The sequence below is a fragment of the Diaphorobacter limosus genome (assembly GCF_033100095.1).
Classification (GTDB): domain Bacteria; phylum Pseudomonadota; class Gammaproteobacteria; order Burkholderiales; family Burkholderiaceae_C; genus Alicycliphilus; species Alicycliphilus limosus.
Genome location: NZ_CP136921.1, coordinates 480,645 through 538,315, shown reverse-complemented (window position 1 = coordinate 538,315; position 57,671 = coordinate 480,645). Strand labels below are relative to the sequence as shown.

The following is a 57,671-nucleotide window of genomic DNA, read 5'->3' as shown; positions in this document are numbered from 1 at the left end:
CGATGCATTTGGCCGCGAAGGCAGGATTTGGTCAGCATAGCGGTCAACCGGGAAGCGAAACACACCCCGCAAGTTGATGCTCTCCAGCCTGGTGGGCGCAATCTTCCCGATCAGTTCCGGTGGAATGACCTGGCGGCGGTTCGACCAGCGATCCAGGACCGCCTGCATCTGTGAGGTATTCCACGCCATCACGATGTTGGCCATCAGGCTCAACGCATCGGCCACAGCCTGCATTTCATCGACACGTTTGGCCTGCGCCGGGCTGATCCGGCCGGTATAAATGGCGCGCTTGAGGGCGTTAACAGCCTCGCCCCGATTGAGCACCCGGCGCAACTCGTTCCTGAAGGGGTCTCCTCGTTTTCAGTGCAATAAGTGACGGTACGCAAAGCTAGCACTGGCGCGGGGGTGGTCTGGGTAGACCGTTGATTTCATTGACTTTCCTGTTCGCTTTGTAAACGGGTATGGTGCCCGTTTGCTTGGTTTTGATCTTTGCCCGCGGTTGAAGGAACTCAAACAGCGCCACCTCTTTGTGCCACGCGGCACCAAAGTGCCCGCAGAAATCGCTGCGGTGTGCGAAGCCAATGTCGACGTCGCTTTGATCGAAAAGCATTGGGATAGTCTGGTGCACCTGGCAGCCTCGGTCATGAGCGGACATGCCAGTGCGGTGGCAGCTCTTGCGCGGTTCGGTTCTGCCGCCCAGGGCGATCCAATCTATGAGGCTGGCGTGCAATTGGGGCGGTTGCTGCGTACGGCGTTTTTGGCTGACTACTTTGTCAAGGACGCTTTCAGGAACGAGTTGCGCCGGGTGCTCAATCGGGGCGAGGCTGTTAACGCCCTCAAGCGCGCCATTTATACCGGCCGGATCAGCCCGGCGCAGGCCAAACGTGTCGATGAAATGCAGGCTGTGGCCGATGCGTTGAGCCTGATGGCCAACATCGTGATGGCGTGGAATACCTCACAGATGCAGGCGGTCCTGGATCGCTGGTCGAACCGCCGCCAGGTCATTCCACCGGAACTGATCGGGAAGATTGCGCCCACCAGGCTGGAGAGCATCAACTTGCGGGGTGTGTTTCGCTTCCCGGTTGACCGCTATGCTGACCAAATCCTGCCTTCGCGGCCAAATGCATCGATAACTGGCACCAATGGATGAAACCGACCACGGTTTGACGCCACGAATCGCAGATTTGAAAGTGAACAGGAAAGTCAATGAAATCAACGATCTACCAACACCACCTCCGCGCCAGTGCTAGCTTTTCGTACCGTCACTTATTGCACTGAAAACGAGGAGACCCCAACAAGTCCGGGCAGTTGGCACACCGGCTGATGTACGTCGATCTGGTGATCCTGGATGAACTGGGCTACCTGCCGTTCACGCAGTCGGGCGGTGCGATGCTGTTCCACCTGCTCTCCAAGCTCTACGAGCGAACGAGCGTGGTGATCACCACCAACCTCACCTTCTCGGAATGGAGCAGCGTCTTCGGCGACGCCAAGATGACAACCGCCTTGCTCGACCGCCTCACGCACCACTGCCACATCGTGGAGACAGGCAATGAGAGCTGGCGATTCAAGCACTCCAGTGCCGCTGGCGCGGCACCGTCCAAGCCACGTGCAAAAGCTCAGAAAGGAGATCGAAAAGCAGCAGACCCGATAGACTTATCCACAACCGAGTAGCCAGAACATCCATCAACCCAGTGGCTCAGTATTCGACGTGATCACTGGCTCAGTTGTGCTGATGAATCAACAGGCACGTATCGTTTTTCCTAACAGCGCACCCGTCCTTGATGGACGGCTCCGAAGATACATCTCAAACAGTCCACAAACCGTCTACTAAAGCCATTTGAACCAGCGAAAGACCGCTACCAACCCAACACTCATTAGTAAGCAAAGACCTACCAACACCCAGAAGCCATTGGTGGCATCTGCGAACGGCAGTCCCAGAAGATTGGCGCCAAACAGGCCAGTGACAAAGTTCAAGGGCAAGAAGATTGTGGATACCACGGCAAAAACATAAGAGCTTTGATTCAGCTGTCGCTCCTGAATGCGGTTTGCCCGGTCACTGAGGATATCGATACGGTCACGCAAATTCTCCAGCGTTTCGAGCAACCGCAACAGCTGGTTCAGGTGCTCCTCCAGTCGGCCTCGATGATTGGTATTCAGCGGCGGGACGACGAGGGTTGTCAACGTTTGAAGAACGGCCCGCTGGGGGCCAAGATGACGGAGAAAGCCAGAGATCGCGGTCTGGGTATTGGCCATGCTCGGGCATGCCGCTTCCGTCTGGTGTTGAACCAGAAGGCCGCCGATCAGATTCACCCCATCCTCTAGCATCTCGACCTGCTCGGAAACTTCCGAGAGGTGCTCTTCGATGAGATCGCAAAGGAAGTCACCTGGCGTTGCCGAGCCCCGCCCCTGAGAGATGTCTTCCGCAAGTTCGAGGATGGGATCCACATCCTCCTCGCGGGTCGTGATAACCCGACGCTCATCAATCCAGATTCGCATGGACACCATGTCCTCCGGATGCCCCACTCCATCAGCTCTCAAATGCATCGCTTTGAGCAAAACCATCACGCCCTGCCCGTGGACGCGCAACCGCGAGCGGGTATCTTCAGACACCATCGCTGCGGCGATCAGCTTGTCCAGGCCGGTCACGCTTGAGAGAAAACTCTCCGTCTCGCGGTGGTGGATGCACATGTGCAACCACGACGCACCGCCGGTCATCTGGAGAAGATGGAGAAACCCAGGCGTACGCTCTGCTTCGATCATGGCTATCAACCCACGGTGGATTCAACGTCAAGGTTAACGGTATCTCCAACCCGTAGCACGCCACCTACGACGATCCGTGCCGTGGCGCCCCCGTGACCGCGCAGCGCGGCGTAACCGCCTTCACCGAGTTCGTCCTCCATGCGTGAACAAGGAGGACATGGCCCCGTGATTTCAATGCGGACCGATCCGCCAATTCGCCAGACAAAGCGTTCTTCCCGGAAGGGTGAATGCATTGCGGCGACGTTGATGCCCGAGATCACAAGGTTGCGCCGCAAACGCTCCGGGGCAATTGGAGCTTGCCCCGTCCAGACCCCGAGCAAGCCAAGGTGCTCAGCTTGGATCAGACTCAGCTCGCGATGGCGTTGCGCATCCGACTGACGAAGCTTCAGGGAGCGGTGATCGCCAATCAGCCCGAGACCCGGTTCGGCCCTGGCCTCCTGCACGGACACTGCGTCCTTGAGGCGATCCGGGCGCAGAACGATGGCATCAAGCCGACCTGTGCCATGAAAGCGCCGGACCAGGTCGCGCAGCGTGCTGCCCATCGTTCAGACTCGAATGAGGTGCATCACAAGACTTCCTCTATGTGCAGTTCGCGTTGCCGGAAGCTGACAACATCACCGGCTCGGGCATCTGCGATCGCTGCGTAGATGGGCGCCTGGGTGGAAATTCCCATGTAGGTGTTGCCGTCGCACTGGAAGGCATCGCTGGCAACCGCAATCACGAACCAACGCCCGTCGATGCGAACCACGGCGCCTGTCTCCACCGAATCCCGGGGACCGAAATCGATCTGACGCAAGACTTCCAGGGCCTCCTGGTGGTCGTGAATGGGGCATTCGAACGCCTGCGCCAGAGCAGCATTGTTGACGGCCCGCGACGCCGCATCGCTTTCACTGGGTTCATCTCCGCGGCCCGCCGCACCGACCAGGTATTGCGCATAGGTCTGTTCAGCAAACCGCAGGCGCCCTTCGGCAAGGTCCAGCATGGTCTGGCGCAGATGGGTCTTGTTGCTCATTAGGACTCCTTTTTCAGGTCGACGTTTGTTGCGTTGGGGTGAACGGTAGCCGGTGCCAGACGGTGATGGCGTACCAGCCTCGGGGGTCGGTCAGGGTGCAGGTGTTGTCAAACCCGCTTTGGGCTGCGAGGTGTTCAATAGAAGCCATCGTGTACTTCTGAGATTGCTCCGTGTAGATGGTCTCGCCGGCAAGGAAAACGAAACCTCGGTCGAGGGTCTTGCTGTTGACCACCTGGTCCACCTGGCTAACCAGAAAGCTCCTGGCCACGTGTTCCAGCGGACAGTAGCTGGCGTAATGACGAAATTTCGCAAGATCGAAGTCCATGCCCAACTCGCGATTCAACCGTGTCAGCAGGTTCAGATTGAACGCAGCTGTCACGCCTTGAGAGTCGTCGTAAGCTGCGCGCAGCATGGCCGGGTCCTTGACCAGATCCAGACCAAGCAGCACAAGGTCACCCGGGCGCAAATGCGAATGCACCCGCTGCAGCAGCTTGACGGCACCGTGTTCGTCGAGGTTGCCCAGATTGCTGCCCAGCAACATTGCAACCTGGCGTCGCCCTTCGGCAATCTGAGGCCAATGCTCGAAATAGTCTCCCAGCACCGGTTCGATGGCCATGCGGGGGAGGTACGTGTCAAAGCGGCGGCTCAGATCCGCTAGGGCGTGTGCGGACACATCCATAGGCCTGTAGATGCAATCCACTTCACGTTGCGCCAGTGCCTGGCACAGCGACAGCGTTTTGGCCCCGTCGCCGCTGCCCAGTTCAATCAGATCGATCGGGCTGCACCGAGGATCTATCCACCGGGAAAGCTCATCCGCGCGTGAGCGCAGCAGCTCGTGCTCAAGGCGTGTGAGGTAGTACTCGGGCAGCGCCATGATCTGCTGAAACAGGCGCGAGCCCTCATCGTCGTAGAACCAAGCGGATGAGAGCGCCTTCTGTGGTCGCGTCAACCCTTGCAGAACATGCTCCGTCAGTCTGTCCCGATCAGTCATGCGGACTCCCGCGAGCGAACAGGACGGATGCCCGTGAACTGCCAACGCAACGGAGCGTGAAAGAAGTTCCGGTATGTCAAACGGGCGTGGCCCGGCGATGTGGCCCAGGACGCTCCGCGCAAGACCTGCTGGTTCACCATGAACTTCCCGTTGTATTCGCCCACTGCGCCCTCGCTGCGGGCAAAACCGGGATAGGGCTGATAGGCACTGCGCGTCCATTCCCATCGACGCCCCCAGTCGAACCGGCTTGCCGCTGCTTCCCACTCGAACTCGGTGGGCAATCGCCACCCCGCCCAATCGCAGAAAGCGTGTGCCTCGTAGTAACTGACATGCGTGACTGGTGCCTGACTGGTCAGCGGCATCACCCCCTGGAGCGTGTAATGACCCCATCCGTCAGGCTGGTTAGGGTCGGGCTGCCAGTACATCGGCGCACGGAATTTAAGCGTTTGCACCCAGTCCCAGCCTTCCGCATGCCAGAGCGAATGGCGCTGATATCCTCCGTCGCGCATGAACTGAAGGTATTCATCATTGGTGACTAGCGCCACACGGATGTCTACTCCTTGAATGAGCGCCAAATGCGATGGCGACTCGTTGTCGAAGGCGAACCCTGGCCCCTGGTGGCCCATGCGAATCGTCTGCCCTTCGACGCTAAGCCAATCGTCCAGTGGTGGGCAGGTTCCATCATGTTCGGCCGTCACATCTTGGGGACCGATGCCCAGAGGGTCATACGCCGGATGCAATGGGTTGTGGCCCAGGATGTACTTGATGTCTGTGATCAGCAACTCCTGATGCTGTTGTTCATGCTGCATGCCCAGCTCTACCAAGGCCGCGACCGCGGGCTCCAGTGGTTCCTTCAGCATACGGCGCATGGACTCGTCCACATGCGCGCGATACGCCATCACCTCAGCCACCGTCGGGCGACTCAAGCTCCCTCGCTGCGGGCGTGCCAGGTGAGCGCCCTCCGATTCGTAGTAGCTGTTGAACAGGTAGCCATACAGAGGATGGAACAGTCGATAGTCCGGCTGTTGTTTCGCGAGGACAAAAGTCTCGAAGAACCACGTGGTGTGGGCCAAGTGCCACTTCGGCGGACTGACGTCGGAAACCGGTTGGGGAACATGGTCCTCGGCACTCAGAGGGGCACACAGACGTTCGCTGCGCGAACGGACAGAGACGTATCGGGTTAGGCGGATGTCTTCAGGTGTCACGGCAGATGAGAAAAAAGAGAGTCAACTTCCGAAGCGCTCGGTGCGGATGGAGACCTCGGGCACATTTAGCCCGGTGACCATATGAACGATGGACTCGACAAAGTCATTACGCCCGCAGATGAAAACCTGCGCAGATTCGGTCGCCACATCACCCAATTGCTGCAATGCCCAAGCAACATCGGCTCCATCAATGCGGCCAACGTGGTCCTGTGCGCGCGGGGCACAGGTATCCCGCGAGAGCGCCAGTCGGCTGCGAAACCGCGGCGTAAACGCTTCCCATCGCTGCAGGGTGGGCCAGAGCAACACTTCGTCAAGATGGCGTGCGGCAACCAACAGCGTTGTATGCGCTTGGCTGTATGCACCCACGCGTTGCGCTGCCATGGACAAAAGGGGAACGACGCCAGATCCTCCCCCAATCAGCAAGGCTGGTCGTGTGTTCGACTCGTCAAGCACAAAATGACCTCCAACCGGTCCGAGGACTTCAATCGTTTCGCCGTGCTGGGCCTTGTCGTGAAACCAGGTGGATACTTCGCCATCGTCCAAACGCTCAATGCCAAGCTCATAGAGCCCGGTACGTTGAGGAGGTGAGAGGAGTGAATAGCTCCGTTGTGCCTGATAGCCGTCTTCCGCTGTCAGTCGGACATCCAAATGCTGGCCCGGCCTCGGGCGAACCCATCTGTCAGGACGCAGCACCACCCGCATGACGCGTGGAGTCAGTGCCTGCAACGCATCGATGCGTGCGGTCTGCCAGCTCAGCCGGTGTTGACCAACAGCCTCATCCATAGCGCTCTTCCTTGAAAGGGTCGCCTCGCATGTGATAGCCCCGCAGTTCCCAGAACCCGGCCTCGTCGCGCTCGTTGAACTGCAGCGCATTGACCCACTTGGCCGACTTCCAGAAGTAGAGATGCGGCACCAACAGGCGTGCCGGTCCCCCGTGCTCGGGCGCGAGCGGTCGGTCGTCGTAGTGCGTTGCGATCATTGCGCGCCCTTGTGTCAGATCGGCCAACGGCACGTTGGTGGAGTAGCCGTCCTGAGAATGCGCCAACACCCAAGGCGTGGGCGCTTCCAGTCCGGCCGCCTGCAACAAGGTGTCCAACGTCACACCGCGCCAGCGGGTGTCGAATTTCGACCAGGTGGTAACGCAATGGATATCGACCACCTGCTCGGTCTGGGGCAGGGCCTGGAATTCGCTCCAGGTCCAAACGCGAACCGGCCGCACACCGACCTTCAAGGTCAAGCGCCAATCGCCAAGCGCCAAGGCTTTTGGGGTGGGGCCCGCAGTCAGCACGGGAAAACCTTCCGTCAGGGACTGTCCTGGCGGAAGTCGACCGCCGTGGTTGTGGACATCGCGATTGCGGCCGCTGAATGAGCGGTTGATGGGCATGGTGTGGGTCCTCCGGCTCACCCAGAACTTGCGGTCAAGGGCTTGCGTCGATCAATGATGGTGGGCAGGAACTCGGTGACCGTCGGGTGAACGGGCAATGCATCCCGGACCAACTTCCAGGTGCCGCCACTGGCCATCACCAGACCGATCGCCTGAATGATCTCGTCCGACTGGATCCCGAGCATGGTCGCTCCGAGGAAATGACCACTGTCCTCATCGATGAGGAGCTTGATCTTGCCCACGGTTTCGCCTTCTTCCTTCGCGCGACTGACGTCCTTCATGGCGTGAACCGCCTGGGAAATGCGTCGCCCTTCGGTCACGAGTTTTCGCGCGTCGGCCTCATAAAGACCGACGTGGGCCAGCGGAGGATCGGTAAACATGGCATAAATGCCGACGCGCGCGGCGGCGCTGCGTTGCCCTCCGGCCAGGTTCTCCGCCACGATGTCCTGATCGTGGTAGCTGGTGTGGGTAAAGGCCCCGCGCTGATTGATGTCACCCAGCGCCCAGATGCCGGGAACCGCGGTTTCGAGCCGGTCGTTGGTGACCAGGTAGCCTCGCGCACTGACCTCCAGGCCCACCGTTTCCAGGCCCAGACAGTCGGTGTTCGGTATTCGCCCGGTGGCCACCAGCAGGTGGCTGCCATCCACGCTGCGGCCACCAGCCAACTGCACCCGCACGCCAGCGTCGTTGTCCGCCTTGCCGACCCGCTCAATGCGCACGCCGGTGTTCACTTCGATGCCTTCCGCTGTCAGCATTCCGGTCACAGCGGCTGCAATGTCCTCGTCCTCGCGGGCCGTGAGGCGGGGCCCTGTTTCCAGAATGGCAACCTCACTTCCCAGCCGCCGAAAGATCTGAGCCATCTCCAGGCTGATGTATCCACCGCCGATGATCACCAGCCTGGACGGTAATTCACGCAGCGCCAACAGCCGTTCGTTGTCCAGGAACGGCAGCTCGTCCAGCCCAGGCACCGGCGGAACAAAGGGACGTGTGCCGGTGTTCAGCACCACCTTGGGCGCCACCAGCTGATGCTCGCCGGCCAGCACCACGAACTGTTCGCCTTCACGGCCCGCCAGGCGACCGCGCGCCTTGATGATGGTGAGTCCTTCCAACTGGCCCAGCCAGGCCTGCAGGCCAGAGCGAGCCTCCTCCACCCGGCGTTGCATGCGCTCCATCGCTGCCCTGAAGTTGACCTGGACCGACCCGGTTTGCACACCGAATTCGCTGGCCCGGCGCGCCATGTGAGCCACACGAGCCGACTTGCGTAGGGTCTTGGTTGGGGTGCAGCCCCGATTGACACAGGTACCACCCAGGTCACGCTCCTCGATGAGCGCCACCTTCATACCCCGGGCAACGAGTGTCGCGCCCAGAAAGGGACCGGCCTGACCGGCTCCGATCACGATCGCGTCGAACCTCTGTTCCCCGCTCATGGCCGCACCTCGACACCGCGCCAGAACGCCACCCTGCCGGTCACCGCCTCCGCACCAGCCTTGGGCGACGGGTAGTACCACGCCGCGTCAGCGTTCACGTCTTCGCCGACCACGACGTCGTAGTAGCTGGCCCGCCCCTTCCATGGACAGGTGGTGTGCGTATCGCTTGGTTTGAAATGTTCCGGGCGCAACGCGTCGTGTGGGAAATAGGCGTTGCCTTCAACTTCCACGATGTCATCGCTCTCAGCGATGGTGGTGCCTTTCCAGATGGCTCTCATGCTCCGTCTCCTTCGTTTGTGTGTGGTTGGGATCAGTCCCGAATCAGTGTGGTGGTGATCACCGGATGGTTCTCCAGCGTTCGATGCACGGGGCAACGATCGGCGATGCGCAACAGGTCCTGTCGCTGGCTTTCACTCAACGGTCCGCTCAGCAGGAGCTGCCGCGTGACGTGGTCAACCTGTCCCGAGCGATCCCCGCACTCCTGGCAATCGGTCGCGTGCGCGCGCTCATGACGCAACCTGACCTGGACATCCTTGAGCGCATAGCCTTTTCGCTTGGCGTACTGGCGCAATGTCATGGACGTGCAGGCGCCCAGCGACATCAGCAGAAGTTCATAAGGATCGGGCCCGCGTTCGCCACCACCCACTTCCTTGGGCTCATCGGCGTCGAGGTGGTGCGGACCTGCTCGCATCGATCGCCAGAAGGCGTGATCGTGCTCCCCCACCCACACCTCGCCCGCACGAAGGTCCGACGGCGCATCGTTTCGCTCGGCTCGCATCGGCAGAAACCGCGAGGCCCAGGCGCCAATCAGGTCAGCCGCATACTGCGCATCGGCCGGGCGCGTGAGCAGATGGTCCGCATCGTCCAGGCTGATGAAACTCTTAGGATGTCTGGCCGCCTTGAACAGGTCCTGTGCCTCGCCGATGTCCACCACCGCGTCACTTGGCGCGTGCATAACCAGCAAGGCCGCGCGAAGCCCCTTGACCGGGTTCTCGTGGGCTTGGGCCTGGAGCTCTTCAATGAAGGCCGGCGCGATCCTGAACGCCCGGCCGCCCAGGTCGACCTGGATCTGCCCATCCTCTTCGGACTTGGTCGGACCGAAGTGACGAAGCACATGGTCGGCCGTCGCGGGTGCGCCCAGCGTGCAAACCGCCCGTATGCCGTCGAGGCGGGCAGCCGCCGCGATGGCCGCCGTCCCCCCCAGGCTGTGTCCGACCAACAGTGCAGGCATGCCGATCGTGCTCTGCATCCAGTGCACCGCCGCCACAATGTCCGCCACGCTGGACGAAAAGCCACCGCGCCCGAAGTCGCCTTCGCTCTCGCCCAGACCGGTGAAATCAAAGCGCAGCGTGGCGATGCCCTGCTGAGCCAGCGCCCGGCTGATGCGGGTCGCGGCGAGAGAGTTCTTTCCGCAGGTAAAGCAGTGGGCAAACACCGCCAGGGCTTGTAACGGTGCATGGTCCGGGCGTTCCAAGACACCCACCAGCAGACCCTGGCTGCTGCCAGCGAAGCCTACCTTTTCGCTGCTCATGCTTTCTCCAGTGCCAGGGCGTTGATGCAGTAGCGCAGACCGCTGGGCTTGGGTCCGTCGGGAAACACGTGACCCAGGTGGGCGTCGCAGACGTTGCACGTCGTCTCCACCCGCACCATGCCGTGGCTGTTGTCTCCGTGATAGCCCACCAGACCCGGGGCAATGGCCTGCGTGAAGCTGGGCCAGCCGCTGCGGCTGTCATATTTGGTCGACGCATCGAATAGTTCAGTGCCGCAGCACACGCACCGGTAGATCCCGGGCGAAAACAGCGTACACATCGAGGAGCTGTGCGCCCGTTCGGTGCCCTTGAGCCGCGTGATTCGGAACTGCTCGGGCGTCAGCTGTTGGGCCCACTCGGCTTCGCTGCGCTCAACTCGGCGCGGTGGCGTCGGGTTGCCCGTTTCCACCAGTTGAATCACTCCTTTCCAAGTCAACATGTCGGGCCCAGGCTCCGGTGCCGCCGGTTCGTTTTCCAGCCGCTTGAGAAAGGTGACGAGCTTGTCGGCGTCGATTCGGAAATGGTTGTAGACCACTCTGCCATCGGGATCGATCAGGATGAACCAGGGTGTGCCGCCGTTGCGGTAGCGGCGCATCAGCTCCGAACCCGCGCCGTCCTGTTCGTCACCGGCGTCGTGCCCGAAGGGAATGCCCAGCGCGTAGCGGGAGTGATTGGCCAGCATGCGCTCCCAGGTGTTCGAACCGAAGTCCTCGAACACGGTCTGGACTGCGGCGAACCCGACGAAGTCGCTCCCCCGAAACGCGTCGACCACCCGGGCAAGCGCCGGAAAGCCGGTCGCATGGCACCCCGGGCAGGCGTCCTGAAAACAGAAGATGAGCTTGAACCGGCCGGGCATGCGGTCCAGGTCGAAGTGTTCCAGCGCCTGGCCCGACGCGTCCACCCACCGGGTCACACCCAGGGGAGCGGCCGCTTCGCCAAGGACACCGGGTTCCTGTTTCGTTGTGGTCATGCGAAGTCTCCTTTCAGAAATCGTTGGGTACCCCAATCAGGTGCCGCAGAAGGTGCGGTGGGCTGCGGCCACTTCGGGCGAGGCCGGCAGCGTGAATGGCCGCGCGGACTCCACCGTCTCGTACGGCCGCCCCAGCACCGCCAGCAGGCGCTCGAACGGACCGAGGTCGGCCTCGTCCACGGCACTCGACAGCGCCGCCTCCACCTGGTGATTGCGCGGGATCACGAAGGGATTGACCGACCACGCCGTTGCGGCGCAGTCCTGCAAGGTCCTTCCCTCCCGGGCCATGCGCTGGCGCCAGCGCGCCAGCCAGTCCGAGAGCGCCGGGCGCTCCCGTCCGAACAGGTCGTGCAGTGCGGCATCCGGCCCCGTGATGGCGTCGGACAGGAGGCGGAACGCCAGCGTGAAGTCCACCTTTTCCCGCTGCAGCAGCTGCAGGAAGTCGTCCGCCAGGGCGCGGTCGTCCGGCTCTTCAGCGGCCAAGCCCAGCTTGGCGCGCAGCTGCCCGGTCCAATGCCGGTCAAAGCGCACGGCAAACCCGGCCACCACCTGTTCCACCCGTTCCACGACGTCGATATCGCGGGCGTCCAGAACCGGCAGCAACGCTTCGGCCAGACGGGCCAGGTTCCATTGCGCCATGGCCGGCTGCTGGCCGTAGGCATATCGCCCCTGACGGTCGATCGAGCTGAACACCGTGGCCGGATCGAAACCCTCCATGAACGCACACGGACCATAGTCGATGGTCTCGCCCGAAATGCTCATGTTGTCGGTGTTCATCACCCCGTGGATGAAGCCCACGCCCATCCAGCGTGCAATCAGCTGCGCCTGCCGCTCACAGACGGCCTCCAGCATCGGAATGGGCTTGTCGGAAAGCTTGGCGAGGGCGGGGTCATGCCGCGCCACGGCATAGTCGAGCAGCCGCCGAAGCATCACCTCCTCCTCCCGCGCCGCGAAGAACTCAAAAGTGCCCACCCGCAAGTGGCTGGCCGCCACGCGCACCAAGATCGCCCCGGGGGGCGAGCCCTCGCGGTTCACCCGCTCACCGGTCCGGATCACCGCCAGCGCACGCGTCGTGGGAATGCCCAACGCGTGCATGGCCTCGCCCATGAGGTACTCGCGCAGCGCCGGGCCCAGTGCCGCCTTGCCATCGCCACGGCGCGAAAACGGCGTACGGCCCGACCCCTTGAGGGCCAGGTCCCGACGCTGTCCTGCCGTGTCGATGAGTTCCCCGAGCAGCAAGGCGCGGCCATCCCCCAAGTGTGGCGAGAACTGGCCGAACTGGTGTCCCGCGTAGGCCTGCGCCAGCGGCGCCGCCTCAGCCGGCATTTCCACGCCGGACAGCCACGCCAGACCGGTCGCAGACTTCAGCGTCGCCGGCTCCAGCCCCAGCTCCAGCGCCAGGGCGTCGTTGAACTGCACCCAGGCCGGGGCCGGGGACGGCTCGGGCTTCCAAGGCACATAGAACCCCTGCATGTCCCGGAAGAAGCTGTTGTCAAACGGCAGCCGAAACGCCGGGCCCGTCCCCGGCGTCTTCGGCTCCGACACGGCCTTTGGTGTGGACGCACGCATGACTTCAGGCCGCCTTGAGACCATCGTTCGAAGCGCCGAACGCCCCGATCAGCTGCCGCTCGTCGAGCTCGAAGTCGCTGTAGAGCACCTCGTCCAGCGGATCGATCACCAAAAACCACGGCATGCCGCGCGTCCCGTAGTCCGCCATGAGCGACGACGCGCGTCCGATCGCAGGGTCGTGTCCGAACGGAATGTTCAAGCCGTAGCGCAACTGCGTCTCGCGCAGGCGCTCGAAGGTGTTGGACTCGGCGCCCTCGAACACGGTCTGCACCGCGGCAAACGCGAAGCCGCGATCGCCCAACGCCTTGATCAGCTTCTGCAGGGTCGGAAAGCCATGGCTGTGGCAGCCCGGACACCAGTGCTGGAAGCAGAAGATCACTTTGAACCCGTCGCCCAGATCGGACAGCTTCAGCGGTGCCATGCTGCGCCCTTCGCCGTCGATCCACCACGGCACCCGCAGCTCGGGCGCCTGTTGAATGCACCGGGATTGCATCACCATCTCCTCAGGAAAAAAACAGACACACCGGGTCGGCCCGCCCACTGGCGCGCCGACCCCCACCGTTCTTGAGCGTTGGCCGTCAGCCGATCTCGCGTCGCGGCAGCTTCCAGCCCGCACGGGGGTAGTGGCAGGTGTAGCCGTTGGGGTGCTTGACCAGGTAGTCCTGATGCTCGGGCTCGGCCTCCCAGAACGGCCCCGCGGGCGCGAGCTCGGTGACCACCTTGCCCGGCCACAAACCCGAGGCATTCACATCGGCAATGGTCTGCTGCGCCGTGGCCAGCTGCTCGTCCGAGGTGTAGAAAATGGCCGACCGGTAGGAACTGCCGCGGTCATTGCCCTGGCGCCCCGGGGTGCTCGGATCGTGGATCTGGAAGAAGAACTCCAGCAGGTCGCGAAAGCTCGTCTGCGTGGGGTCGAACTCCACCTCCAACGCCTCGGCGTGGGTGCCGTGGTTGCGGTAGGTGGCGTTGGGCACATCGCCGCCGCTGTAGCCCACACGGGTGCGCAACACGCCAGGCAGCTTGCGCACCAGGTCCTGCATGCCCCAGAAACAACCGCCGGCCAGGACTGCTTTTTCGCTCGGGTTCATCGTGATCTCCTTCAAAGTTCTGCCTCAAGGCATTGAACCTGAAGTCGGGTCCGTTCGGCACAGCACAACGGCATTCGGCGTCCGCATCACGCCACCGATCGTCCAGAACCAGGGCGCGATGGACCTACGGCTGACTCAGATGCTCCATCTGCCAAGCGCTGGGCGATTGCCCCGAGGCCCGTTGAAACGCTCGCGCGAATGCGGTGGCATTACCGTAGCCCACCTGAGAGGCCACCGCCTTCACTGCCTGCCCTTGCGCGAGTAGGTTGCGGGCAACCGCCATGCGCCAGTGGGTCAAGTAGGTCAACGGCGGTATGCCCACCACCTGGACAAAGCGCAGGGCAAAGGCAGACCGGGACAGGTGCGCCAGCTCCGCCATGCTGTCAAGCGTCCAGTCGTGCTCTTGCGATTCGTGCAGCATGGACAGCACCACACCCAGACGGCTGTCGACCATGGCCTCCAGCACACCGCCGGACAGCAGTTGCCGATCAATCAGGTGACGCACAAGCACCACGAAGGTGTATTGCAGCAGGCGGTCGATCGCTGCCCGATAACCAAAAGCACGTGCCTCGGCCTCCTCGAACAGCAGCTCTACCGGTCGCTGCAGCGATGACGTGGCGGTCAAGTCAATCACCGTGACGTCCGGCAAGATCATGTCCAGCGGCGGCGCCAATTCACTGAGGGTGGCGCACATCAGGTCCACCCCCTGCGGCCCTGAGCCCTGAACCCAGTGCTCCAACGCGCGGGGAAGCAACAGCACGCTGGGCGCCCGCACGTTCAGCGGCGCAAAGCCCTTGCGCGTCAGTTGCAGCTCGCCGCGACTCAGCAGGTGCATCGTCCCCTGCTTGAGGCCGTCAGCCTCGGATCCCTGCGTCAGGGTACAGAGATTTCCCGAGAAAAACATGCGCGCCGTGGGGGTGAACCGTAACAGCTGGTTCAGCAGAGAGGCGTTCGGCAAGGGAGTGCTTTGGTTCAAGCGCGTGACACCTGTTGTGGGTTAGACCTTGATTATCTTGGAGCTTCCGCCTCTCCTTAGAATGACTGCATGCCCCCCCCGTCCCTTTCGTCCAGCATCTCTCGACACCACCAAGCTCCCGCAGAAATTGAGGGCCAGGCGCTCAGGACGTCAAACTTCCTGCGCCAGGTCATTGAAAAAGACCTCGCCACCGGCACCTACGCCCAGCGCCAATGGGGCGGCGGCCCGGGTGATGCCGCCTTCCACGACGCCGGCCAGCCCGACCCGGCCAAGATCCGCACCCGCTTCCCGCCCGAACCCAACGGCTACCTGCACGTGGGCCACGCCAAGAGCATCTGCCTGAACTTCGGCCTGGCGCGCGACTACGGCGGCGTCTGCCACATGCGCTTTGACGACACCAACCCCGAGAAGGAAGAAAAGGAGTACGTGGACTCCATCCTCGACGCGGTGCAGTGGCTGGGTTTCAACTGGGAATCCAACTTCAACGGCAAGCAGGAAAGCCACCTGTACTACGCGTCGAACTACTTCGACTTCATGTACCGCGCGGCCGAATACCTTATCACCGCCGGCCACGCCTATGTGGACGAGCAGACAGCCGAAGACATGCGCATCAACCGCGGCGACTTCGGCAAGCCCGGCGTGGACAGCCCCTTCCGCAGCCGCAGCCCGGAAGAGAACCTGGCCCGCTTCCGCGAGATGCGCGACGGCAAACTGGCCGACGGCGCCGCCGTGCTGCGCGCCAAGATCGACATGGCCTCGCCCAACATCAACCTGCGCGACCCGGCCATCTACCGCATCCGCCGCGCCACGCACCACAACACGGGCGACGCCTGGTGCATCTACCCCATGTACACCTTCGCGCACCCCATCGAGGACGCGCTGGAGCAGATCACCCACAGCATCGCCACGCTGGAATTTGAAGACCAGCGCCCGTTCTACGACTGGTTGCTGGAGCGTTTGTGCGAAGGCGGCCTGCTCAAGGCCCCACCGCCGCGGCAGTACGAATTTGCGCGCCTGAACCTGACCTACGTGATCACCAGCAAGCGCAAGCTGGCGCAGCTGGTGAACGAGAAGAAAGTCAGCGGCTGGGACGACCCGCGCATGCCCACCATCGTCGGCCTGCGCCGCCGCGGCTACACGCCCGAGGCCATCCAGCTGTTTGCCGAACGCATCGGCGTGACCAAGAGCGACTCCTGGATCGACTACAGCACGCTCGACGGCTGCCTGCGCGAAGACCTGGAAAACAAGGCCCACCGCGGCATGGCCGTGCTTGACCCCGTCAAGCTGGTGCTCACCAACTGGGCCGAAGTGTTCGGCTCTGACGGCTACACCGAAGACTGCACCCAGCCCGCCCTGCCCCACAGCACCATTGCCGAAGGCCAGACGCCGCCGCCTGACCGCGTCTTCAAGATCGGCAAGGACGTGTGGATCGAACGCGAAGACTTTGAAGAAGTGCCGCCCAAGGGCTACAAGCGCCTGTTCCCAGGCAACGTGGTGCGCCTCAAAGGCGGCTACGTCATCGAATGCACGGGTTGCGCCAAAGACGCCGAAGGCAAAGTGACCGAAGTGCACGCCAAGGTCATCCCCGGCACCAAGAGCGGCACCCCCGGCGCCGACAGCGTCAAGGCCAAAGCCGCCATCACCTGGGTGGGCAACGCCGACGGGGTGAGCGCCGAAGTGCGCCTGTACGACCGCCTGTTCACCGACCCGCAACCCGACGCGGGCGGCAAGAACTTCCTGGACGCGCTGAACCCCGACAGCCTGAAGGTGGTGACGGCGGTTGTGGAGCCTTCACTGGCTGCAGCGAAGCCAGACCAGAAATTCCAGTTTGAGCGCCACGGCTACTTCGTGGCCGACCGTGCGGACCACGGGGTGGGCGGGAAAGTGGTGTTCAACCGGGTGACGGGGTTGAAGGATCGTTGGAATTGATCGCTATTCCCACTCTGTGCTTGCTTAATGCCTCGTACAAATCGTCTTTGTTGAAGACATCGCCTTGCACCACTTCACTCTCAGAATCTGGGGGTAGCTATCTACTCCGTTTTGGCGAGTAGGTGAACAGATCCGGAACAACGCGCGGTTGACACGGCCACATAGGAGTTGCGGAGCGTTTGCCCGGTAAACCTGTCTTGAATCGTCCCGAGGAGATTCGAACGCGCTGCCTAAAGCAACCACGCAAGCAACGTGAGCCGTTTTTCGACACCGACGAATCTGTGCATGCGCTGGTTATGGTCGAAAAGTGAGGCGCTCTACCAAATCGCAAAAACGGCAGGAAGTACATGGGTGTGTGGCATACCTCCCCCGACAACAGGGCGCACGCTTTACGACAAGTTGATGCGGTGTCTGGGCGAGATTGCCCATACGCACGATACCGACTGAAGTACCCGCCACCAACTTCGGCGACTAGGATGGCCATAATGAGCCAAATCCAACGGGGTCTACGGTTCCAGCAATTGCACACTGCCGAGGCCATCTTTCTGATGCCCAACGCTTGGGACGTTGGTAGTGCGCTGATGCTCGCGTCCTGCGGCTTTCCCGCTATCGCCACTACGAGTGCAGGCGTGGCTTTCTCGCTGGGATTCCCTGATCAAGAAGCTGCTGTGAGCAGGGAGACCATGCTGGATCGCGTGGGGTCCATTGCTGCGGCAAGTCCACTTCCTGTCTCCGCCGATCTCCAGTCGGGCTACGGTGCGAGCCCTGAAGAGGTTGGAGAAACCATCGCGGCTGCGATTCGTGCTGGTGTGGTGGGCGCGAACATCGAGGACTACAGCGGCAATCCTGCGCAAGCCCTGTTCGACAGAGAGCACGCTGTCGCGCGCGTTCGGGCAGCAAGACGCGCCGCGGACGCGTCGGGAGTTCCTTTTGTTCTGACGGCCCGATCCGATGTCTACCTGACTGGTGCGAGCAATGTTTTTGCAGAGGCCGTCGAGCGATGCAATGCGTACCGAGAGGCGGGTGCGGATTGCCTCTTTGTGCCGGGGGCTTCCGACCCCAAGACCATCGAAGCGCTCGTCCGGGAGATCAATGCCCCCCTCACCGTGGTCATGGGCCTGACAGGTTCACCTCTCACCGTGCCCCAACTCGGATCTTTGGGGTCTCCTCGTTTTCAGTGCAATAAGTGACGGTACGCAAAGCTAGCACTGGCGCGGGGGTGGTCTGGGTAGACCGTTGATTTCATTGACTTTCCTGTTCGCTTTGTAAACGGGTATGGTGGCCTCCCACTTTTGAGGTTCACGATGCAGGGTTGGCACACAACGTTTTTGGGGATGCGTGGGCTCCCCCGCGATATCAGCGACTTCGAGATGAAGGCATTTTTCACCTTCGATGGTGCCGAGCGCGACGCAATCAATGCACGCCGAGGTGATTCCCACAAGCTTGGTCTGGCGCTCCATATTGGTTTCCTGCGCATGAGTGGGCGTTTGCTCGGTGCCTTTCGGGTAATTCCAGTAGCCTTGTGGCGCCACCTTGGCAACGAGCTTGGCATTGCAGCACCAGAAGTCGCCTCGCTGAGAGCCATGTATGAACGCGGGCGCACGCTATTCGATCACCAACAAGTAGCCTGCACGGTCCTTGGATTCCAGTGGATGAGCGAGCACCAGCGCCGCTCACTGGTACGTGAACTGCGCGACGAAGTGGCGCGCTGCGCCGACCGCGATCAGCTACTCGTGCGGGCGCGTCAATGGCTGTACAAGAACAAGCTGGTGATCGTGCACGAGCGGGCAATTCGGACACTGATTGCGGCGGCACTTGCCCAGCTTGAAGTTGAAACAGGCACCGCCATCGCCGCCAGCGTTGATCCAGCAACACTTGATCGCTGGCGAGCCTCAGTTTCAGAGCTGCGCCCAGATGGACAAACCCAGCAGAGTTGGCTATGGGCTGCACCGGCGAAACACTCAACCCGCCAAATCAGCGAGGTACTGGAGCGCATCGACCTGCTTTACACGCTGGACGTTCATAAGCACCTGGCAGACATCCCCGATCTCATCTTGCGCCGCTACGCGCGCCGACTTGTCTCCAGGCCGCCCTCAGCCGGAGCCAAGATCAAAGAGCCAGCGCGCACCGTGGAGGTCGCATGCTTTCTTCGGTATTGCCTGTTCACCACCAAGACCAGTTGATCCTTATGGTGCAGCGCCGGATCGCCGATCTGTGGCGTCAGGCTGCCGCCGATGTCCCCGCTACCGTCAATTGGGCCGCAATGTACAAAACGCTGCTCGGCGAACTTGTTGCCTTGAGCGCGCAAGGTGCGGTGCCAGATGCTGAGTTGCGTGCCCGTCTTGAAGCCTTGATCACCGAAACCCAGAAACGCAAACCACCGAGCAGGGCCTCCCTGGTCCGCGAGGGATTGATTGATGGAATTCGCCCCGTGCGGTCGTTGCTCGTCGCCATTGCAAAGCTGCCCTGGCAGGCCACCGGCGAGCATCCTGCCATCGAGTACCTTGCCAAGCTGCAAGCTTTATATCTCAAAGGATCCAGAAAGCTGCCAGTTGAAGTGGTGGCACCAAGTCTGGGAATGATCTGGCAGGTTTCGATCTCCAGCCCAGACCGGGAACGGGCGTTTCAGGCGTTGGAGGTGGCCACCCTGTTTGCCCTGCGCCGCGCGGTGCGCAATGGCTCGGTCTGGATTGAGCACAGCCTGAGCTTTCGGGGTCGTGCGCGCTTGTTCTTCACGGACGAGCGTTGGCAGGCAGAGTCCAAGAAACACTATGCCCGTCTATCGTTACCCAGCAAGGCTGCCACTTTCTTGAAGCCTTTGCTGGCCAGAGTAACTGCCGGTGTCGATGCGGTGGCCGCTGCAGCCCGCAGTGGCGTACTGCGCGTGGATGATGAACTCCATTTGTCGCCATTGCCCGCAGAGGACGAAGACCCAGAAGTGACCAAGCTGCGCGCGGCTTTGGATCACCGCATCGGTGAGGTTCAATTGCCGGAAGTGATTCTGGCCGTTGACGCCCAGGTGCGCTTTAGCTGGATCATGCTCGGACGTGAGCCGCGCTCTACCGACGAGCTGCTGATGGTCTATGCCGGCATCATGGCCCACGGCACCAGTCTGACTGCGGTCGAATGCGCGCGCATGATTCCGCAATTGTCTGCCACCAGCATTCGCCAGGCCATGCGCTGGGCGCGGGACGAACGGCGTCTGAGCCAGGCCTGCCAGGCTGTGCTGGAATTCATGCAGCGACACCCGATTGCCGCCACCTGGGGGCGGTCCGATTTGGCATCTTCTGACATGATGAGCATGGAGACCACCAAACGGGTGTGGCAAGCCCGGCTTGATCCTCGGCGCAACACACCTTCCATTGGAATCTACTCCCATGTAAAAGACCGGTGGGGCATCTTCCATGCGCAGCCCTTTGTGCTCAATGAGCGCCAGGCGGGCGTGGCCATTGAAGGTGTCATCCGCCAAGAAAAGCTGGAGACCAGCCAGCTTGCTGTGGATACCCATGGCTACACCGACTTTGCCATGTCACATGCCCGTTTGCTTGGTTTTGATCTTTGCCCGCGGTTGAAGGAACTCAAACAGCGCCACCTCTTTGTGCCACGCGGCACCAAAGTGCCCGCAGAAATCGCTGCGGTGTGCGAAGCCAATGTCGACGTCGCTTTGATCGAAAAGCATTGGGATAGTCTGGTGCACCTGGCAGCCTCGGTCATGAGCGGACATGCCAGTGCGGTGGCAGCTCTTGCGCGGTTCGGTTCTGCCGCCCAGGGCGATCCAATCTATGAGGCTGGCGTGCAATTGGGGCGGTTGCTGCGTACGGCGTTTTTGGCTGACTACTTTGTCAAGGACGCTTTCAGGAACGAGTTGCGCCGGGTGCTCAATCGGGGCGAGGCTGTTAACGCCCTCAAGCGCGCCATTTATACCGGCCGGATCAGCCCGGCGCAGGCCAAACGTGTCGATGAAATGCAGGCTGTGGCCGATGCGTTGAGCCTGATGGCCAACATCGTGATGGCGTGGAATACCTCACAGATGCAGGCGGTTATGGATCGCTGGTCGAACCGCCGCCAGGTCATTCCACCGGAACTGATCGGGAAGATTGCGCCCACCAGGCTGGAGAGCATCAACTTGCGGGGTGTGTTTCGCTTCCCGGTTGACCGCTATGCTGACCAAATCCTGCCTTCGCGGCCAAATGCATCGATAACTGGCACCAATGGATGAAACCGACCACGGTTTGACGCCACGAATCGCAGATTTGAAAGTGAACAGGAAAGTCAATGAAATCAACGATCTACCAACACCACCTCCGCGCCAGTGCTAGCTTTTCGTACCGTCACTTATTGCACTGAAAACGAGGAGACCCCTCTGCGTGCTGGCCGACAGCTGCTGCAGGGCTGCGCGTACATCGGCGGCGTAGACACGGCCGGCGTCGGTGAGCACGATGCGCTGGCGCACGCGGTGAAACAGCGCCATGCCCAGCTGCTGCTCCAGCTGCCGTATCTGGCGCGACACGGCGCTTTGCGTCAGGTGCAGCTCCTGCGCCGCACGCGAGATGCTGGCGTGCCGCGCCGCGGCCTCGAAGGCCAGCAGATCCGCAATCGGCGGCAGAAATGTCTTGCGCAAGATGGTCATGCAGTTAAGGAATGATTGAAACACAAGGATGACACGGCCACTACGGTGCCAGCGCACTGTTTACGCCGCCAACACACACCGATACCCGAGATAACCCCAGGTAGTTCATACCAAATTTTCATGAAATAGTTCCAATTTATCGCTATGCACAGGCCCGTCAAGCATGGATAGTTGCGGCGTCGCAAAGCCAATACGATTCTTCAAGGAGACACAACATGGCAAGCTCGTACACCAAGATGGCTGCAACCGCCGCCGGCCTGGCGCTGTGGTGCGCCGCCCTGCCCGCGGCGCTGGCCCAGGCACCGTCGGCCACGCTGGACAAGATCAAGGCCTCGGGCAAGGCAGTGCTGGGGGTGCGCGAATCGTCGCCACCCATGGCCTACGCACTGGGCGCCAACGAAAAATACGTGGGCTACCACGTCGAGCTGTGCGAACGCGTGCTCAAGGAGATCGCGCCCACGGCCAAGCTTGAATACATGGCCATCACCGCACAAAGCACAATGCCCCTGGTGAGCAACGGCACGGTAGACATTGGCTGCGGCCCCACCACCAACAACCTGGCGCGCCAGCAGCAGGTGGCCTTCGCCGTCACCAGCTACGTGAGCGAGGTGCGCATGGCGGTGCGCAAGGACTCTGACCTCACCTCCATTGCCCAGCTGGGCGGGCGCACCGTGGCGGCCTCCACCGGTACCACGGCCGTGCAGCTGCTGCGCAAGCAGGAGCGCGTGGTGGGCTCGCCCATCAAGACCGTGCTCGGCAAGGATCACCACGAGAGCTTCATGCTGCTTGAATCCGGCCGGGCCGATGCCTTCGTGCTGGATGACAACATCCTGGCCGGCGTCATCGCCAACTCCAAGGATCCAAGCGCCTACCGCATCGTGGGCGAGCCCCTGGGTGCCGAGCCGATTGCCCTGCTGTTTCGCAAGGACGACCCGGGCTTCAAGGCCGCCGTGGATGGTGTGCTCACGCGCCTGATGCAATCCGGCGAGATGGAAAAAATCTATACCAAGTGGTTTGTGAACCCCATCCCGCCCAAGAACGCCAGCCTGAACCTGCCCCTGGGCAACGCCCTGCGCCAGCTGTTTGCCACCCCGAACGACAAGCCGCTGGAAACCTACCAACAGTAAAGCCCACAATGTCTCCTGCCCTCACCCCTCGCACCGGCGGCCAGATCCTGGTGCGCCAGCTCATCACCCATGGTGTCCAGCAGCTGTTCTGCGTACCCGGCGAGAGCTACCTGGCCGTTCTCGACGCTCTGCATGACGCCGACATCGCCGTCACCGTCTGCCGCCAGGAGGGCGGCGCCGCGATGATGGCTGAGGCCCAGGGCAAGCTCACGGGCCGGCCCGGCATCTGCTTCGTGACACGCGGGCCGGGAGCGACCAATGCCTCGGCCGGCGTGCACATCGCCCACCAGGACTCCACGCCCATGATCCTGTTCGTGGGCCAGGTGGCGCGCGGCGCCAAGGGGCGCGAGGCCTTCCAGGAGCTCGATTACCGCGCCGTCTTTGGCACCATGGCCAAGTGGGTGGTGGACATCGACGACCCGGCGCGCCTGCCCGAGCTGATCTCACGCGCCTTCCACGTCGCCACCTCGGGCCGCCCCGGCCCGGTGGTCGTGGCCCTTCCCGAGGACATGCTGACCGAGGCCGCCAGCGTGGCCGACGCCCTGCCCTACCAAGTCACGGAAACCTGCCCCGGCACCGCCGCGCTGCAAGAGCTGCATGCACGCCTGCAGGGGGCGGAACAACCCGTCGTCATCCTCGGCGGCAGCCGTTGGTCCGACCAAGCCGTACGCGACATCGCCACATTTGCCGAGCACTGGCAACTGCCGGTGTACTGCTCGTTCCGCCGGCAGATGCTCTTCCCCGCCAACCACGCCAGCTACGCCGGCGACCTGGGTCTGGGCGTCAACCCCAAGCTGCTGGCACGCATGCGCGCGAGCGATCTCGTGCTGGTGCTCGGCGCCCGGCTGTCGGAAATCCCTTCGCAGGGCTACGAACTGTTCGATATACCCAATCCTGCACAGCCACTGGTGCATGTACATGCCGATGCCGACGAACTCGGCCGCCTGTACCGCCCGGCGCAGACCATACATGCCACGCCCCAGGCGATGGCCGCGGCGCTGGCCGGCCTGCTTCCAGCCAGCGCACCGGGTTGGGCCGGACACACACAGGCGGCGCGCGCCGAATATCTGGCCTGGAGCGACCCTGCGCCCATCCGCATCCCCGGCCAGCTGCAAATGGGCGCCGTGATGCAGCACCTGAAGGGCGTACTGCCCGCCGACACGATCTTCTGCAATGGCGCGGGAAATTTCGCCACCTGGGTGCACCGTTTCTGGCCCTTCACCAGTTATGGCAGCCAGCTCGCACCCACCAGCGGCTCCATGGGCTACGGCCTGCCGGCAGGTGTGGGCGCCAAGCGCCTATGGCCCGCACGCGAGGTAGTGGTGTTCGCCGGCGACGGCGACTTTCTGATGCATGGCCAGGAATTCGCCACCGCCGTGCAATACGGCCTGCCCCTGGTCGTGGTGCTGCTGGACAACGCCATGTACGGCACCATCCGCATGCACCAGGAGCGCGAATACCCCGGGCGCGTCAGCGCCACCGCGCTCAAAAACCCCGACTTCAAGGCCTACGCCCAGGCCTTCGGCGGCCATGGTGAGCGCGTCGAACGCACCGAGGACTTCGCCCCTGCCCTGGAGCGCGCCCGCGCCAGTGGCCTGCCGGCAATCCTGCACTGCTTCATCGACCCCGAGGCCATCACTCCGACCGGCACGTTGCAAGGCATACGCAACGCGGCGCTGACCAATGGCTGACAGCAAGGCGGCCCCAAGAAAACGAGGGTTTTTCTGCTGATCCGGCAAATCTGCAAGATTCCGCCACAAGCATGGCTATAATCGCGGGCTTCGGAGAGGTGGATGAGCGGTTTAAGTCGCACGCCTGGAAAGCGTGTGTGGGTTAATAGCCCACCGCGGGTTCGAATCCCGCCCTCTCCGCCAGATACAGCTCTAAGTCATTGATTTTCAAAGACTTTTAGCAAAGTCATCAAACCGTTATACGGCTGGTTATACGGTTGCTTTCAGCCAGTTTTGGCTCAGAAAGTGGCACACCCACCAGCCTGAAGAAGTTCTAGCGCCCCCGGCCCTAGAACTTTTTTTCATTGGTGGCTTCCCTTTTCACATCCACCCCCAGCAGCCTGGTATCGAGCGCCAGCGCAGCCCCCTGCGGCTTTCCCGCCAGCGCCACCATGCCGCACATCAGCAGCCAGTGCTCGGTCGCTTTGAGCGCCGTCTCCAGTGCCCAGCGCTTCACATCAGTCACCGGCATATCCCGAGGCACCCACACCGCTTCATCCCAGTGCCATGTCGCCAGCCATGTGGCTTGGTGACCGCCATTTGCACTGGCATACCGCAACTGCGGCGCCCGGTGCCCTGCCGCCTCAAACCGCTCGGCAATGGCCGCTTGGTGCATTGCCGACAGCCGCCCCTCCCCCTGAATCTCCAGCCACAGCCCCAAGCCTTGCGCCCAGCTCCGTTGGTGCAGTCGCAGTGCTGTGACCATAGGGGTGTTGGCTTGTAGTTCCCTCGCCTGAGGTTCAAGCGCCACGCCAGCTTCGCCGTGACGCAATGTCGACGTTGGTGATAACTCAACACGCCATTCGTCGCTGCTTGCGGCGGTGCTTGTTTCTTGGGCTACATGCACCTGCAACGCTTCGGCCACACACTGCCACCACAGCACCCGCAGGCCTGGCACATCATCAACACCCATCGCCGCCCGCTCCCAATGGGCTACCTGCCGGGCCAGCACCCTTTGCGGCACCCCCATCGCCTCTGCCGCATCCCGAAACGCCAGCATGGCAGGCCCTTCGCTGACCGAATGCCCCAGCGCCTTGCGGGCAAACCGTAGCACCCAGGCATGGTCGGTGCGCCCTGACTTGGCTTGCCACAACAGCACCACCGCCACCGCGCCCAACGTATCGAGCGATTCCCGCAAGGCTTCTTCAAACCCACTCGTGCCCATCCACGCATGCCACTGCACCAGCTCGGTAACGTCATACGCCGCCATGAACCACACCAGCAAGCGCAGCGCCCGTACATGTTCAGGGGCCTCCACACCCCATAGCAAGCGCGCCACTTCGGCATCGCCTTCGTCACTTTGCGGGTACTGCTCCAGCAAGGCTTGCAGATCCCGCCAGGACGCCAAGCCCAGGCGGTGGCGGGCGTGTTTGCAGAAATACCGCACTGCAGCCATACGCTGGGGTTGCGCGGGCGGCGTGTGCAGCGCCGTGTCCAGCACCTCCAACAGCATTTGCGCACCTCCATCACCGGCGTCGTGGGGTAATACCAAACCAGGCCTGGGCAACAGAGGCGGCAGTTCCAGCAGCGCCGTCAGCAACCGCTCCAGCGGGGGTGGCATCAAGGAATCGTCGGTCATCACAAAGCACCTCCAAACAAGCAACACAACGTACAAACGAACTCCCGCCCAGCCGTTCGTCCATGCGGCAGCGGCACTTGGCTCACAGCCCAGTGCTACGGAAAGCGGAAGTTCAGAAAGAAGAAAAAAGGGAAAAAAGAAAACGAGCGAAGCAGAACGACACAACTGCCGAACGGCCTACTCGCCCTCTTGCGCCTGCGCCACAGGCGACAGCACCAACACCGCGTCGATGTTCACGCGCTCACTGAGCGTGGCCACCACACGCCGTGGCTGCTTGCTCGCCCAGCCGGTCAGCATGGCATTCCAGGGCACCAGCGGTATCGGGGCCATGGCCGGGTCCAGCACCAGCAAGTCAGCGGGTTCCTCCGCCTCAAAGCGCATGCCCACAGCCAGCACCCAATGCATGTAGCGCTCGGTGGAAAAGCACACCAAGCACAACTTTCCATCGGCCAGCGCATCCAAAGTGCGTTCCGCCACGCGCGAGCGCAATTCCTTGCAGTGCACTTGCTCGGCATAGGGGGCCAGTTGTTGCTGTAGCTCTTGGACCTCGCAGCCGTCGAAGTAGTACCGCTGCGCCACTTTGCGCAGCGCTTGCAGGCGCACATCGCGGGTGTCCCAGATCAGCGCATTGCGCCGCACTTGGCCCAACACCATCAATGCCATCAAAACGCAGTGGTAGCCGCAAGTGGCATCCACCTCCCCCTGGCGCACATGCAGCCGCTGGTTGCCCAACATGGGGCCATGCATGCCAGCACTGATTCGGGGGTGGCAATGGTAGGAATGCAGCATTGCTCAGTATTCCTCCGGCAGCAGCAAGGTGGTCGAGCGTCGGTCGGCCTCCGTGATGATCCACAGCCGATGGTTCGGGGGGATGTCATAGGCCGACAGCAAACGGCTGCCGTAAGTGAGCGCCGCAGCGTTCGCTTCCTTGTCTTCCTGGCACAGGTCACCCCAATCCCCCGCAACGTGGCGCAGCACAAACGGCAGCGGTGCCAACTGCAGTGCTTCGAGCATGTCGAGTGCACCGGGGGTGATCAGCACAGTGCCCAAGCTGAACAAGGGAGTGCGTTGTTGTTCGTAACGCGCGCATGCGGCGGCCTGACCAGGCAAAGAGGTCATGGAAAAGCTCCTGAGAAGAAGAGAAAGGGAGAAGGGAAAGGGGAAAAAGAACGAAGCGCAGCTATGCGCTCGGCACTACCGCCAGCACGCCCTGGCGCGATCCGCCACCACATAACCCATCACCACCGCGATGACACGGCCACGGCGGTGCCACGCGTGCTGTCATGGCGACAGCCGCGCGCACGCTACCGTGGGGTTACGGCGCGAGGGAAATCAAGCAGGGGGATGGGAGAAACGACCTGGGAACACAGGCGGGGGGGGAAAGCTGATATTGATTTTCAGTAAGTGGCTAAAAAAGCCACTTACCAAAACCAACATAAGTTTATAGTGAATTATAGCACAACGTCGGCATCATTGACTTTCAGAAATATCGGCACATCGAAATTCCAATAAATTCAAGTGTTTTCAGCGAAACCAAATTTCGAGCCAAACAAATAAATCATTCAATGCGGAGTGCCAGTAACTCACACATCGATAGATTTGAATTTCGCCCCATCGCAGAGTACTCAATTATTTTGCCTTTGTCTCCACGAATAGTGAAACCGCTCTCACAAACATACTTTCTTTCGTCTGCAATCCAATATTTTTCACAATATCCCGGTACAGCTCATTTCTATTTCCTCTGTACTTGTGACGGGAATTCTTTTCCGTAGCCTTTACAAGGCCTGCAATTTTTCCTGAAGTAACGGCCTTGTCTATAGATAGTCGGCCCTGCAAAACCCAGCCAGCCCCCATAAACACTGGGTTTGCGCTGTTTCCCCGACAGCTCCATCCCCCGAGAATCAATTCACCAGCCATTGATTTCTGAGAGTTTTGTGATGCCCCAGCCCGGTCAAACCGCCGACTTCTTCCGCCAACCACTGGCCGAGATGATCGACCTGCACCACCCGCTGGCGGTGCTCGCCAGCCGCCTGCCCTGGGCACAGATCGAGGCAGCGCTGGCACCGCACTTTGCTCGCCAGGCACGCGAGGGCCGTGCAGTGGCACAAGACGACCTGTTTGGCCCTTCTGTGCAAGTGGCTGGCGGCGCAGTCGCCGCCGCAGGCCGTCCGCGCCTGCCCATCCGCCTGATGGCCAGTCTGCTGTACCTCAAGCACGCCAACAAGCTCAGCGACGAGGAGCTGGTGCAGCGCTGGGCGGAGAACGTGGTCTGGCAGCACTTCAGCGGCATGCGCTTCTACGAACCACGCCTGCCGTGTGACGCCACGCAGATCGGACGCTTTCGTACAGCGATTGGCGAGGCCGGCGTGGAAGAACTGCTCAAGGCCACCATCGACACGGCCGTCACCTCCAGGGCCATCGGGCCCGCCGAGTTCGAGCGGTTGATCGTGGACACCACGGTGCAGGAGAAGGCCATTGCCCACCCGGTGGACTCACGCCTGCTGGAGATCGCCCGCCACAAGGTGGTGACCGCCGCCAAGCGGGCGGGCATTGCCCTGAAGCAGACCTTTGTGCGCGAAGGCAAGGCCTTGCGGCGCAAGGCCGGCGGCTACGCCCATGCCAAGCAGTTCAAGCGGCTCAAGAAGACCGTCAAGCGCCAGCGCACCATCCTCGGCATCGTGTTGCGCGAGGTGGGGCGCAAGATTAAGCAGATGCCTCAAGTGCCGGCCGAGGCGCTGACCGCCCTGCACGATCTGATGCAGCGCGCCGAGCGCATCCGCACCCAGCAACCCAAAGACAAGAACAAGCTGTATGCCATGCACGCACCGGAGGTCGAGTGCATTGGCAAGGGCAAGGCCAGGAAACCTTACGAGTTCGGCGTGAAGGTCAGCGTGGCGGTAACGCACAGGCAAGGGCTGATGGTGGGCGCACGCAGCTTTACCGGCAACCCCTATGACGGCCACACCTTGGCCGAGCAACTCGAGCAGGTAACGATCCTGACCGAAGACACGGGCCGCAGCCCCAAGCAGGTGATCGTCGATCTGGGCTTCAGAGGGGTGGATGCACACAACCCGGGCGTTGACATCATCCACCGGGGCAAGTTCAAAAGCCTCACCTCAGCGCATCGGCGCTGGCTCAAGAGAAGGCAAGCGGTAGAGCCTGCGATAGGGCACTTGAAACACGACAACGGCATGGATCGGTGCTGGCTCAAGGGATCCATGGGCGATGCGTTGCACGCGGTGCTGTGCGCAGCCGGCTACAACATCCGCTGGCTGCTGCGGGCGATCGTGCGTTTGGGCCTCAAGGGGCTTTTTGCGCCCCTGCTCGCACGACTGTGGATCTGGGCTGCGGCGCTGGCTATGGCCACGCAGGCGCGCAGAACCCGCTGTGGATCGCTGGGTTGGATGTTGCGGTGAATTTTGCAGGGCCGACTAGATATCTTAATATCCTCCAAATTTTTCCTGCCAACAATCTTTTCAATACTTCTCTTGTTTTTATTTTTTATGAGTGGCCTGGAAATTAATGGCTCAGCCAATTCAATTTGGGCTTCAATTTCTTCTTTTGATGGAATACCGCTCAGCAAAAAAATGTCAATAGGAATTGACTTTTGATAGGTTGCTTGATTTTCAAAAGAGCATAAGACCTCGAAATATCGAGCCCCTTTATTTTCTCTCCATGAAGCGTAATGTTCGATAAAGCTGTCTTTTTTCAGCGCACCTTGCAGAACGAGAAAAAGCCAGATTCTGTACCAAAATATTTTATGGAGACTTGTCTGCTGTTTGATTGAAGGAGCTTCATTGGCCAATATTTCCTCGACCCTTCTTCTTACTTCAAACTCTTCTTTTGATTGGAATGCCCTGAGGTTAGATGTCACCCCATGCAGCTCCAACACCTCATTCAAACTATTAGGCTCTTGTTTTATTTGGGGACCAACCTCGGATTCAATAGAACCAAAAATGGGTGTTTCATACTTTGAGACTAGCTTTATGAAAAACTCACACGACCAATAGTTTTTCACATTTGACGATGCTTTCAATATTTTCATATTCGCCCTGGTTGGTTGTTTTGTTTCTTTATTAGAAAATGAATTTTCATCCATCTTTTCACTAGTCGCCTCAGGCCTGGCTCCATTCAGAGAAACGACTCCCAAGTCAAGTGACCCTCTTTCCACGACTCGCTATTTCTGGCGGTGCAGTGGTACCACTTTCCTCCCACCGTTCGTACTACAGCACGGTGCGAACAACCCTCTCACCTCCTGTCGAGCTTTCGCTCATCCACTTCCATTTTCCACTTTCCTCTCCGAAGTTTAAGAGCGCATCTCCACCTCTTCCACTTTCCTCTCGATTGAAAGTGCTGCATTGCGCACCGTCAGTTGAGAGACAACTCAGCGCATACCGCATGGGCCGCAAAGCTAGCACTGGCGAGGCTTAGCGAGGAGTTGAACAACATTCGGAAAAAAAACTGTGAACCCTGATGGCTGGATGCAGTGCATGTCGCACTGGTCCGTAGCAAATACCTGGAGTTCATCCATGAATGAGAAGCTGCAAGCCGTCACGGCCAACCAAGCGAAGGTGCCACGCAAGCGCAATGCGTCGGCCCCCACCCTTCCCGATCTCCTGCGCAATTTCAACGACCTTCCCGATCAGGCCTTCGTACGCCTCACTGTGGTGCTGATGCTGCTGGGGGTATCCCGCTCGACCGTTTGGCGTTTGTGCAAATCCGGCGCGTTGCCTGCTCCAAAAAAGCTGGGTAGCCGTATTGCCGTTTGGCAAGTTAAGGATCTGCGCGAATTATTGAATTCGGGTTCACTTTGGACGCATTCTGCTTCGGCATAAATTGCGGATTTATCAAACGCTCGGGAAACCAAGAAAACCCGATTTGACGCTGCCGTAGAGCTGTTTTTCAGTGGTTTTTAGGGTTTTGGCGGTGATGTCGTCAAAAGCGAATGTGCTGGTTACTAGTAATTGATTGACTATGACTAGCTCACCACCACCAACCACACATCGACTACTAAAGCAGATCAACTAGCGGACCAACCATTTAACCAACCTGTAGCGTGCTTGCGTGATATGCAATATCGCCCATAAGGGCATCGTTGCAAGCACCAAAATCACAATTGAAAGCTTTTATGTCTGATTCTCAAACGTCCATCTTCTATATGCCAGCACCCCGCAAAAAGCATGGGACCATCAACTTTCCTGCAAAGCATGGAATCATCTTTCACAATAAAGAGGTCTGTCACCTCAATACTATGAGTGATCACATTAAGGGCCTAACAAAGGCTAATAATAAGATCATTGCGAAGTTGAATGGTGACTTTCAGGTGTACGCCTACCAGCTATCAGTGAATCACCCTGCAACGCTGATCGGCAACAACGTATTGATGAGCAATTCTGTCTACCAGGCTGCGCTCACCCATAAATACCAGCTGCAGATCAATCTTGCGGAATCGGGGGGCGTCGACCCGGCGTATGTGAAGACCATCAGTTTGAAGCACTGCGAGTTTCAGGAGATCACGCTGACTTACTGCTTGGAGTTTGAATCGGAAAAGCAGGCTGTGGGCTTTCAATCGAAGCTCAAGCGCTACGCAGGGATTGTGCTGAAGTCGCCTCGCAATTCGGATGAGAAAATCTCCAAGAAGGTGGGGGTTTCCGCATCTGGGGATACTCAGTCTTGGTACATCAACAAGGTCGATGGGCGCTCGGTATTGTTCTACGTGAAGGATCGAAACCAGCCGAACAAGTTTTCTAGCTTTGAGTCGCCGGAGGTGGCGGGTGATATCTACGCCATCGGCAAGCGCGTGCTTCGGGTGGAAATCAAACTCAGCACCAAATACCTTGCGGAGAGCGGGCTGAGCAAGCCAAGCGCTTGGCGCGGGGCCAAGGGCAAGGCGGTGTATCAGCAGCAGTTCGATTGGCTTCGTACGTTGCTGAAGGTGGATGCGGACTACCGGGTCAACAAGCCACAGCAGCGCCATATTGATCAGCTGTCGGTATGTGACATGCTGGTACTCGATTGGCACCTCAAGGGCAAGCCCATGAATCGGTTCCCGGAGTTCAAGTCAGGCGAGTGGAAGAAGTCGCCGATCAAGCAGCGTATCCAGGAGCGCCTGCGCATCGACATTGATATTCCCTGGAAGACCCAGTGCCGCATCGCGATCCCTGGGCTGAACGGGTTGCTGTCGCTGGATCGGTTGGTTGAGCCACCGAAGGAGTTGCTGGCGCATTGCCATATGCCTGCCACGGTCAAGCGCAAGAACCGTGAGCTGCGCAAGCGTGTTGATGCGGCACTTGCTGCGGCGCAGATCAAGTGGGATGCGAAGGTGCGTGGCAAGGGCAAGGCCACGAGTAAAGGCAAGAGCAAAACTCAGGGCGGTGCTGCTTGTGCTGGCACAACGGCCTCTATCCCAGTCTCCACGCTGTTGGCAGTTTTGGAGGGGTTCCGCAAGGCGGGGGTCCTGGTGCACTTTCCCTCGGACGGGACGACCAGCGATGTGTCTAACTTGATGGGGTAAGTTGTGAGTGTTGCCCCTTGGGCTTTCCCCAAGGGGCAGTGCCGTCACCGTGGTGCGATATACCCTTTTAGAAGGTAGTCCGCCTTCCAGCGGCTGAGTGCAGGATAGTTCAGCACGGCACAAGGTGCTGATGGGGCGGCGCAATCCAGTCACTCACAAAGAGTCTCTTGGTGATGTGGGTCTTGCGCTCGCCGCCCTATTCTGGTTACGAGGCTGCAGAAAATCTCAACCGCTCGCCATCACACGCTTCATCTTGCACTATTCTTGGGCAGCGTCTGGACCACGCAAAGCATCACGAGGGTAGAGCAAAACATGACAGCAGAAGCGATTGTCGAACTACGCGCATTAGTCGGAAGCCTGGGAGAAAAGTGGCAAGCCAATTGGTGGGGAAGCGATTTCTTCAGTTTGACTGCGGGCGCTTTCCTTTCTCCCATATTCACCCGGTCTGTGTTCCTGGCACAGTACAACGGCGTGACGGCCGCTGCCGCCAAGGTTCATGACGAGGTGATCGGCGTTGGGCGATGGTATTCACCTTTTCCGCTTACCCATTGAACTGGAGCAGTCCTGCCAAGAGGTGGCCAACGACAAAGCCTTTGTGGCGCGCGTTCAAGCCCACCTGGGCGATCGACAGCAAGCGCTGAATCGGCTGGCTGAGCTCGCCACACCTGCGCAAACGGCCAGCCCTGGTCGTCGCTGTTGGGCCTGGTGGGCGACGACATCACCGCAGACTTGGCTCGCGCCGCCGGTGTCTATGTGGCAGCCTTCCAACAGCAGGTCCAGTCCTTCCCCTATTTGAAGGAAGCTGCGTGAGCGATCCGCGGTACTACACCACCCAGTTGCAAGCAGGGTTGGGGCTGATCGAAGAAACCAAGCAGCTGCTGGAGGTCTACCAACCTGGCATGTCGGCGCCAGCCTTGTACGATGCTGCGCTGGCCTCGGGTGTCGAACTACGCGCATTAGTCGGAAGCCTGGGAGAAAAGTGGCAAGCCAATTGGTGGGGAAGCGATTTCTTCAGTTTGACTGCGGGCGCTTTCCTTTCTCCCATATTCACCCGGTCTGTGTTCCTGGCACAGTACAACGGCGTGACGGCCGCTGCCGCCAAGGTTCATGACGAGGTGATCGGCGTTGGGCGGACCATTCACCTTTTCCGCTTACCCATTGAACTGGAGCAGTCCTGCCAAGAGGTGGCCAACGACAAAGCCTTTGTGGCGCGCGTTCAAGCCCACCTGGGCGATCGACAGCAAGCGCTGAATCGGCTGGCTGAGCTCGCCACACCTGCGCAAACGGCCAGCCCTGGTCCGTCGCTGTTGGGCCTGGTGGGCGACGACATCACCGCAGACTTGGCTCGCGCCGCCGGTGTCTATGTGGCAGCCTTCCAACAGCAGGTCCAGTCCTTCCCCTATTTGAAGGAAGCTGCGTGAGCGATCCGCGGTACTACACCACCCAGTTGCAAGCAGGGTTGGGGCTGATCGAAGAAACCAAGCAGCTGCTGGAGGTCTACCAACCTGGCATGTCGGCGCCAGCCTTGTACGATGCTGCGCTGGCCTCGGGTCGGTTCCCGTTAGTGACAGCTCGCCGCTTGCGCAACATCGTCGTAGAGTGTTTTGCGCCCAGGTACTTGCGTAGCTCTGGCGTGTCATCCCATCTTCAGCGCATGGTTCCCCAGCTTTCGTCGGCCGAACTTGCGCAACTGTTTTTTCTCTACACGGCCCGGGCCAACCTCGTCCTGGCCGATTTCGTTTGTGAAGTCTTCTGGCCCCGATATGCCGCAGGTCGGAACGACCTGGAGCTGGAAGATGCCCGCACCTTTGTCGCCAACAGCGTGCGCGAAGGCAAGACGCAGAAGCCTTGGTCCGATATCACGATCAAGCGCATCGCCTCGTACCTGATCGGCTGCTGTGTGGACTACGGTCTCTTGACGGTGACCGGTCGGCACAAGCGCTCCGTGGCCCCATACCGGATTCAACCCAAGGTGGCCCTCTACCTGGCTTATGAGCTTCGGTTCAGTGGCTTGGGCGACAACCAGGTGGTCTCACATCCAGACTGGAAACTCTTTGGCTTGGAGCCGCACGACGTTAGGGACCAACTCAAACGCCTATCGCTGCAGGGGCACCTGATTTTCCAAGCGGCATCCGATGTTGTCCACATTGGGTGGACCTACAAGAATATGGAGGAAGTGATCGATGTCATCGCTCAAGGCTGACTTCAACGAGCTCATGGAGCGTATCAAGCAAGGGCGGGAATTTGGTCACGCCAGCTTCGAGCCCATCTTCTACTTGGTCTTCTCGCCCAGCCAGATCCTGAACGTTAAGCGCGAGACGCCAGCGTGGGTTCATCGGCTCAAAAACGAAGGCTGGGACGTCGCTACTTTCTCCATCGCTGAGCATGTGGCCGACATCATCGAAAAGGCGCCGCTGCGCAAGATTTGGGTGGCTGCGGACCAGAAGGCCCCTCAGGCTTGGGACAAGACCAACGCTTCGCTGGCCAACGCCATCAGCAACGGGGCGCTGCAGGCACGCATTGAGGCCAAGTTGGCTGAACTGGAAGGCAAGACCAAAGCCATCCTGATGGTCACCGACCTGGAAGCTCTCCACCCCTACACACGCATCGGCGTGATCGAAGGCAAGCTCCAGGGCAAGTTTCATGTGCCCACCGTGTTCCTTTACCCGGGCGTGCGCACCGGCAAGACACGGCTGAAATTTTTGGGCTTCTATCCAGACGACGGTAACTACCGGTCGGTTCACGTGGGTGGCTGATCCAGGCAGGGAATCACAATATGAACATCAAGCAGCTTTTCGACCCATCCAAGAACATCCATCGCAGCATCGAAAAGGTCATCACCTACGGTGTTTCGCAGGAGGCCAGACTCCGGTCCGAAATCTCCGAATATGTGGTGACCGACAGCATCGACGAGCAGTTTGAAAACCTGCTGCTCAAGATGGAAGCCGCCATGGACGTTGGCGGCGAAAACGAAGTGGGTGTGTGGGTGTCCGGCTTCTATGGCTCGGGCAAGAGCTCGTTCACCAAATACCTCGGCCTGGCCTTCGATGACAGCATCAAGATCGATGGCATCCCCTTCATCCAGCACCTGCAGGACCGCCTGAAGCGCCAGAGCACCAAGGCGCTGCTGTCCAGCGTGGCCAAACGCTTCCCCGCCGCCGTGCTGATGCTGGACCTGGCCAGCGAGCAAGTGGCAGGTGCCACCATGGAGGAAGTCTCCACCGTCTTGTTCTACAAGGTGCTTCAGTGGGCGGGCTACTCGCGCAACCTCAAGGTGGCCGCCCTGGAGCGCAAGCTCAAGAAGGAAAAGCGGTACGACGAATTCCTGGCGCTCTTCAAGGAGACGGCCGGTGGCGAGGAATGGGCCAACTACCGCAACGACGAACTCGTGGTGGACAGCCTCATCCCGGAGATCGCCCACAAGCTGTACCCCAACCTGTTCAAGACGACCACGTCCTTCACCACCGAAGCCAGCGAAATCGTCGTGTTCGAGAACGACCGCGTTCGCGAAATGCTGGAGATCGCCCGAGAAGCCTCTGGCAAGGAATACATCATTTTCATCATCGATGAAGTGGGGCAGTACGTGGGGCCGCGTCCCAATCTGATCCTGAACCTCGATGGCCTGGCCAAGAACCTCAAGAACATCGGTGATGGCAAGGTCTGGATCGTGGGTACCGCTCAGCAAACGCTGACCGCTGACGACACCAAGGCAGCTTTGAACTCGCCCGAGCTGTTCAAGCTCAACGACCGCTTCCCGATCCAGATCGCGCTCGAATCCAACGACATCAAAGAGATTTGCTACACGCGCTTGCTGGGCAAGTCTGCAGCGGCTGAAGCCGAACTGGGCAAGCTGTTTGACCAATATGGCCAGCAGCTGCGCCAGAACACCAAGCTGGTGGACGCGCGTGTCTACGGCGTGGATTTCGACCGCAAGGCCTTCACCGACCTGTACCCGTTCCTGCCCTCGCACTTCGACATCCTGCTGCACCTGCTGGGCGCGCTGGCCAAGTCCACCGGCGGCATCGGCCTGCGGTCGGCCATCAAGGTGGTGCAAGACATCTTGATCGATGGGTCTGAAGGCAAGCCAGCAGTAGCGGAGCAGCCTGTGGGCTGGCTGGCCACCACGGTCACATTGTTCGACGCGCTGGACAAAGACATCAAACGCGCCTTCGCCTCGCTGCACGCAGCGGTGGAGAAGGTCACCAAGATCCGCTTCACCCATTCGGCGCTGCACCAAGACATCGCCAAGACCGTCGCGGTGTTGCAGATCCTGGGCAACCTGCCCATCACCCGCCAGAACGTCACCAGCCTCATGCACGGCAGCGTGTCCGCCTCCTCGCAGGCAGACGCCATCGCCAAGGCCGTTGAAGACCTGATCAACGACCCCATCGTGCCGTTTGGCGAACAAGACGGCAACCTCTGCTTCTTCAGCGAAAAGCTCAACAACATCGAGCAAGAGCGCAGCCAAGTCGCCCTGCGCGGCGTGGAACTACGCCGCATCGTCAACGAAGCATTGACCGGCGTCTACGCCCCGCTGCCCACCACGCAGCTTCACGGCTCTTACGGCGTGTCCACGGGTTTGAAGTCGCAGTCCGCTGGTGGCATTCCTGCGGCCTTGGCGGGTGAGCGCAACCCCATTCAAACCGTGGTGGAGCTGTCGGACCCCAAAGAGGTGGACAGTGTGCGCACCCGCCTCACCGACGAGTCGCGCCACAACAGCTCCCGCTTCAACATCTTCCTGGTCGGACGCACCACGCCGGAAATGGACGAGCTCACCGCCGACATCTTCCGTTGCCGCGAAATCGCCACCCGCTACCGCAACGACCCGGACCAAGAGATCCGCGAGTACTGCAACGGCCAGGCCGACCGTGCCGAACAGTTGGCCGGCAAGTTGCGTCTGCAAATCCAGCGCAGCCTGCTGCAAGGCTCGTTCATCTTCCGCGGCCAGGTGGTGGCGGTGGACACCTTGTCGGCCGATCTGTTGGAGGCCGCTCGCAAACACCTGAGCGAAGTGGCTGAGCAGGTCTTCGACCGCTATGCCGAAGCGCCCGTGCGCGCGGGCACCGATCTGGCGGAAAGGTTCTTGCGAACCGGCAACCTCGCGGGCATCACCAGCGCCATCGACCCGTTGAACCTGGTGCAGACCCAGGGCGGACGCCACAGCGTGCGCACCGACCACCTGGCCATGATCAGCATCCGCGACCACATCGACCGCAACGGTATGGTCGAAGGCAAGCGCCTGACCGATGTGTTCAGCGACGCGCCGTTTGGCTGGTCACCCGACACCTTGCGCTACGTTCTGGCAGCCATGCTGGTGGCTGGAGAAATCAAGCTCAAGGTGGCTGGGCGCGAGGTCACCGTCAACGGCCAACAAGCCATTGACGCCCTCAAGACCAACAACGCGTTCAAGAGCATTGGTATTGCGCTGCGGGGTGGCGACAGACCGTCGAACGAAGTGCTGGCTCGTGCCGCCACACGCCTCACCGAGCTGACCGGCGACTCCGTCATTCCACTGGAAGACGAGATCAGCAAAGTCACCACCAAGCTGTTCACCCAGCTGCAGCACCAGTACGGGCCGTTGACAGAAAAGGTCCGCGCGCTGAACCTGCCTGGAGTCGACCGCCTGGAGAGCTTGACGCAAGAAATCAACGACGTGCTGCTGACCGATGCGTCGGACGCTCCACGTCGCCTGGGCAACGAAGCGTCCGAACTCTTCAACAGCCTCAAGTGGGCGGCAGAGGTCAAGCTCAAGTTGGAGCAGGGCCTGGAACCCACACTGCAGGAGCTGGGCAAACACTGCTCTACCATCGGCAGCCTGCCCAATGTGGCCCTGCTGGCCACGCTGAAAGAAGAGTTGTCAGAAGACCTGGCCCTGATCCAGCAACGCCTGCAGCAGGCAGACTTTTTCCGCTACGCGGCCGACTTCAACACCAGCCTCACCACGCTTCGCGCCCGCGTGCGCGACACCGTGCTGGCCATGCAGGATCTCATCAAGCAGCGCGTCAAAGACGCCGAGGTGGACCTCAAGCGCGTGCCCGAGTGGGCCAAGCTCACCCAGCAGGAACAAACCGAATTGCTAGGTAGCCTAGACCGCTTGGTGGTGCAAGCCCCAGCAGACCTGACCGGGCTGACCACCACCCTCAACACCGACTACGAACTGCAGTCCCTGGTGCAGACCCTCAAGCACCGCATTGAGAAGCTGGGGCAGCAACGCATCAAAGAAGAGCTGGAGGCGGCTCAACCCAAAGTGGTGGAAGGCGTGGCCCAGGAGCCGCGCAAGCCCATCGCCCACAAGGTCACAGCGCGGCGTCAGATCACCAAACTCGAAGACCTGGACACGCTCATCGCCAACCTGCAACAGGTGCGAGGCGAACTCAAGTACGCCCACGCGTTTGACCTGAGCATTGAACTGGGAGACGAGTGAGCATGGCGTTCGACCAAAACACGGGAGTGTCAGGATTTCTGTGTGTGAGGCTGTTGAATCCGTCACTCAATCGTGAGGCGGCTTGGTGATCTTACTGGCCCGATCTGGTAAATCGGTCCTCGTAGAGGATCGCAAATTGGTTCATCGCTGATTTCCAGTGGTTGGCCGCCCGCCCCCAGTCCGCGGTGATGTTGCGCAGCGCCAGCCAGATCAGCTTGGTGGCCGCCTCGTCGCTGGGGAAGTGGCCGCGCGTTTTGATGATCTTGCGCAGCCGTGCGTTCACGCTCTCGATGGCGTTGGTGGTGTAGATCACGCGCCGCACCTCGGGCGGGAAGGCGAAGAACGGGATGACCTTGTCCCAGGCCCGGCGCCAGGCGCTGACCACGGTCGGGAACCGCTGCCCCCAGGGGCCGGCCGCAAACGCATCCAACTCGGCCTCGGCCGCCTCGGCGCTCACCGCGGTGTAGATGGGTTTGATGGCTGCGGCCAGCGCCTTGCGGTCTTTCCATGACGCAAAGTCCAGGCCACCCCGGATCAGGTGCACGATGCAGGTCTGCAGCGTCGTCGCCGGGAACACTGCGCCCAGCGCCTCTGGCATGCCCTTGAGGCCGTCGGTGACGGCAATCAGGATGTCCTGCACCCCGCGCGTCTTCAGATCGTTGAAGACCTTCATCCAGAACTTCGCCCCTCGGTGTTCTCGATCCAGATTCCCAGGATGTCGCGCGAGCCGTCAGGCAGTACGCCCAGCGCCAGGTAGACGGCCTTGGAGCGCACCACCGCATCCTCGCGAATCTTGACCCGCAGCGCATCGAAGAACACCACCGGGTACATCGCCTCCAGCGGCCGTGTCTGCCAGGCCGTGACCTCGCCCATCACCTCATCGGTGACACGGCTGATGAGCTCGGGCGAGACGTCCACCGAGTACATCTCAGCCAGGAAACCCTGGATCTCGCGCACCGTCATGCCGCGTGCGTACATGGCGATGATCTTGTCGTCGAAACCCGTAAAGCGCCGCTCGTGCTTGCCAATGAGCTGCGGCTCGAAGCTGCCTTCGCGATCGCGTGGGACATCGATGCGCAGCGCCCCCACATCGGTCAGTACGGTCTTGGTGCTCTTGCCGTTGCGGTGGTTGGCTGATCCGCCTGTGGGCTTGGCTTGGCCGGGCGCATAGCCTAGGTGATGACTCATCTCGGCGCCCAGCGCCCGCTCAAGAATTGACTTCTTGAACTGATCGAACAGCCCTTGGACTTGGCCTGGCGTCATGGGCCCGGTCACCAACTGGTCAAGCAGCTCGGCCGGGATGTGAAATTGCGGCTGTGCCGCCTGGTCCGCCAAAGCGGTGGGTTTGGTCTTGCGTGGCATTCATGCTCCTTGTCGACATGCTATGCCTCACACACAAAATTTCTGACAAGCTCCAAAACACCCGCGGGCGCCTGCAGAAACTGGTCAACGCCTGCCGGGCCTTGCTCAGTGACGACTTCAGCATCCAGCTGCAGCAGGTCTATGGCCTGGACCCCAGAACCGGTGACGTCACGCCCATGGCGCGGCTGACCCACCTGGACGATCGCCAACGCCACACCGCCCAAGTGCTGCGCCAGGTGCTGGGCCACTACCTGGGCGCTGACGCGGACGATACCGAACACCGCATCGCCGTCATCGATCGCATGGTGCGCGAGCAGGCCTTTACCGTGCTCAACCGCATGGCCGCGCTGTTGATGATGGAGGCTCGCGGCCAGCTGTTCGAGTCGGTCAGCAAGGCCTACCAGTCCAGAGGCTTTCAAAGCTACGCACGCTTGGCCGGCACCGCTCTGGGGGAAACCGGGCAGGCCTATCAGGCCTACCTGTTCAGCCTGTTCGACGAACTGGCTCAAGAGCTGCAAGGCCTGTTCGATCGTTTTGCGGCCAACGGCCTGCTGTTCCCGCGCGAGACGGCGCTGCGCGCCTTGCTGGACGAATTGAACCACCCCGACATCACCCCCTTGTGGGCTGAAGACGAAACCATCGGGTGGATCTACCAGTACTTCAACTCGAAAGAAGAGCGCAAGGCGATGCGCGAGGCCAGCCAGGCGCCGCGCAACAGCCGTGAGCTGGCTGTTCGCAACCAGTTCTTCACGCCGCGTTACGTGGTTGAGTTTTTGGTGGACAACACCCTGGGCCGCGTCTGGTACCAAGCCACCCAAGGCACCACCGCGCTCAAGGACCGCTGCCAGTACCTGCTCTGCACCTCACGGGATGTTTTTCTCCGTCGGTTTGACGCAGACGACTTGCGCCCAGGCTCGGTTGCAGCGCTCGTTCAAGCAGGCCAGTGGTCAGAACTACCCGCCTTCGACACCAGCGAAGCCGGTGTGCAGGCGATGATCGAGTTTGCGCACTGCGTCAACACCTACGACCGCCACCACAACGACACCTGGGGCGACTATTTCCAGCGGCTTGAAGCAGCCTTGCGCGCTCAGCGCTATGAATCGTTGTCCACGCAAGAGCTGTGGGACGGTGTGTTTCTCATTTGCCGGGCCGACCGCCATGGTGGCGATGGCAGCGTCTACCAAGATCGCTGGTTCGTGGGTGCTTGCCAAACCATCGTGGACCGCCTCAAAGCGGACGATGTGCAGCAAAAGCCGAACGTCATCGCTTTCCATGTGGTTCGCGACCCGCGCACCTTGAAGCTGCTGGACCCAGCTTGTGGATCCATGCACTTTGGCCTCTACGCCTTTGACCTGTTCGCCGAGATCTACCGTGAGGCATGGGCCTGGGAGCAGCAGCACGGGCCAGGCTCGCTGGATGTGTCGACGCAGCCTCAGCTTTCGCTGAAACCCCTGTGCCAAACCTTCGCGGACGAAGAGTCATTTCTGCGCGATGTTCCTCGCCTGATCATCGAGCACAACATCTACGGTGTGGACATTGATCCGCGTGCCGCCCAAATCGCCTCCTTGGCGCTGTGGTTGCGGGCCCAGCGCGCCTGGCACGAAGCAGGTGTCAAGGCCAAAGACCGCCCGTTGATCGAACACGGTCATGTGGTCGCTGCCATTGCCCCGCCGGCAGAGCGAGAGTTGCGCCAGCAGTTCGCGTCCAGCCTGGATCCCCTCGACGCCGAATTATTTGACAAGACTTTGCGGTTGCTCAAGGGGCTGCCCGAGCTGGGGGTCTTGCTTCAGGTGGAACGTGAGCTACCGAGCCTGATTCGTCAAGTCTATGTGGGCAAAGGCACAGGTCTCTTTGCCCAAGAGGAGCGGGCGGACTGGCTGGCCGCAGAGGCGCGTTTGCGCAAGGCGCTGACCGACTTTGCGCAGGCAGCGAAGTCGACCTATCAAGTCGGCCCTGCAAAACTCAGCCAGCCCCCATAAACACTGGGTTTGCGCTGTTTCCCCGACAGCTCCATCCCCCGAGAATCAATTCACCAGCCATTGATTTCTGAGAGTTTTGTGATGCCCCAGCCCGGTCAAACCGCCGACTTCTTCCGCCAACCACTGGCCGAGATGATCGACCTGCACCACCCGCTGGCGGTGCTCGCCAGCCGCCTGCCCTGGGCACAGATCGAGGCAGCGCTGGCACCGCACTTTGCTCGCCAGGCACGCGAGGGCCGTGCAGTGGCACAAGACGACCTGTTTGGCCCTTCTGTGCAAGTGGCTGGCGGCGCAGTCGCCGCCGCAGGCCGTCCGCGCCTGCCCATCCGCCTGATGGCCAGCCTGCTGTACCTCAAGCACGCCAACAAGCTCAGCGACGAGGAGCTGGTGCAGCGCTGGGCGGAGAACGTGGTCTGGCAGCACTTCAGCGGCATGCGCTTCTACGAACCACGCCTGCCGTGTGACGCCACGCAGATCGGACGCTTTCGTACAGCGATTGGCGAGGCCGGCGTGGAAGAACTGCTCAAGGCCACCATCGACACGGCCGTCACCTCCAGGGCCATCGGGCCCGCCGAGTTCGAGCGGTTGATCGTGGACACCACGGTGCAGGAGAAGGCCATTGCCCACCCGGTGGACTCACGCCTGCTGGAGATCGCCCGCCACAAGGTGGTGATCGCCGCCAAGCGGGCGGGCATTGCCCTGAAGCAGACCTTTGTGCGCGAAGGCAAGGCCTTGCGGCGCAAGGCCGGCGGCTACGCCCATGCCAAGCAGTTCAAGCGACTCAAGAAGACCGTCAAGCGCCAGCGCACCATCCTCGGCATCGTGTTGCGCGAGGTGGGGCGCAAGATCAAGCAGATGCCTCAAGTGCCGGCCGAGGCGCTGACCGCCCTGCACGATCTGATGCAGCGCGCCGAGCGCATCCGCACCCAGCAACCCAAAGACAAGAACAAGCTGTATGCCATGCACGCACCGGAGGTCGAGTGCATTGGCAAGGGCAAGGCCAGGAAACCTTACGAGTTCGGCGTGAAGGTCAGCGTGGCGGTAACGCACAGGCAAGGGCTGATGGTGGGCGCACGCAGCTTTACCGGCAACCCCTATGACGGCCACACCTTGGCTGAGCAACTCGAGCAGGTAACGATCCTGACCGAAGACACGGGCCGCAGCCCCAAGCAGGTGGTCGTCGATCTGGGCTTCAGAGGGGTGGATGCACACAACCCGGGCGTTGAAATCATCCACCGGGGCAAGTTCAAAAGCCTCACCTCAGCGCATCGGCGCTGGCTCAAGAGAAGGCAAGCGGTAGAGCCTGCGATAGGGCACTTGAAACACGACAACGGCATGGATCGGTGCTGGCTCAAGGGATCCATGGGCGATGCGTTGCACGCGGTGCTGTGCGCAGCCGGCTACAACATCCGCTGGCTGCTGCGGGCGATCGTGCGTTTGGGCCTCAAGGGGCTTTTTGCGCCCCTGCTCGCACGACTGTGGATCTGGGCTGCGGCGCTGGCTATGGCCACGCAGGCGCGCAGAACCCGCTGTGGATCGCTGGGTTGGATGTTGCGGTGAATTTTGCAGGGCCGACTATCAAGGGAGACTGTTTGCGCAGGACGCCTTGCTGGGATTGCGGCTCATCGATCTGTGCCGAGAGGTGTTCGACGTGGTGGTGATGAACCCACCGTTTGGCGCGCTTGCTGCAAACACCAAGGATCAACTGGTCAAAGCCTATCCGCGCAGTAAAAATGACCTTTTGGCCATCATGGTTGAGCGCGGGCTGGAGCTATTGCGTGCAGGTGGTCGTATAGGTGCAATCACCGCTCGAACCTGCTTCTTCCTGCCTAGCTTTTTGAAGTGGCGCGAGGAAATTGTCTTAGGCGTAGCACAGCCAGAAGTCATGGCCGATTTGGGGATCAACGTAATGGATGATGCCATCGTCGAGGCGGCTGCATACGTTCTGGAGAAGCAAAGGTGACACATTTCATTCGCGTACTTGAGTTCTCAGACAAAGAGAGCACTCTGAAAAATTTCTGTTGTTCCTTCAGGTCTGGCAAACCTGATTTTGGAGCATTCTCAGTTGATGCATCTACCTTCAGATCACTTCCAAGCTCTGTCTTTGCCTATTGGATGAACCCAAGTGTTGGCGATGCGTTTTCTCGATTCAGAAGTTTCGCTGAGCATAGCTTGAAAGCACAAGTGGGATGCTCGACAAAAGACGATTTCCGATTTCTACGATTGTGGTGGGAACTGCAGGAGCCGAGCGACAAATGGATCAACTTGGCAAAAGGGGGGCGTTATTCACCCTTCTACTCAGATATTCATCTTCAGATTAATTGGAAAGACAATGCAGCAGAACTTGAGGCCGCAATTCTCAAAAAATATCCCTACTTAGGTGATTCTGCAAATTGGGTTCTGCACAGGGAGAGTGATTACCTGAAGCCTGGAATTACTTGGACTCGACGAACGAAAAGTGAGTTCTCACCACGATTCCTCCCTTCGGGCTGCGTATTTTCTGAAAAAGGCTTGAGTGCTTTTATTGAGGGCGGAAGTAGAAAAGACATCTCTGCTGTATTGGCAATCCTTTCATCCAAGCCGTGCCGTTCGCTTATCGAAGTTCAACTGGCTGCCGCAGATAAGTCGCAGGCTGGTGGCGTCGCTAACTCATATGAAGTTGGGATCATCAAGTCCACACCAGCCCCTGACATGGATGCTGAAGTTGCTGAGCGTCTAGCTGAATTAGCTTGTCTCGCGTGGAAGCAAAAGTTAACTCTCGATGGCATCCAGGAAAGCTCTCACGCGTTCCACTTGCCAGCAGCCTTACGCGACCGTCTGGGTAGCTTCGATCCGCTCGCTATCGAAGCCGATTTGGGCCGCATCCAGGCCGAGATCGATGCCATCGCCTTTGACCTCTACGGGTTTAGCGACGAGGATCGCACTCCGGTGCAGGCAAGCCATGCTGCGGCCCGCACGGAGGATGAAGAATCAGACGCAGACCCAGACGATGAAGGTGAGGACGAAGAGAACGCCGCACTCATCGACCAGACGGCCGGATTATTGAGCTGGGCCGTCGGAGTGGCCTTTGGCCACTTTGACTGGCGATTGGCAACTGGTGAAAGGGTGTCCGCCCCCGAACCCGAGCCCTTTGACCCGCTACCGGCTAAGAGCCCTGGCATGTTGCCCGACGGCGACGCACCCTTCCATGCACATTCCGGCATCCTGGTGGATGACCCTGGTCATGCGCACGACTTGGCACGCATCGCCGAGCGTGTGCTGGAGCGGGTGGACATGCCGGTGCCGGCTAATATGCGCCGCTGGCTGCAAAAGGACTTCTTCTCCTTCCATCTGCAGCGCTATTCCAAGAGCCGCCGCAAGGCGCCCATCTACTGGCCCCTGGCCGCCGCCTCTGGCAGCTACACCCTGTGGCTGTACTACCCCAGCCTCACCAGCCAGACGCTGTACACCGCCATCAACGACTTCGTCGAGCCCAAGCTCGCTGATGTGGTGAAAGAAGCCGCTGCGCTGAGGGTCAAGGGCAGCGCTCGTAGCCGCGACGAAGAAAAACGCCTGGAAACCGTCTCGAGCCTGGAAGCCGAACTGATCGACCTGCGTGACCAGCTCCAAGCCATCGCTCCCAAATACCGCCCCAACCACGACGACGGCGTCCAGATCACCGCGGCCCCGCTGTGGCCGCTGTTCCGTCACAAGCCCTGGCAAAAGCTGCTGAAAGACACCTGGGCCAAGCTGCAGAAGGGCGACTATGACTGGGCGCACCTGGCCATGAACTACTGGCCCGAGCGTGTGCGCGAGAAGTGCAAGACCGACAAGTCCCTGGCGATCGCGCATGGCCTGGAGGATTTGTATGTGGAGCCTGAGGCTGCACCCCAAAAAGCCAGAGGCAGAAAGAAGAAGGAGGATGCTGAATGAGCGTGATGCAACAGTCGAGCCGGGCGCAAGACCGGACATTGGGCGTGTGGTTCCAGCACATTCAGCAGGGCATGATCAAGCTGCCCCGGTTTCAGCGCTTCGAGGCCTGGGACCGCGGGCGCATCACGAGCTTTTTGAACACGGTCATCAGCAACCTGCCGGTGGGCGTCACGCTTGCCCTGGAAGTGGCTGGTGTTGAAAAGTTCGAATCGCGCTACATCGTCAGCGCAGAGCCCGCCTCGGCCGGCACGGTCACCCAACACTTGCTAGACGGCCAGCAGCGCCTGACCGCTTTTTGGCGGTCCATGCACAACAACTACGAGTGGGAGACCTTCTATGTCTACCTGCCGCAGTTCGATCGCACCCAGCAGAACAAGGACGCGGACGCCGAGGTGCGTTGCGTCCCCCGGTGGACCAACAAACACCAGTTGCGGATGCCGCGATGGGCCGATGAACCTGCCAAGTGCTTGGAGCGGGGCTTGTTGCCGGTGCACCTGCTGCGGCCTGGCGACCTGTCTTCTGAGATCGATACGTGGTTAACGCAGGCGACCAAGCCACTGGAGCCGTCGGACACGGACCCGGATGCGCTCGCCAAGTACAAGGCCTACACGGCCATGCGCGACAAGATCAAGGCGGAGATCACCACCCTCCGCGAGAGGGTCACTCACTTCAACTTGCCGTACCTGTCACTGCCGTCGGACACCAGCAAGGACGTGGCGCTGCAGGTGTTCATCAACATGAACACCAACAGCAAGCCGCTGTCGCTCTACGACATCATCGTGGCCGAGGTGGAAAGTGTGGCCGGGCGGTCTCTGCACGACCTGGAAACCGCCTTGGTGACCAAGCACCCGAAGGCGTCGCGGTATGGCGATGTGTCTGACCTGATCCTCGCCACGTCGGCGTTGCTGCAGGAGAAGCTGCCCAATGCCCGCGGCATGGTGGAAATGGACAAGCGTGCGCTGTTGGACAACTGGCCCAAGCTGGAACGCGGTCTGGATCGGATGGCCAGCTTTTTGGAGGGAGAGCGCATTTTTGACGAAGCTCGGCTGCCCACCAACGCCGTGCTGGCGGTGATCGCGGCGGCGTATGAGCTGATCCCAGAAAACGGTGACTTTTTGGCCAAAGCCGAAAAGCTGCTCAAGCGCTACCTGTGGTCGTCCTTCTTCTCCGACCGGTACGAAAACTCCGCTGCGTCGCGGGCCTACGCCGATTTCAAGGCCCTCAAGGCCTTGCTGGTGAAGCGGACCTTTGACGACTCCGACCTGCCAACGGTGCCCGTGCTGAACCGCACTGAGAGCCCGCTGGCCGATGTGGACTCTTTGCTGGCGGCTCGCTGGCCCAAGGCGGCGGGCATCGAAGCACGAGCGATCTTGGCGGTTTCGCTGTACCTGGGTGCCAACGACTTTGCGGACAACCGCACGGCCACCTACGACAGCATCCAGAAGCGGGAGTACCACCACGTCTTCCCAGATGCCTTGTTGTCTGAGGCTGGGATCGAGAGCTACCTGGCCCTGAACTGCGCTCTGATCACCTGGAAGACCAACCGGATCATTGGCCGAAAGGATCCCCTGGAGTACTTGAACGAGCGGGTGGCCGCTGCCGATGCGGCGACGGTCAAAGAGCGTCTGCGCTCGCACTTGATTTCATTCGACCATCTGTCCAAGGCGCACTACGCCGGCCTGTCGGGCAATGAACTGGCAACAAAGTTGAAGCAGGACTTCGACCGGTTCCTGCAAAGCAGAGCAGCCTGTGTGGTGGCGGCGATGAACAAGCTGGTCGCGGGTGAAACACCGCAGCTGGACGAGGTCTGGCGCAGCCAATCCACTCCGGATGCGTCTTGAAGTCGGCTTGCCTTTGAGGGAGGAAAACACAACATGTTGATTTACGCAAACAGCTTTTGGTTTGAACCAGCGGGAGGGCCTGCTGAGATCATCCAGTTCATTGCCAAGTGGGTGGGCCAGCGTGCCAAGAGCTTTGTGGATGGTGACCGCCTTGCCAATGGCATCCGCGAGTTGAAGCTCCGCGATGGCAGCTCCCTGACCTCCAACACCACCGGCAATCTGGCGGAAGGGCTGACCTACCCGTACCTGTTCAGTGCGCAGCTGAGCCACCGGGATGACACGGTGTCAGGTCGCAAATGGATCACCGAGGTGGGGCTGCGCCAGGAGGCCGCGGGTAAGCCCGTGGAGTGCTCGCTGTTGCTGAAGACAGAAGAAGTCAGCGCCAGGGTGACGGCGCCCATTCAGGTGACGCGCCCCAAGCTGGTGGAGCAGCTCATCAAGGCCTGCAGACCCTCCGCGGAAACGCCTGGTTTGGTGGTCAAGACCTTGGACGAACACAGCGCGAAGGCTTTTCTGCACGAGGTGGAGCGAGAGGCTCGGAGTTACCCGCTGGTGTTGGTCAGCTGCTCTCGGGAGGGCGTGTACCCGGTTGAGCCGGAACGACTTCGCTCGGTGTTGACGGGCTTGGCAGAAGTGGTGACCGTTCCCAGCGGCGTGGATACCTTTGCCCTTGAGGAGGAAGTGGGCCGGCGACACATGGCGTTTGGTGGCGCGGTGAACATCGTGTTCCCAGTGCGCCGCGGCAGCAAGGATCGCTTCTGTGAAACCGTGCTGCTGCGCCCAGAAGCCATTGCCGAGCTGTTGGGGGGGGGCAAGTCGCTGGAGTCGGAGGTGTTAGCGGCCATCACCCACCGCACCAACTTGCCGGCGTCGTGGCGGCATATTTCGCCGGCCAAGGTGGACCAGGCGATCTTGCACGGTCGGGTCACGGCCTTGTTGGAGAAAGCCAAGGGCAGCGCCCACGCAGGCGAACTGGCCGAATACGTTGAGCTGTTGCGGGCTGCTGATCAAGAGCTGTTGATCAAAGACGCGGACCTGAAACAGGCGCGAGCGGACTTTGAGGCCAAGGAAGAAGAGGCTCGAGACCTCAGGGCAGACATCTTCAACCTGAAGCAAACCCTGAGCGGTCTGCAGGCAGACGACGGACAGGATGGGTCCATGGAGGTCTTGGAGCCGCTGCGCGAAAAGATGGTGGCCCTGGTCAGTGCCAAGCCAACGCTGCAAAAGGTGGTGGATTTGATGGCCACCCTGTATCCAGACCGGTTGGTGTTTCTGGAGAGCGCCCTGGCATCGGCGAAAGATTCGGACCGCAATGGATTCAAGCTGGCCGACAAAGCCTGCGAACTGCTGCACACCCTCGCCACCGAATACTGGGCCGCCTTGATGGATGGCAAAGGCGATCAACATGCCAAGGGGGTGTTCGGGCAAAACGCTTTCGCGGCCAACGAATCGGACTCGTTGAGCAACGAAGGCAAAAAGCTGCGCACCTTCAACTACCGGGGCCGGGACTTCGTCATGGAGAAACACCTCAAGCACGGTGTGAAAGACAGCAAGGCCGAAACGCTGCGCATCCACTTCGAGTGGCTGCCGAGCGAGAAGAAGCTGGTGGTCGGTCACTGCGGCAAGCACTTGAATTTCTGAGAGTCCCCCGAATGAGCATTGCAGACTTCATCCAGAACCAGGTGTTGCGCCCACGGGTGCAAAAGGCCGGCGCCTTGGTGGTGTACGACCCCGAGCAGCGATACCGTGAGGTGTGTGCCCACATGGCTGGCGACAAGCTGGTGGTGGTAGACGCCACCGCCAACAGCATCGAAAGCCGCTTGCGGGCCATGCAGGGCCTGCGCGATGTGGTGGCGCAGCAGTTGCAGGGTCTGTTGGTCTACGTACCGACCAAGGCACCTGAAACGGAGGAAGAGAAACAGGCCAACCCGTTCTCGCCTGTTGCAGCGGCGGGCCTGGTGTTCCCCGAGGGGGACGGTGACAGCTATGAGAGCTTGTGTCTGAAAGCCAAGCCCGACCACGTATCGGCTATTCGGGCGGTGTTCGCGCAAGACGCGAACCCTGCCTTTGCCGTGGTGGATGCGGTGGGTGGTGGTTTGGGGTGGCCCAATCTGCGCGCGCTGCTGCACGTGGATTCTGCGCGCGACATTTTGTTTGCACTTTTGGCCCCGAATGCTGCGCAGGTGGCTGCGCTGAACGGTAGCGAAGCCTGGGTGACCGAAGTGAAGGACCTGCTTAAAAACAGCATTGGCCTGAACTTGAAAACCCGCGGCAAAAAATGGGACTCGGTCTCGGCTGAACTGTGGCGCTTTGTGCTTTTCAGCGAGTTCACGTTTGATCTGCCTGGTTCACTGCCTGATGCGCTGGCCGATGTTCCCAGGGCGGAAGTCAACAGCCAGCCCTTGATCGACGACTTGTGTGATCGGCTGCGCAATGATCGCCGCACACAAAGCATCTATATCGAGAATGCAGAGGGAATTGAAGCAGACCTCAAGTTGGAGAAGCTTTTCGAGGGCTGGGCCGACTTGGGAACGCGCGATACCTTTCCGTTTGAAGAGAGAACGTTCCTGGCAACGGCCATCGACGGTGTCTTGCGCGATAACATGGATCGCAGCCGCAGCATTCTCGAGCAGCACCAAAGGTCAGTGTGGACGGGCAAGGGTGAAAGCCGCGCACAGTGGGATTTAATCCGCGCGGCGGTCGAGCTCATCCAAACCTGCGAAGACATGGACCGGCAACTGGCCGATAACGCACGCAACGCCGAAGCGCTGCTTGTGTTCTACACCAGCAGTCTGCGCGAGGTTGATCGCCTGCACCGGGAGTTTGAGCAGGCTGTGAGCGACTACGACTGGCAGGACGCGAACGGCCTGATGGCGCCAGTAAAGCACCAGGTGCGCAAGCAGTACGGCAAGCTGGTTGAGAAAGTGCAGCAAATCTTCGTTCGCCACGTAGAAAAAAGCGGCTGGCCATTGGCTGGCTACTTGGCCAACTCCGATGTGTTTGACCGGGTGGTGGCCCCCAAGCTGCAAAAGAACGGCCATAAGGTGGCGTTCTTGATGATCGATGCTTTACGCTATGAACTGGGCGTCGCGCTGGAGCGGCAACTGGCGGAGGACGGACAGGTCCACCTACAAGCTGCCCTGGCGCAACTACCCAGCGTGACGCCTGTGGGCATGGCCAGTCTGCTGCCCGGTGCGGGGGCGCAACTGCGCTTGAGCAACAACGCGCAAAGCCTGGTGCCCATGCTGGGTGATCAGGTGGTGGAGACGGTGACGCAGCGGATGAACGTGCTCAAGCAACGCTATGGGCAGCGCTTTGAAGAGGTTCGCCTGGAAGACTTTGTGCGTGGGCGGGCGAATTTCTCAGCCGATGCGGATCTGTTGGTATTGCGTGCGGTTGAAATCGACAGCCATTTCGAGAATCACCCCGACACGGCGCCCGGTGAAATCACCCATGCGCTCAAGCGTATTCGGGTGGCGATCAATCTGCTCAAAAAGCGCGGGTTCAACGAGGTGGTGATCGCCACCGATCATGGTTTTTTCATGAATACGCACGCTGGCGCGGGCGATGTGTGCCCAAAGCCAGTGGGCAACTGGCTGCCAGTGCACGACCGCTGCGCGCTGGGAGATGGTGCTGGCGACGGTAACCACCTGGTGGTGCCCGCGGAACGGATGGGCATTCGCGGAGATTTCGCCAAGATCACTATGCCGACTAGCTTGGCTGCTTACCGAGCTGGCCTACTGTATTTTCATGGCGGGCTTTCACTGCAGGAATGCGTGGTGCCTGTGATCAGCATGCAATTGAAGGTCAGCACGCAGCCCAGCGTGCACCAGGCGACCATCTCCATGACCTACCGAAACGGTGCAAAGGCCATCACGACCCGTGTACCGGTAATCGAGTTGAGCGTGGACACCGCAGACATGTTCTCGGTGGACAGCGGCTTCGAAGTCCTGCTGGAGGCGCACGACCCGCAGGGAGACGTGGTCGGTGAAGCCAAGGCGGGTGGTGCGGTGAATCCGGCAACAGGCACCTTGACGCTGAAGCCCGGGGAGAAGGTCCAGGTCACCGTGAAAATGCACATGGACTTTGAGGGTAAGTTCAAGCTCAAGGCCTTGAATCCATCCACCTTTGAGATCTACGCGCAACTGGATTTGGCGACCAACTACGCGGTATGAAAACCATGAACGAACTCGACCGAAAACTGATCGATGCCTTTGACGGCAAGGTGCTCAGAAAGGACCTGTTGCACCGCATCAAGAAGGGCACGAACGTGCCCACCTTCGTGTTGGAGTTCTTGCTGGCCCGCTTCTGTGCGAGCGATGACCAGGCGGAAATGGATTCCGGCATGGAGGCGGTGATCGCGAGCCTGCAGGACAACTACGTCAAGCCCGACGAGGCCAACGCTGCGCAGTCCAAAGTGGCGACCAAAGGTAAGCACCGCTTTATCGACAAGATTCATGTGCGGTACGTCGAGAAGGAGAAGCGACACTGGGCGTCGCTGGAGAACTTCAACTCGCAGCGCATCGCGATCGGCGAGAAGTTTTACCGGGACAACGACCGCTTGCTCGAAGGCGGCATCTGGGCCGAGGTCACGCTGGCGCATAACCCGATTGAAGAGGATGACTACGCCTTCCACGTGGAAGACATGCGGCCCATCCAGATCAGTCGGTTTGACTTTGAGCGCTACTGCGAAGGGCGCAAGCATTTCACCCGTGATGAGTGGGTGACCATCATTTTGCGCACGGTCGGGCTGGAGCCTGAGAAACTCTCGAAGCGGGTGCAGATGCACTTCATCGCTCGCCTGGCCGCCCTGGTCGAGCCGAACTATAACTACATCGAGCTGGGGCCTCGCGGCACCGGAAAATCGTACTTCTTCAGCGAGTTTTCGCCGTACGCGACGCTCATTTCTGGCGGTCAGGCCACGAAATCCACCCTCTTCTACAACAATGCCCGTCGTAAGGTGGGCCTGGTGGGGTTCTGGGATACGGTTGCGTTTGACGAGGTGGGTGGCATCAAGGTCAAGGATCCCGACACGATCCAGATCATGAAGGACTTCATGGCCAATGGGCGCTTCTCCCGTGGCGCCGAGGTCATTGCCGATGCGAGCTTGAGCTTCGTGGGCAACTTTGACCTGTCAATCAGCCAGGTGGTGAACTCGGTCAAGCATGACCTTTTCCAGCCGTTGCCAGCAGAGTTTGACCTGGCTGTGATGGACCGGTTTGCCGCATATATCCCTGGCTGGGAGATGCCCAAGAACAGCAGTGCATTTCTGACCAACAACTACGGATTCATCACTGACTATTTGGCCGAGGCGTTCCACCACCAGTTCAAACACACGAACCGGTACGAGGAAGTCACTAAACGCATTCGCCTGGGCAAGTCGGTCGAAGGTCGGGATGAAAAAGGCATCAAAAAGACGGTGTGCGCCTTCCTCAAAATCCTGCACCCATCGGGCACGGCCACGGACGAAGAGTTCGAGGAATACGTGGCCTATGCGGTGGAATGCAGGCGGCGGGTGAAAGAGCAGATGAACAAGCGCAAGCCTGACGACGAGTTTGCTCAGATCAATCTTTCCTACCAACGCACGGATGGCACTGAGGTTGTCGTGTTCTGCCCCGAGTCGAAGGATGCGAGTGCTACGCAGCAACCCGCCAGGACATCGCTGAGCCCTTCAGAGGCGGGCGCTCTGGACCTGGGGGAATCGCATGGCACGGCCCTTGATGTGACGCTCACGAAGCCAGCCGAGCTGGCAGAGTTTGCGGCCGTAGTTACAACACCGGCGCCAGCGCAAGCTGCGCTAGAACCGGCGCCTGCCGAACAGCACTTCACCATCCTGTACGGCGACACGGGTCACACCTACGAGTCCATCATGGGGCCGTACCTGCAGGGCGCGAAAACGGTTCAGGTAGAAGATCCCTATATCCGTTTGCCTCATCAGATCCAGAATTTTGTACGGTTCTGTGAGGCTGTTTTGAAAGCAGGAACATTGCGCAAGATCTCGCTGATGACTAGCTTCGACGACACCACGCCGTTGGCCGACATGAACGACAAGCTTGATCAGCTGCGCCAAAGCCTGCTGGAGCAGGACGTAGAGCTGGAAATCAATGTCAACCCCAATCTGCATGACAGAGAGATTCGACTCGACAACGGCTGGGTCATCAAGATCGGTCGGGGTCTGGACTTCTACCAACGACCTAGCAGCTGGTTCGAGATAGGCGCTATGGATATGAGTCTGCGCAAGTGTTTGGAGACCAAGGTAGACATCTTTAGAGCCTGAAACACCCCGGGCAACCGGGGCCTGATAAGCAACAGACCTAATCCGTGGGCAACTGTGCTCACTGCAAAGCCAATCGCAATTCAAGCACAGCGGCGATGCGTCCCCGCAGGGCACCTTGGCCTATTGTGTTGGCGCCGATTCAAAAGTGAGCCACCGTGCCGCTTGAATTTTGAGCCAGGGCTGCAAGCCAGCCTGAGAGGGCCGGCTGTGGATAAGTGTAGTGCCTGATCCCGGTTAGTAATCTCCTTTAAGGACTGTTGTCATCGGTATTGAAGAAGGCAAGCCGCGCCAGCGGCTTGCCTTCTGGCCTTCAAAACGGCTGCCCCTTGTGTGCCTGTTCACGTGCCTTGATGCGTTTCTTGGCCACGGCCGTGCTGTGCAGGAAGCGGTGCGACTCGTTGCCCGTCTCCACGATGTGGCAATGGTGCGTGAGCCGATCCAGCAGCGCCGTGGTCATCTTGGCGTCGCCAAACACGCTGGACCACTCCTTGAAGTCCAGGTTGGTCGTGATCATCACGCTGGTGTGCTCGTAGAGCTTGGAGAGCAGATGGAACAACAAGGCACCTCCAGCCTGGCTGAAGGGCAGATAACCCAGTTCATCGAGCTTGTCAGAAATTTTGTGTGTGAGGCATAGCATGTCGACAAGGAGCATGAATGCCACGCAAGACCAAACCCACCGCTTTGGCGGACCAGGCGGCACAGCCGCAATTTCACATCCCGGCCGAGCTGCTTGACCAGTTGGTGACCGGGCCCATGACGCCGGGCCAAGTCCAAGGGCTGTTCGATCAGTTCAAGAAGTCAATTCTTGAGCGGGCGCTGGGCGCCGAGATGAGTCATCACCTAGGCTATGCGCCCGGCCAAGCCAAGCCCACAGGCGGATCAGCCAACCACCGCAACGGCAAGAGCACCAAGACCGTACTGACCGATGTGGGGGCGCTGCGCATCGATGTCCCACGCGATCGCGAAGGCAGCTTCGAGCCGCAGCTCATTGGCAAGCACGAGCGGCGCTTTACGGGTTTCGACGACAAGATCATTGCCATGTACGCACGCGGCATGACGGTGCGCGAGATCCAGGGTTTCCTGGCTCAGATGTACTCGGTGGACGTCTCGCCCGAGCTCATCAGCCGTGTCACCGATGAGGTGATGGGCGAGGTCACGGCCTGGCAGACACGGCCGCTGGAGGCGATGTACCCGGTGGTGTTCTTCGATGCCCTGCGGGTCAAGATTCGCGAGGATGCGGTGGTGCGCTCCAAGGCCGTCTACCTGGCGCTGGGCGTACTGCCTGACGGCTCGCGCGACATCCTGGGAATCTGGATCGAGAACACCGAGGGGGCGAAGTTCTGGATGAAGGTCTTCAACGATCTGAAGACGCGCGGGGTGCAGGACATCCTGATTGCCGTCACCGACGGCCTCAAGGGCATGCCAGAGGCGCTGGGCGCAGTGTTCCCGGCGACGACGCTGCAGACCTGCATCGTGCACCTGATCCGGGGTGGCCTGGACTTTGCGTCATGGAAAGACCGCAAGGCGCTGGCCGCAGCCATCAAACCCATCTACACCGCGGTGAGCGCCGAGGCGGCCGAGGCCGAGTTGGATGCGTTTGCGGCCGGCCCCTGGGGGCAGCGGTTCCCGACCGTGGTCAGCGCCTGGCGCCGGGCCTGGGACAAGGTCATCCCGTTCTTCGCCTTCCCGCCCGAGGTGCGGCGCGTGATCTACACCACCAACGCCATCGAGAGCGTGAACGCACGGCTGCGCAAGATCATCAAAACGCGCGGCCACTTCCCCAGCGACGAGGCGGCCACCAAGCTGATCTGGCTGGCGCTGCGCAACATCACCGCGGACTGGGGGCGGGCGGCCAACCACTGGAAATCAGCGATGAACCAATTTGCGATCCTCTACGAGGACCGATTTACCAGATCGGGCCAGTAAGATCACCAAGCCGCCTCACGATTGAGTGACGGATTCAACAGCCTCACACACAGAAATCCTGACACTCCCAGTTCATCGAGGATGACCAGATCCATGCGCTGCAAGCTCGCTGCGATGCGCCCCGCCTTGCCCTGGGCCTTCTCCTGCTCCAGCGCGTTGACCAGATCCACTGTGGAGTAAAACCGCACCCGTGAGCCATGGCGCGTGATGCCCGCCACGCCGATGGCCGTGGCCAGGTGCGTCTTGCCCGTGCCGGGGCCACCTACCAGCACCACGTTGTGCGCCTGCTCGGTGAACGCCATGCCTGCGAGCTGTTCGATCAGCTTTCTGCCCACCGGCGAGCACTCGAAGTCAAAGCCCGCCAGGTCGCGGTGCACAGGGAACTTGGCCGTGTGCATCTGGTAGCTGATCGAGCGCATGGCACGGTCCGCCGCCTCGGCCTGCAGCAGGTGCTCCAGCAACCAGCGCGAGCTCTCCAATGTCGCATGACCGCCTTGCTTGACCAGATCCTCCCAGGCCCCCGCCATGCCATACAGGCGCAGCTCTTTGAGCTCTTTGTCCAACTCACGCATGATCGGCCTCCTGCACGACAATGTCTGTGCGCAGGCTGTCGTAGCGTGCCGTGTCGGCCACCGCCGTGCTGCGGCGCATGAAGCGCGACGACATCACAGTGCACGGCTTCCGGTCCTCGTTCCGGGACTGGGCAGCTGAAGCCACCGACTACCCCCAGGAAATGGCGGAAATGGCGCTGGCGCACATTGTGGGCAACAAGGTGGAGGCAGCCTACCGGCGCGGGGACATGCTGGAGAAGCGGCGCGCGATGATGCAGGCTTGGGCCGAGCACTCGCTATGAAAACACGGTGCAGTGGCTGTTGAATCAATCACAATCTATTCCCTTGACGGAATATTCCTTGGGGGCTATATTGAACTATGTCTTGGGACGTTGAGTACACCGATGAGTTTGAAGCTTGGTGGGAAGGCTTGTCTGAGCAGGAGCAAGTGTCCTTGGCAGCTTCAGTAGCGTTGCTGGAAGAGCGTGGCCCCTCACTCGGTCACCCCCACAGCAGCGGTATCAACGGTTCTCGCCACGGGCACATGCGTGAATTGCGCACGCAGCACGGCGGGCGGCCGTTTCGCACGCTGTATGCCTTTGACCCTCGCCGAATGGCAATTTTATTGATCGGCGGTGACAAGACGGGTGATGACCGCTGGTACGAAGTGCATGTGCCAATCGCTGATCGGTTGTATGACGAGCATCTGGTCCAGCTACGCCGTGAAGGAGAAATAGATGGCTAAGAAATTTTCTGAATTGCGGGCTGCAATGAGCCCTCAAGCGCGTGCTCAAGCCGCTGAACTCGCGCAAACTATGCTGAACGAAATGCCGCTGCACGAGCTGCGCCAAGCTCGGGGGCTGTCGCAAAAGATGCTGGCAGATGTACTGCATGTGCAGCAACCCTCTATCGCCAAGATGGAGAAGCGCACAGACATGTATCTTTCAACGCTACGCAGCCACATCCAAGCGATGGGGGG

The 57,671-nt window shown here is 60.5% G+C and carries 41 protein-coding genes, 1 tRNA gene and 9 pseudogenes (2 of these 51 cut by a window edge); 28 read left to right on the top strand and 23 right to left on the bottom strand.

Translation table 11 applies throughout. The annotated features are described in order from the left end of the window. Positions 1 to 351 (bottom strand): annotated as a pseudogene (locus tag P4826_RS02630) (Tn3 family transposase); its annotated part reaches 21 nt to the left of the window's first position; the annotation flags it as partial. Between the two features lie 115 nt (positions 352 to 466). Here P4826_RS02630 and P4826_RS02625 point away from each other — a divergent pair. Together P4826_RS02625 and P4826_RS02620 are read left to right on the top strand one after the other, a co-directional pair. Then, positions 467 to 1,150 (top strand): annotated as a pseudogene (locus tag P4826_RS02625) (Tn3 family transposase); the annotation flags it as partial. A 146-nt stretch (positions 1,151 to 1,296) separates the two neighbouring features. Continuing rightward, positions 1,297 to 1,671: pseudogene (locus P4826_RS02620) on the top strand (ATP-binding protein); the annotation flags it as partial. Positions 1,672 to 1,827: 156 nt separating this feature from the next. Here the strand turns inward: P4826_RS02620 and P4826_RS02615 are convergent. The 15 genes from P4826_RS02615 to P4826_RS02545 form a co-directional block, all read right to left on the bottom strand. Next, complete coding sequence (locus P4826_RS02615) at positions 1,828 to 2,760, bottom strand: CorA family divalent cation transporter (RefSeq protein ID WP_317702428.1); 933 nt, start codon at positions 2,758 to 2,760, stop codon at positions 1,828 to 1,830. Between the two features lie 5 nt (positions 2,761 to 2,765). Next, on the bottom strand, positions 2,766 to 3,302 hold the full coding sequence (locus P4826_RS02610; protein ID WP_317702427.1) for an MOSC domain-containing protein: 537 nt from the start codon (positions 3,300 to 3,302) through the stop codon (positions 2,766 to 2,768). A gap of 23 nt (positions 3,303 to 3,325) precedes the next feature. Then, the gene (locus P4826_RS02605; RefSeq protein WP_008647292.1) at positions 3,326 to 3,772 is read right to left on the bottom strand and encodes a hypothetical protein; all 447 of its coding nucleotides are present in this window, start codon (positions 3,770 to 3,772) and stop codon (positions 3,326 to 3,328) included. A 13-nt stretch (positions 3,773 to 3,785) separates the two neighbouring features. Next, positions 3,786 to 4,763, bottom strand: a complete 978-nt coding sequence (gene egtD, locus P4826_RS02600; RefSeq protein ID WP_317702426.1) for an L-histidine N(alpha)-methyltransferase — start codon at positions 4,761 to 4,763, stop codon at positions 3,786 to 3,788. Continuing rightward, a complete protein-coding gene (egtB, locus tag P4826_RS02595; RefSeq protein WP_197022694.1) occupies positions 4,760 to 5,968 on the bottom strand; it encodes an ergothioneine biosynthesis protein EgtB in 1,209 nt (402 codons plus the stop codon). The genes egtD and egtB overlap by 4 nt, the downstream gene beginning before the upstream one ends. A gap of 21 nt (positions 5,969 to 5,989) precedes the next feature. Beyond that, positions 5,990 to 6,751 carry an FAD-binding oxidoreductase gene (locus P4826_RS02590; protein ID WP_042797684.1) on the bottom strand — a complete coding sequence of 254 codons (762 nt, stop codon included), beginning with the start codon at positions 6,749 to 6,751 and terminating at the stop codon, positions 5,990 to 5,992. Beyond that, positions 6,744 to 7,352, bottom strand: a complete 609-nt coding sequence (locus P4826_RS02585; protein ID WP_008647302.1) for a sulfite oxidase-like oxidoreductase — start codon at positions 7,350 to 7,352, stop codon at positions 6,744 to 6,746. Before P4826_RS02585 ends, P4826_RS02590 begins: the two co-directional genes overlap by 8 nt. A 17-nt stretch (positions 7,353 to 7,369) precedes the next feature. Beyond that, on the bottom strand, positions 7,370 to 8,779 hold the full coding sequence (locus tag P4826_RS02580) for a mercuric reductase (RefSeq protein WP_034053982.1): 1,410 nt from the start codon (positions 8,777 to 8,779) through the stop codon (positions 7,370 to 7,372). Beyond that, entirely contained in the window at positions 8,776 to 9,057 is a 282-nt protein-coding gene (locus P4826_RS02575) for a DUF427 domain-containing protein (RefSeq protein WP_034053981.1), read from the bottom strand. The genes P4826_RS02580 and P4826_RS02575 overlap by 4 nt, the downstream gene beginning before the upstream one ends. Positions 9,058 to 9,089: 32 nt before the next feature. Continuing rightward, on the bottom strand, positions 9,090 to 10,310 hold the full coding sequence (locus P4826_RS02570; RefSeq protein ID WP_008647313.1) for a bifunctional alpha/beta hydrolase/OsmC family protein: 1,221 nt from the start codon (positions 10,308 to 10,310) through the stop codon (positions 9,090 to 9,092). Then, positions 10,307 to 10,747 (bottom strand): peptide-methionine (R)-S-oxide reductase MsrB, encoded by a 441-nt coding sequence (gene msrB / locus P4826_RS02565; protein ID WP_034054008.1) that lies wholly within the window; start codon positions 10,745 to 10,747, stop codon positions 10,307 to 10,309. Before msrB ends, P4826_RS02570 begins: the two co-directional genes overlap by 4 nt. Positions 10,748 to 11,314: 567 nt before the next feature. Further along, entirely contained in the window at positions 11,315 to 12,847 is a 1,533-nt protein-coding gene (locus P4826_RS02560; protein WP_074423286.1) for a protein adenylyltransferase SelO, read from the bottom strand. A gap of 4 nt (positions 12,848 to 12,851) precedes the next feature. Next, positions 12,852 to 13,340, bottom strand: coding sequence for a peroxiredoxin family protein (locus P4826_RS02555; RefSeq protein WP_317702425.1), 489 nt, complete (start codon positions 13,338 to 13,340; stop codon positions 12,852 to 12,854). 85 nt (positions 13,341 to 13,425) lie between these two features. After that, a complete protein-coding gene (gene msrA, locus P4826_RS02550) occupies positions 13,426 to 13,935 on the bottom strand; it encodes a peptide-methionine (S)-S-oxide reductase MsrA (protein WP_008652077.1) in 510 nt (169 codons plus the stop codon). A 124-nt stretch (positions 13,936 to 14,059) separates the two neighbouring features. Next, on the bottom strand, positions 14,060 to 14,911 hold the full coding sequence (locus P4826_RS02545; protein WP_317702424.1) for an AraC family transcriptional regulator: 852 nt from the start codon (positions 14,909 to 14,911) through the stop codon (positions 14,060 to 14,062). Between the two features lie 69 nt (positions 14,912 to 14,980). On the opposite strand from P4826_RS02545, the gene P4826_RS02540 reads away from it, so the two are divergent. The 3 genes and pseudogenes from P4826_RS02540 (at position 14,981) to P4826_RS02530 (ending at position 21,059) form a co-directional block, all read left to right on the top strand. Further along, positions 14,981 to 16,840, top strand: coding sequence for a glutamine--tRNA ligase/YqeY domain fusion protein (locus tag P4826_RS02540; RefSeq protein WP_197970338.1), 1,860 nt, complete (start codon positions 14,981 to 14,983; stop codon positions 16,838 to 16,840). Positions 16,841 to 17,325: 485 nt separating this feature from the next. Then, on the top strand, positions 17,326 to 18,030 hold the full coding sequence (locus P4826_RS02535) for an isocitrate lyase/PEP mutase family protein (protein WP_079385910.1): 705 nt from the start codon (positions 17,326 to 17,328) through the stop codon (positions 18,028 to 18,030). A gap of 114 nt (positions 18,031 to 18,144) precedes the next feature. Next, positions 18,145 to 21,059: pseudogene (locus tag P4826_RS02530) on the top strand (Tn3-like element IS1071 family transposase). 135 nt (positions 21,060 to 21,194) lie between these two features. On the opposite strand, the pseudogene P4826_RS02525 reads toward P4826_RS02530, so the two are convergent. Continuing rightward, positions 21,195 to 21,464: pseudogene (locus P4826_RS02525) on the bottom strand (LysR family transcriptional regulator); the annotation flags it as partial. Between the two features lie 242 nt (positions 21,465 to 21,706). Here P4826_RS02525 and P4826_RS02520 point away from each other — a divergent pair. The 3 genes from P4826_RS02520 to P4826_RS02510 all read left to right on the top strand — a co-directional run bounded on the left by P4826_RS02520 (position 21,707) and on the right by P4826_RS02510 (position 24,471). Further along, positions 21,707 to 22,597: an amino acid ABC transporter substrate-binding protein gene (locus tag P4826_RS02520; RefSeq protein WP_425605253.1), complete on the top strand. Its 891-nt coding sequence runs from the start codon at positions 21,707 to 21,709 to the stop codon at positions 22,595 to 22,597. Positions 22,598 to 22,605: 8 nt separating this feature from the next. Next, the gene (locus tag P4826_RS02515) at positions 22,606 to 24,288 is read left to right on the top strand and encodes a thiamine pyrophosphate-binding protein (protein ID WP_317702422.1); all 1,683 of its coding nucleotides are present in this window, start codon (positions 22,606 to 22,608) and stop codon (positions 24,286 to 24,288) included. Between the two features lie 92 nt (positions 24,289 to 24,380). Continuing rightward, positions 24,381 to 24,471 (top strand) — tRNA-Ser (locus tag P4826_RS02510). A 145-nt stretch (positions 24,472 to 24,616) separates the two neighbouring features. Here the strand turns inward: P4826_RS02510 and P4826_RS02505 are convergent. The 3 genes from P4826_RS02505 to P4826_RS02495 all read right to left on the bottom strand — a co-directional run bounded on the left by P4826_RS02505 (position 24,617) and on the right by P4826_RS02495 (position 27,025). Then, positions 24,617 to 25,906 carry a hypothetical protein gene (locus P4826_RS02505; RefSeq protein ID WP_317702421.1) on the bottom strand — a complete coding sequence of 430 codons (1,290 nt, stop codon included), beginning with the start codon at positions 25,904 to 25,906 and terminating at the stop codon, positions 24,617 to 24,619. 177 nt (positions 25,907 to 26,083) lie between these two features. Next, the gene (locus tag P4826_RS02500; RefSeq protein WP_317702420.1) at positions 26,084 to 26,641 is read right to left on the bottom strand and encodes a hypothetical protein; all 558 of its coding nucleotides are present in this window, start codon (positions 26,639 to 26,641) and stop codon (positions 26,084 to 26,086) included. A 57-nt stretch (positions 26,642 to 26,698) separates the two neighbouring features. Next, positions 26,699 to 27,025: a type I restriction endonuclease subunit M gene (locus P4826_RS02495; protein WP_317702419.1), complete on the bottom strand. Its 327-nt coding sequence runs from the start codon at positions 27,023 to 27,025 to the stop codon at positions 26,699 to 26,701. Positions 27,026 to 27,843: 818 nt separating this feature from the next. Here P4826_RS02495 and P4826_RS02490 point away from each other — a divergent pair. The 8 genes from P4826_RS02490 (at position 27,844) to brxC (ending at position 38,844) form a co-directional block, all read left to right on the top strand. Beyond that, entirely contained in the window at positions 27,844 to 29,322 is a 1,479-nt protein-coding gene (locus P4826_RS02490) for an IS5 family transposase (RefSeq protein ID WP_317702418.1), read from the top strand. Between the two features lie 1,113 nt (positions 29,323 to 30,435). Next, the gene (locus P4826_RS02485) at positions 30,436 to 30,741 is read left to right on the top strand and encodes a helix-turn-helix transcriptional regulator (RefSeq protein ID WP_317702417.1); all 306 of its coding nucleotides are present in this window, start codon (positions 30,436 to 30,438) and stop codon (positions 30,739 to 30,741) included. 293 nt (positions 30,742 to 31,034) lie between these two features. Then, entirely contained in the window at positions 31,035 to 32,420 is a 1,386-nt protein-coding gene (locus P4826_RS02480) for a hypothetical protein (protein WP_317702416.1), read from the top strand. A 312-nt stretch (positions 32,421 to 32,732) separates the two neighbouring features. Continuing rightward, entirely contained in the window at positions 32,733 to 32,972 is a 240-nt protein-coding gene (locus P4826_RS02475) for a BrxE family protein (protein WP_317702415.1), read from the top strand. Positions 32,973 to 33,226: 254 nt separating this feature from the next. Continuing rightward, positions 33,227 to 33,841: a BrxE family protein gene (locus P4826_RS02470; RefSeq protein WP_317702414.1), complete on the top strand. Its 615-nt coding sequence runs from the start codon at positions 33,227 to 33,229 to the stop codon at positions 33,839 to 33,841. Next, entirely contained in the window at positions 33,838 to 34,623 is a 786-nt protein-coding gene (locus P4826_RS02465) for a BrxA family protein (RefSeq protein ID WP_317702413.1), read from the top strand. The genes P4826_RS02470 and P4826_RS02465 overlap by 4 nt, the downstream gene beginning before the upstream one ends. Continuing rightward, complete coding sequence (locus P4826_RS02460; RefSeq protein ID WP_317702412.1) at positions 34,604 to 35,176, top strand: BREX protein BrxB domain-containing protein; 573 nt, start codon at positions 34,604 to 34,606, stop codon at positions 35,174 to 35,176. The genes P4826_RS02465 and P4826_RS02460 overlap by 20 nt, the downstream gene beginning before the upstream one ends. A 20-nt stretch (positions 35,177 to 35,196) precedes the next feature. Further along, positions 35,197 to 38,844 carry a BREX system P-loop protein BrxC gene (gene brxC, locus P4826_RS02455; RefSeq protein ID WP_317702411.1) on the top strand — a complete coding sequence of 1,216 codons (3,648 nt, stop codon included), beginning with the start codon at positions 35,197 to 35,199 and terminating at the stop codon, positions 38,842 to 38,844. A 91-nt stretch (positions 38,845 to 38,935) separates the two neighbouring features. Here brxC and P4826_RS02450 read toward each other — a convergent pair. Next, positions 38,936 to 40,206, bottom strand: a pseudogene (locus P4826_RS02450) (IS256 family transposase). Between the two features lie 2 nt (positions 40,207 to 40,208). On the opposite strand from P4826_RS02450, the gene P4826_RS02445 reads away from it, so the two are divergent. The 8 genes from P4826_RS02445 to brxL all read left to right on the top strand — a co-directional run bounded on the left by P4826_RS02445 (position 40,209) and on the right by brxL (position 54,215). Then, complete coding sequence (locus P4826_RS02445; RefSeq protein ID WP_317702410.1) at positions 40,209 to 42,185, top strand: BREX-1 system adenine-specific DNA-methyltransferase PglX; 1,977 nt, start codon at positions 40,209 to 40,211, stop codon at positions 42,183 to 42,185. Positions 42,186 to 42,266: 81 nt separating this feature from the next. Further along, a complete protein-coding gene (locus tag P4826_RS02440; protein WP_317702409.1) occupies positions 42,267 to 43,745 on the top strand; it encodes an IS5 family transposase in 1,479 nt (492 codons plus the stop codon). A 46-nt stretch (positions 43,746 to 43,791) separates the two neighbouring features. Next, complete coding sequence (locus P4826_RS02435) at positions 43,792 to 44,148, top strand: Eco57I restriction-modification methylase domain-containing protein (protein ID WP_317702408.1); 357 nt, start codon at positions 43,792 to 43,794, stop codon at positions 44,146 to 44,148. Next, positions 44,145 to 46,097 carry a BREX-1 system adenine-specific DNA-methyltransferase PglX gene (locus P4826_RS02430; RefSeq protein WP_317702407.1) on the top strand — a complete coding sequence of 651 codons (1,953 nt, stop codon included), beginning with the start codon at positions 44,145 to 44,147 and terminating at the stop codon, positions 46,095 to 46,097. The genes P4826_RS02435 and P4826_RS02430 overlap by 4 nt, the downstream gene beginning before the upstream one ends. After that, a complete protein-coding gene (locus tag P4826_RS02425; protein ID WP_317702406.1) occupies positions 46,094 to 47,938 on the top strand; it encodes a GmrSD restriction endonuclease domain-containing protein in 1,845 nt (614 codons plus the stop codon). The genes P4826_RS02430 and P4826_RS02425 overlap by 4 nt, the downstream gene beginning before the upstream one ends. A gap of 33 nt (positions 47,939 to 47,971) precedes the next feature. Next, positions 47,972 to 49,579, top strand: coding sequence for a hypothetical protein (locus P4826_RS02420; RefSeq protein ID WP_317702405.1), 1,608 nt, complete (start codon positions 47,972 to 47,974; stop codon positions 49,577 to 49,579). 11 nt (positions 49,580 to 49,590) lie between these two features. Beyond that, positions 49,591 to 52,113, top strand: a complete 2,523-nt coding sequence (locus tag P4826_RS02415) for a PglZ domain-containing protein (protein WP_317702404.1) — start codon at positions 49,591 to 49,593, stop codon at positions 52,111 to 52,113. 5 nt (positions 52,114 to 52,118) lie between these two features. After that, entirely contained in the window at positions 52,119 to 54,215 is a 2,097-nt protein-coding gene (brxL, locus tag P4826_RS02410) for a BREX system Lon protease-like protein BrxL (RefSeq protein ID WP_317702403.1), read from the top strand. Between the two features lie 310 nt (positions 54,216 to 54,525). On the opposite strand, the pseudogene P4826_RS02405 reads toward brxL, so the two are convergent. Next, positions 54,526 to 54,819 (bottom strand): annotated as a pseudogene (locus tag P4826_RS02405) (ATP-binding protein); the annotation flags it as partial. Positions 54,820 to 54,869: 50 nt separating this feature from the next. Between P4826_RS02405 and P4826_RS02400 the strand changes: the two are divergent. Then, on the top strand, positions 54,870 to 56,141 hold the full coding sequence (locus tag P4826_RS02400) for an IS256 family transposase (RefSeq protein WP_317702013.1): 1,272 nt from the start codon (positions 54,870 to 54,872) through the stop codon (positions 56,139 to 56,141). 53 nt (positions 56,142 to 56,194) lie between these two features. Here the strand turns inward: P4826_RS02400 and P4826_RS02395 are convergent. After that, a pseudogene (locus P4826_RS02395) lies at positions 56,195 to 56,713 on the bottom strand (ATP-binding protein); the annotation flags it as partial. Between the two features lie 50 nt (positions 56,714 to 56,763). Here P4826_RS02395 and P4826_RS02390 point away from each other — a divergent pair. From P4826_RS02390 to P4826_RS02380, 3 genes and pseudogenes are all read left to right on the top strand, one after another. Continuing rightward, positions 56,764 to 56,994, top strand: a pseudogene (locus tag P4826_RS02390) (tyrosine-type recombinase/integrase); the annotation flags it as partial. Between the two features lie 77 nt (positions 56,995 to 57,071). Further along, a complete protein-coding gene (locus P4826_RS02385; protein WP_317702402.1) occupies positions 57,072 to 57,437 on the top strand; it encodes a type II toxin-antitoxin system RelE/ParE family toxin in 366 nt (121 codons plus the stop codon). Then, positions 57,430 to 57,671 carry the 5' portion of an XRE family transcriptional regulator gene (locus tag P4826_RS02380; RefSeq protein ID WP_317702401.1) on the top strand. Its footprint extends 97 nt past the window's final position, so only the first 242 of its 339 coding nucleotides appear in the window; the start codon lies at positions 57,430 to 57,432; the stop codon falls past the right edge of the window. Before P4826_RS02385 ends, P4826_RS02380 begins: the two co-directional genes overlap by 8 nt.

Bases quoted from the DNA above. Each gene is read 5' to 3' on its own strand.
- P4826_RS02615 (WP_317702428.1), bottom strand. From the start codon at position 2,760: ATGATCGAAGCAGAGCGTACGCCTGGGTTTCTCCATCTTCTCCAGATG.
- P4826_RS02610 (WP_317702427.1), bottom strand. From the start codon at position 3,302: ATGGGCAGCACGCTGCGCGACCTGGTCCGGCGCTTTCATGGCACAGGT.
- P4826_RS02605 (WP_008647292.1), bottom strand. From the start codon at position 3,772: ATGAGCAACAAGACCCATCTGCGCCAGACCATGCTGGACCTTGCCGAA.
- egtD (WP_317702426.1), bottom strand. From the start codon at position 4,763: ATGACTGATCGGGACAGACTGACGGAGCATGTTCTGCAAGGGTTGACG.
- P4826_RS02590 (WP_042797684.1), bottom strand. From the start codon at position 6,751: ATGGATGAGGCTGTTGGTCAACACCGGCTGAGCTGGCAGACCGCACGC.
- P4826_RS02585 (WP_008647302.1), bottom strand. From the start codon at position 7,352: ATGCCCATCAACCGCTCATTCAGCGGCCGCAATCGCGATGTCCACAAC.
- P4826_RS02580 (WP_034053982.1), bottom strand. From the start codon at position 8,779: ATGAGCGGGGAACAGAGGTTCGACGCGATCGTGATCGGAGCCGGTCAG.
- P4826_RS02575 (WP_034053981.1), bottom strand. From the start codon at position 9,057: ATGAGAGCCATCTGGAAAGGCACCACCATCGCTGAGAGCGATGACATC.
- P4826_RS02570 (WP_008647313.1), bottom strand. From the start codon at position 10,310: ATGAGCAGCGAAAAGGTAGGCTTCGCTGGCAGCAGCCAGGGTCTGCTG.
- msrB (WP_034054008.1), bottom strand. From the start codon at position 10,747: ATGTTGACTTGGAAAGGAGTGATTCAACTGGTGGAAACGGGCAACCCG.
- P4826_RS02560 (WP_074423286.1), bottom strand. From the start codon at position 12,847: ATGCGTGCGTCCACACCAAAGGCCGTGTCGGAGCCGAAGACGCCGGGG.
- P4826_RS02555 (WP_317702425.1), bottom strand. From the start codon at position 13,340: ATGCAATCCCGGTGCATTCAACAGGCGCCCGAGCTGCGGGTGCCGTGG.
- msrA (WP_008652077.1), bottom strand. From the start codon at position 13,935: ATGAACCCGAGCGAAAAAGCAGTCCTGGCCGGCGGTTGTTTCTGGGGC.
- P4826_RS02540 (WP_197970338.1), top strand. From the start codon at position 14,981: ATGCCCCCCCCGTCCCTTTCGTCCAGCATCTCTCGACACCACCAAGCT.
- P4826_RS02535 (WP_079385910.1), top strand. From the start codon at position 17,326: ATGAGCCAAATCCAACGGGGTCTACGGTTCCAGCAATTGCACACTGCC.
- P4826_RS02520 (WP_425605253.1), top strand. From the start codon at position 21,707: ATGGCTGCAACCGCCGCCGGCCTGGCGCTGTGGTGCGCCGCCCTGCCC.
- P4826_RS02515 (WP_317702422.1), top strand. From the start codon at position 22,606: ATGTCTCCTGCCCTCACCCCTCGCACCGGCGGCCAGATCCTGGTGCGC.
- P4826_RS02505 (WP_317702421.1), bottom strand. From the start codon at position 25,906: ATGACCGACGATTCCTTGATGCCACCCCCGCTGGAGCGGTTGCTGACG.
- P4826_RS02500 (WP_317702420.1), bottom strand. From the start codon at position 26,641: ATGTTGGGCAACCAGCGGCTGCATGTGCGCCAGGGGGAGGTGGATGCC.
- P4826_RS02495 (WP_317702419.1), bottom strand. From the start codon at position 27,025: ATGACCTCTTTGCCTGGTCAGGCCGCCGCATGCGCGCGTTACGAACAA.
- P4826_RS02490 (WP_317702418.1), top strand. From the start codon at position 27,844: ATGCCCCAGCCCGGTCAAACCGCCGACTTCTTCCGCCAACCACTGGCC.
- P4826_RS02485 (WP_317702417.1), top strand. From the start codon at position 30,436: ATGAATGAGAAGCTGCAAGCCGTCACGGCCAACCAAGCGAAGGTGCCA.
- P4826_RS02480 (WP_317702416.1), top strand. From the start codon at position 31,035: ATGTCTGATTCTCAAACGTCCATCTTCTATATGCCAGCACCCCGCAAA.
- P4826_RS02475 (WP_317702415.1), top strand. From the start codon at position 32,733: ATGACAGCAGAAGCGATTGTCGAACTACGCGCATTAGTCGGAAGCCTG.
- P4826_RS02460 (WP_317702412.1), top strand. From the start codon at position 34,604: ATGTCATCGCTCAAGGCTGACTTCAACGAGCTCATGGAGCGTATCAAG.
- brxC (WP_317702411.1), top strand. From the start codon at position 35,197: ATGAACATCAAGCAGCTTTTCGACCCATCCAAGAACATCCATCGCAGC.
- P4826_RS02445 (WP_317702410.1), top strand. From the start codon at position 40,209: ATGCTCCTTGTCGACATGCTATGCCTCACACACAAAATTTCTGACAAG.
- P4826_RS02440 (WP_317702409.1), top strand. From the start codon at position 42,267: ATGCCCCAGCCCGGTCAAACCGCCGACTTCTTCCGCCAACCACTGGCC.
- P4826_RS02425 (WP_317702406.1), top strand. From the start codon at position 46,094: ATGAGCGTGATGCAACAGTCGAGCCGGGCGCAAGACCGGACATTGGGC.
- P4826_RS02420 (WP_317702405.1), top strand. From the start codon at position 47,972: ATGTTGATTTACGCAAACAGCTTTTGGTTTGAACCAGCGGGAGGGCCT.
- P4826_RS02415 (WP_317702404.1), top strand. From the start codon at position 49,591: ATGAGCATTGCAGACTTCATCCAGAACCAGGTGTTGCGCCCACGGGTG.
- brxL (WP_317702403.1), top strand. From the start codon at position 52,119: ATGAACGAACTCGACCGAAAACTGATCGATGCCTTTGACGGCAAGGTG.
- P4826_RS02400 (WP_317702013.1), top strand. From the start codon at position 54,870: ATGCCACGCAAGACCAAACCCACCGCTTTGGCGGACCAGGCGGCACAG.
- P4826_RS02385 (WP_317702402.1), top strand. From the start codon at position 57,072: ATGTCTTGGGACGTTGAGTACACCGATGAGTTTGAAGCTTGGTGGGAA.